The organism is Shewanella sp. SG41-3, assembly GCF_014164545.1.
Classification (GTDB): domain Bacteria; phylum Pseudomonadota; class Gammaproteobacteria; order Enterobacterales; family Shewanellaceae; genus Shewanella; species Shewanella vesiculosa.
The window spans coordinates 219,612-277,282 of record NZ_JACJFJ010000003.1 but is presented as its reverse complement, the minus strand read 5'-3'; the positions used below and the strand labels follow the sequence as shown (position 1 = coordinate 277,282).

Annotated in this window: 47 protein-coding genes (1 of these 47 only partly in view); 27 read left to right on the top strand and 20 right to left on the bottom strand. The window is 41.8% G+C overall.

Annotated elements, in window-relative coordinates:
* Nucleotides 1-1,173, bottom strand: partial view of a mechanosensitive ion channel family protein gene (locus H5164_RS07245; RefSeq protein ID WP_182755394.1) — the 5' portion only. The gene continues 468 nt to the left of window position 1, outside the view; the window shows 1,173 of its 1,641 coding nt (coding positions 1-1,173); its start codon is at nucleotides 1,171-1,173; the stop codon falls past the left edge of the window.
* A gap of 124 nt (nucleotides 1,174-1,297) precedes the next feature.
* Here H5164_RS07245 and H5164_RS07240 point away from each other — a divergent pair, with 124 nt between their 5' ends.
* On the top strand, nucleotides 1,298-1,627 hold the full coding sequence (locus H5164_RS07240; RefSeq protein ID WP_182696753.1) for a hypothetical protein: 330 nt from the start codon (nucleotides 1,298-1,300) through the stop codon (nucleotides 1,625-1,627).
* A 1-nt stretch (nucleotide 1,628) separates the two neighbouring features.
* Here the strand turns inward: H5164_RS07240 and H5164_RS20025 are convergent, their stop codons facing one another.
* On the bottom strand, nucleotides 1,629-1,754 hold the full coding sequence (locus H5164_RS20025) for a hypothetical protein (RefSeq protein WP_259395238.1): 126 nt from the start codon (nucleotides 1,752-1,754) through the stop codon (nucleotides 1,629-1,631).
* Between the two features lie 212 nt (nucleotides 1,755-1,966).
* Between H5164_RS20025 and H5164_RS07235 the strand changes: the two genes are divergently transcribed.
* The 6 genes from H5164_RS07235 (at nucleotide 1,967) to rraB (ending at nucleotide 6,651) form a co-directional block, all read left to right on the top strand.
* A complete protein-coding gene (locus H5164_RS07235; protein WP_124015125.1) occupies nucleotides 1,967-2,257 on the top strand; it encodes an ABC-type zinc uptake system zinc chaperone in 291 nt (96 codons plus the stop codon).
* Between the two features lie 89 nt (nucleotides 2,258-2,346).
* Nucleotides 2,347-3,546 (top strand): hypothetical protein, encoded by a 1,200-nt coding sequence (locus tag H5164_RS07230; protein ID WP_124015124.1) that lies wholly within the window; start codon nucleotides 2,347-2,349, stop codon nucleotides 3,544-3,546.
* Nucleotides 3,530-4,435 carry a metal ABC transporter solute-binding protein, Zn/Mn family gene (locus H5164_RS07225; RefSeq protein ID WP_182696750.1) on the top strand — a complete coding sequence of 302 codons (906 nt, stop codon included), beginning with the start codon at nucleotides 3,530-3,532 and terminating at the stop codon, nucleotides 4,433-4,435. The genes H5164_RS07230 and H5164_RS07225 overlap by 17 nt, the downstream gene beginning before the upstream one ends.
* Nucleotides 4,436-4,439: 4 nt before the next feature.
* On the top strand, nucleotides 4,440-5,213 hold the full coding sequence (locus H5164_RS07220; RefSeq protein WP_124015123.1) for a metal ABC transporter permease: 774 nt from the start codon (nucleotides 4,440-4,442) through the stop codon (nucleotides 5,211-5,213).
* 168 nt (nucleotides 5,214-5,381) lie between these two features.
* Entirely contained in the window at nucleotides 5,382-6,113 is a 732-nt protein-coding gene (locus H5164_RS07215) for a 1-acylglycerol-3-phosphate O-acyltransferase (RefSeq protein ID WP_124015122.1), read from the top strand.
* A 100-nt stretch (nucleotides 6,114-6,213) separates the two neighbouring features.
* Entirely contained in the window at nucleotides 6,214-6,651 is a 438-nt protein-coding gene (rraB, locus tag H5164_RS07210) for a ribonuclease E inhibitor RraB (RefSeq protein WP_124015121.1), read from the top strand.
* A gap of 83 nt (nucleotides 6,652-6,734) precedes the next feature.
* Here the strand turns inward: rraB and H5164_RS07205 are convergent, their stop codons facing one another.
* Nucleotides 6,735-7,691 (bottom strand): sensor domain-containing diguanylate cyclase, encoded by a 957-nt coding sequence (locus H5164_RS07205; RefSeq protein ID WP_182755392.1) that lies wholly within the window; start codon nucleotides 7,689-7,691, stop codon nucleotides 6,735-6,737.
* A gap of 15 nt (nucleotides 7,692-7,706) precedes the next feature.
* Nucleotides 7,707-8,702, bottom strand: a complete 996-nt coding sequence (locus H5164_RS07200) for a response regulator (RefSeq protein ID WP_124015119.1) — start codon at nucleotides 8,700-8,702, stop codon at nucleotides 7,707-7,709.
* Between the two features lie 434 nt (nucleotides 8,703-9,136).
* Between H5164_RS07200 and H5164_RS07195 the strand changes: the two genes are divergently transcribed.
* Nucleotides 9,137-9,943: a crotonase/enoyl-CoA hydratase family protein gene (locus tag H5164_RS07195; RefSeq protein ID WP_182755390.1), complete on the top strand. Its 807-nt coding sequence runs from the start codon at nucleotides 9,137-9,139 to the stop codon at nucleotides 9,941-9,943.
* A 35-nt stretch (nucleotides 9,944-9,978) separates the two neighbouring features.
* Here the strand turns inward: H5164_RS07195 and H5164_RS07190 are convergent, their stop codons facing one another.
* Together H5164_RS07190 and rapA are read right to left on the bottom strand one after the other, a co-directional pair.
* Nucleotides 9,979-10,854 (bottom strand): DUF3530 family protein, encoded by an 876-nt coding sequence (locus tag H5164_RS07190; protein ID WP_182755387.1) that lies wholly within the window; start codon nucleotides 10,852-10,854, stop codon nucleotides 9,979-9,981.
* A 117-nt stretch (nucleotides 10,855-10,971) separates the two neighbouring features.
* Complete coding sequence (gene rapA, locus H5164_RS07185; protein ID WP_182755385.1) at nucleotides 10,972-13,878, bottom strand: RNA polymerase-associated protein RapA; 2,907 nt, start codon at nucleotides 13,876-13,878, stop codon at nucleotides 10,972-10,974.
* 324 nt (nucleotides 13,879-14,202) lie between these two features.
* On the opposite strand from rapA, the gene H5164_RS07180 reads away from it, so the two are divergent.
* The 3 genes from H5164_RS07180 (at nucleotide 14,203) to H5164_RS07170 (ending at nucleotide 22,023) form a co-directional block, all read left to right on the top strand.
* Nucleotides 14,203-15,597: a PhoH family protein gene (locus H5164_RS07180; protein WP_182741611.1), complete on the top strand. Its 1,395-nt coding sequence runs from the start codon at nucleotides 14,203-14,205 to the stop codon at nucleotides 15,595-15,597.
* A 279-nt stretch (nucleotides 15,598-15,876) separates the two neighbouring features.
* The gene (locus H5164_RS07175; RefSeq protein WP_182755383.1) at nucleotides 15,877-19,587 is read left to right on the top strand and encodes a response regulator; all 3,711 of its coding nucleotides are present in this window, start codon (nucleotides 15,877-15,879) and stop codon (nucleotides 19,585-19,587) included.
* Between the two features lie 39 nt (nucleotides 19,588-19,626).
* A complete protein-coding gene (locus H5164_RS07170; protein ID WP_182755380.1) occupies nucleotides 19,627-22,023 on the top strand; it encodes a zinc-dependent metalloprotease in 2,397 nt (798 codons plus the stop codon).
* A gap of 143 nt (nucleotides 22,024-22,166) precedes the next feature.
* On the opposite strand, the gene H5164_RS07165 is transcribed toward H5164_RS07170, so the two are convergent.
* Nucleotides 22,167-23,993 carry a protein kinase domain-containing protein gene (locus H5164_RS07165; protein ID WP_182755378.1) on the bottom strand — a complete coding sequence of 609 codons (1,827 nt, stop codon included), beginning with the start codon at nucleotides 23,991-23,993 and terminating at the stop codon, nucleotides 22,167-22,169.
* A gap of 289 nt (nucleotides 23,994-24,282) precedes the next feature.
* On the opposite strand from H5164_RS07165, the gene H5164_RS07160 reads away from it, so the two are divergent.
* The 4 genes from H5164_RS07160 (at nucleotide 24,283) to ovoA (ending at nucleotide 29,089) form a co-directional block, all read left to right on the top strand.
* Complete coding sequence (locus H5164_RS07160) at nucleotides 24,283-24,630, top strand: hypothetical protein (RefSeq protein WP_182755376.1); 348 nt, start codon at nucleotides 24,283-24,285, stop codon at nucleotides 24,628-24,630.
* Nucleotides 24,631-24,728: 98 nt separating this feature from the next.
* Nucleotides 24,729-25,388, top strand: coding sequence for a thiopurine S-methyltransferase (locus tag H5164_RS07155; protein WP_124015110.1), 660 nt, complete (start codon nucleotides 24,729-24,731; stop codon nucleotides 25,386-25,388).
* A 285-nt stretch (nucleotides 25,389-25,673) separates the two neighbouring features.
* The gene (locus tag H5164_RS07150; protein ID WP_182755373.1) at nucleotides 25,674-26,807 is read left to right on the top strand and encodes a MalY/PatB family protein; all 1,134 of its coding nucleotides are present in this window, start codon (nucleotides 25,674-25,676) and stop codon (nucleotides 26,805-26,807) included.
* A 119-nt stretch (nucleotides 26,808-26,926) separates the two neighbouring features.
* Nucleotides 26,927-29,089 carry a 5-histidylcysteine sulfoxide synthase gene (ovoA, locus tag H5164_RS07145; RefSeq protein WP_182755371.1) on the top strand — a complete coding sequence of 721 codons (2,163 nt, stop codon included), beginning with the start codon at nucleotides 26,927-26,929 and terminating at the stop codon, nucleotides 29,087-29,089.
* Here the strand turns inward: ovoA and H5164_RS07140 are convergent.
* Nucleotides 29,061-30,194, bottom strand: a complete 1,134-nt coding sequence (locus H5164_RS07140) for an ADP-ribosylglycohydrolase family protein (RefSeq protein WP_182755369.1) — start codon at nucleotides 30,192-30,194, stop codon at nucleotides 29,061-29,063. The two genes, ovoA and H5164_RS07140, sit on opposite strands and share 29 nt — an antisense overlap.
* 437 nt (nucleotides 30,195-30,631) lie before the next feature.
* On the opposite strand from H5164_RS07140, the gene nhaC reads away from it, so the two are divergent.
* Nucleotides 30,632-32,044, top strand: a complete 1,413-nt coding sequence (gene nhaC, locus H5164_RS07135; RefSeq protein WP_182755367.1) for a Na+/H+ antiporter NhaC — start codon at nucleotides 30,632-30,634, stop codon at nucleotides 32,042-32,044.
* 491 nt (nucleotides 32,045-32,535) lie between these two features.
* On the opposite strand, the gene H5164_RS07130 is transcribed toward nhaC, so the two are convergent.
* Both H5164_RS07130 and H5164_RS07125 read right to left on the bottom strand, forming a co-directional pair.
* Complete coding sequence (locus H5164_RS07130; RefSeq protein WP_124015105.1) at nucleotides 32,536-32,730, bottom strand: helix-turn-helix transcriptional regulator; 195 nt, start codon at nucleotides 32,728-32,730, stop codon at nucleotides 32,536-32,538.
* Nucleotides 32,727-33,143 (bottom strand): hypothetical protein, encoded by a 417-nt coding sequence (locus H5164_RS07125; RefSeq protein WP_124015104.1) that lies wholly within the window; start codon nucleotides 33,141-33,143, stop codon nucleotides 32,727-32,729. The genes H5164_RS07130 and H5164_RS07125 overlap by 4 nt, the downstream gene beginning before the upstream one ends.
* 457 nt (nucleotides 33,144-33,600) lie before the next feature.
* Here H5164_RS07125 and H5164_RS07120 point away from each other — a divergent pair, with 457 nt between their 5' ends.
* Nucleotides 33,601-34,584, top strand: a complete 984-nt coding sequence (locus H5164_RS07120) for a nucleoside hydrolase (protein ID WP_182755365.1) — start codon at nucleotides 33,601-33,603, stop codon at nucleotides 34,582-34,584.
* Between the two features lie 230 nt (nucleotides 34,585-34,814).
* Here the strand turns inward: H5164_RS07120 and H5164_RS07115 are convergent, their stop codons facing one another.
* Nucleotides 34,815-35,648, bottom strand: a complete 834-nt coding sequence (locus H5164_RS07115; RefSeq protein WP_124015102.1) for a mechanosensitive ion channel family protein — start codon at nucleotides 35,646-35,648, stop codon at nucleotides 34,815-34,817.
* Between the two features lie 354 nt (nucleotides 35,649-36,002).
* Between H5164_RS07115 and H5164_RS07110 the strand changes: the two genes are divergently transcribed.
* Complete coding sequence (locus H5164_RS07110; protein WP_124015101.1) at nucleotides 36,003-37,178, top strand: type III PLP-dependent enzyme; 1,176 nt, start codon at nucleotides 36,003-36,005, stop codon at nucleotides 37,176-37,178.
* Between the two features lie 83 nt (nucleotides 37,179-37,261).
* On the opposite strand, the gene H5164_RS07105 is transcribed toward H5164_RS07110, so the two are convergent.
* The gene (locus H5164_RS07105; protein WP_124015100.1) at nucleotides 37,262-37,477 is read right to left on the bottom strand and encodes a YdcH family protein; all 216 of its coding nucleotides are present in this window, start codon (nucleotides 37,475-37,477) and stop codon (nucleotides 37,262-37,264) included.
* Nucleotides 37,478-37,934: 457 nt separating this feature from the next.
* Between H5164_RS07105 and udp the strand changes: the two genes are divergently transcribed.
* Complete coding sequence (gene udp, locus H5164_RS07100) at nucleotides 37,935-38,693, top strand: uridine phosphorylase (RefSeq protein ID WP_124015099.1); 759 nt, start codon at nucleotides 37,935-37,937, stop codon at nucleotides 38,691-38,693.
* A gap of 98 nt (nucleotides 38,694-38,791) precedes the next feature.
* On the opposite strand, the gene H5164_RS07095 is transcribed toward udp, so the two are convergent.
* A complete protein-coding gene (locus H5164_RS07095; protein ID WP_124015098.1) occupies nucleotides 38,792-39,544 on the bottom strand; it encodes an outer membrane protein OmpK in 753 nt (250 codons plus the stop codon).
* Nucleotides 39,545-40,019: 475 nt separating this feature from the next.
* On the opposite strand from H5164_RS07095, the gene H5164_RS07090 reads away from it, so the two are divergent.
* From H5164_RS07090 to H5164_RS07080, 3 genes are all read left to right on the top strand, one after another.
* Nucleotides 40,020-40,481 (top strand): NfeD family protein, encoded by a 462-nt coding sequence (locus tag H5164_RS07090; protein WP_182755363.1) that lies wholly within the window; start codon nucleotides 40,020-40,022, stop codon nucleotides 40,479-40,481.
* Between the two features lie 117 nt (nucleotides 40,482-40,598).
* The gene (locus tag H5164_RS07085) at nucleotides 40,599-41,528 is read left to right on the top strand and encodes a slipin family protein (RefSeq protein ID WP_182696734.1); all 930 of its coding nucleotides are present in this window, start codon (nucleotides 40,599-40,601) and stop codon (nucleotides 41,526-41,528) included.
* Nucleotides 41,528-42,466 (top strand): SPFH domain-containing protein, encoded by a 939-nt coding sequence (locus H5164_RS07080; protein WP_124015095.1) that lies wholly within the window; start codon nucleotides 41,528-41,530, stop codon nucleotides 42,464-42,466. Before H5164_RS07085 ends, H5164_RS07080 begins: the two co-directional genes overlap by 1 nt.
* A gap of 117 nt (nucleotides 42,467-42,583) precedes the next feature.
* On the opposite strand, the gene H5164_RS07075 is transcribed toward H5164_RS07080, so the two are convergent.
* On the bottom strand, nucleotides 42,584-43,462 hold the full coding sequence (locus H5164_RS07075) for a LysR family transcriptional regulator (protein ID WP_124015094.1): 879 nt from the start codon (nucleotides 43,460-43,462) through the stop codon (nucleotides 42,584-42,586).
* Between the two features lie 448 nt (nucleotides 43,463-43,910).
* On the opposite strand from H5164_RS07075, the gene uvrD reads away from it, so the two are divergent.
* The 4 genes from uvrD (at nucleotide 43,911) to H5164_RS07055 (ending at nucleotide 49,154) form a co-directional block, all read left to right on the top strand.
* Nucleotides 43,911-46,100: a DNA helicase II gene (uvrD, locus tag H5164_RS07070; RefSeq protein WP_124015093.1), complete on the top strand. Its 2,190-nt coding sequence runs from the start codon at nucleotides 43,911-43,913 to the stop codon at nucleotides 46,098-46,100.
* A gap of 37 nt (nucleotides 46,101-46,137) precedes the next feature.
* Nucleotides 46,138-46,998 carry a 4-hydroxybenzoate octaprenyltransferase gene (gene ubiA, locus H5164_RS07065; RefSeq protein ID WP_124015361.1) on the top strand — a complete coding sequence of 287 codons (861 nt, stop codon included), beginning with the start codon at nucleotides 46,138-46,140 and terminating at the stop codon, nucleotides 46,996-46,998.
* Between the two features lie 33 nt (nucleotides 46,999-47,031).
* Nucleotides 47,032-47,949: an alpha/beta hydrolase gene (locus H5164_RS07060; protein ID WP_182755361.1), complete on the top strand. Its 918-nt coding sequence runs from the start codon at nucleotides 47,032-47,034 to the stop codon at nucleotides 47,947-47,949.
* Nucleotides 47,950-48,134: 185 nt separating this feature from the next.
* Nucleotides 48,135-49,154 (top strand): hypothetical protein, encoded by a 1,020-nt coding sequence (locus H5164_RS07055; RefSeq protein WP_182741598.1) that lies wholly within the window; start codon nucleotides 48,135-48,137, stop codon nucleotides 49,152-49,154.
* 94 nt (nucleotides 49,155-49,248) lie between these two features.
* On the opposite strand, the gene H5164_RS07050 is transcribed toward H5164_RS07055, so the two are convergent.
* The 4 genes from H5164_RS07050 to ubiD all read right to left on the bottom strand — a co-directional run bounded on the left by H5164_RS07050 (nucleotide 49,249) and on the right by ubiD (nucleotide 53,953).
* The gene (locus H5164_RS07050) at nucleotides 49,249-49,827 is read right to left on the bottom strand and encodes a nucleoside triphosphate pyrophosphohydrolase family protein (protein ID WP_182722374.1); all 579 of its coding nucleotides are present in this window, start codon (nucleotides 49,825-49,827) and stop codon (nucleotides 49,249-49,251) included.
* 98 nt (nucleotides 49,828-49,925) lie between these two features.
* Nucleotides 49,926-51,467, bottom strand: a complete 1,542-nt coding sequence (locus tag H5164_RS07045) for a PAS domain-containing methyl-accepting chemotaxis protein (RefSeq protein WP_259396757.1) — start codon at nucleotides 51,465-51,467, stop codon at nucleotides 49,926-49,928.
* Nucleotides 51,468-51,692: 225 nt separating this feature from the next.
* On the bottom strand, nucleotides 51,693-52,391 hold the full coding sequence (fre, locus tag H5164_RS07040) for an NAD(P)H-flavin reductase (RefSeq protein WP_124015088.1): 699 nt from the start codon (nucleotides 52,389-52,391) through the stop codon (nucleotides 51,693-51,695).
* Nucleotides 52,392-52,471: 80 nt separating this feature from the next.
* Nucleotides 52,472-53,953 carry a 4-hydroxy-3-polyprenylbenzoate decarboxylase gene (ubiD, locus tag H5164_RS07035; RefSeq protein WP_182696728.1) on the bottom strand — a complete coding sequence of 494 codons (1,482 nt, stop codon included), beginning with the start codon at nucleotides 53,951-53,953 and terminating at the stop codon, nucleotides 52,472-52,474.
* A gap of 158 nt (nucleotides 53,954-54,111) precedes the next feature.
* Between ubiD and H5164_RS07030 the strand changes: the two genes are divergently transcribed.
* Nucleotides 54,112-54,687 (top strand): hypothetical protein, encoded by a 576-nt coding sequence (locus tag H5164_RS07030; protein ID WP_182755357.1) that lies wholly within the window; start codon nucleotides 54,112-54,114, stop codon nucleotides 54,685-54,687.
* Here H5164_RS07030 and H5164_RS07025 read toward each other — a convergent pair.
* Nucleotides 54,657-55,985 carry a diguanylate cyclase domain-containing protein gene (locus H5164_RS07025; RefSeq protein ID WP_182722370.1) on the bottom strand — a complete coding sequence of 443 codons (1,329 nt, stop codon included), beginning with the start codon at nucleotides 55,983-55,985 and terminating at the stop codon, nucleotides 54,657-54,659. The genes H5164_RS07030 and H5164_RS07025 overlap by 31 nt on opposite strands.
* Nucleotides 55,986-55,988: 3 nt before the next feature.
* Nucleotides 55,989-56,987 carry an ABC transporter substrate-binding protein gene (locus H5164_RS07020; protein WP_182755355.1) on the bottom strand — a complete coding sequence of 333 codons (999 nt, stop codon included), beginning with the start codon at nucleotides 56,985-56,987 and terminating at the stop codon, nucleotides 55,989-55,991.
* Nucleotides 56,988-57,671 lie beyond the last annotated feature (684 nt).

The following is a 57,671-nucleotide window of genomic DNA, read 5'->3' as shown; positions in this document are numbered from 1 at the left end:
TAAGATCATCATCCCAGATGCAAAGTTTGATAATGTGTCTTGTAATGCAAAACCAATAATCACACCGGCAATACCAAAACCAGCGAGCAAAGGCCCAAGCTCAAACCCGAGCTGTGATAAGGCAATTAATAATCCTAATGCAAATACCACCTTACTGGACAAGGAAATAAAGAAGTCTTGCAGTAATTGGCTAAATTGTAATTTTGATGCTTTTACTGTTTTCGAGATAATTTTGGTGACAATTTTGGCCACTAAACTGGCTAAAAATAAAATAAATACAAAGACTAAAATTTTGAAGGTTAAGCTAGGACCATTATTAATGGTTTGATCTTTGATGACGTTAAGCCAGCCTTGCAGCAGATTAGACGCGACACTGAAGTTCAATACATCTTGTGTGATATCACCTGACACGCTAAACAAGGTTTGTTTAAAAGCCGTGACATCTTGGCCTAGTGTTTCGAGCATTCCCGCTGATACAGCTAGGCTTGAGCTACTTTGATCTAAACGTTCTTTTAGTGCCATCACCTCTGCTTTTTGTTCGGCAGTGATATCGGCCCCAGCGCTTTCAGCTTCTGAAACGGCTTTTTGTAATTCATCTTGTGTGTAATGCACTAAACTGTCGAAATGATCGGCGCGTTTGAGCATAAAATCGGTTAATTTCTGTTGTTGAATACTGACATCCATATTCAAGGTTTTAGCCCATTGCAGCGAGGTTAATTGTGCCTTGAGATAGTGGTCTCGTTCAAATTCTCGTTGTGAGATAGCTAAGACAACCTTACTTTCATCACCTTGCTTGATATCAAGACGCATAAGCATAATTTGATCGTCTAAATAACTCCCTACACTGTTTAAAAAATCCAGCTGACTTTGAACTAAAGTGATTAGGTATTGCGGGTTTTCATCTGGAGTTTTGATCAACTGCGCAATTATATCGCGTAATTCAGATGACTTGTTCTTGATCCTATATTCAGTAAAGTTACGTAATTCACCTTTTGCCTTAAACAGTAGGCGGGTATCTTGATCAATTGTTTGTTGTAATCGGCTGATTTTATTTTGAGTGTCGGTTAACTGACTGGTGGTGACAATCGGTGCTGTTGCATCTTGTTCTGCGCTAGCTGTTGGCGACATAAACACCACTAAGGTGAATAATATCGTAAATAAAATCCGTAGCATGAAAGGTCGTCCTTTGGCGTTGAGTTGTGCCTATAATAGTGGAAAACGCCTATAGTAGCCAAGTACAGCAATTCTTAGGGTTATTTGTTACACTTGCCGCCATTATTGAACTGAGGAAATTATCATGTCGCTGCAATGTGCTCATTGCTATAAATCTTTTTCAATTGCGAAGGTCAATGACAGTCGTGGTAAAGGTTTGTCGGTTGAGGTGCAATGCCCTCATTGTGCTGCATGGCTTGGGCATAACAAGTTGTTATCAATTGCTAAGATGTTTGGGTTTTATGGTGGTGTAGTTGCCGCTGTAGTCGGTTATTTTTTTGACAATGTAGCGTCGATCACCACGCCATTGATTATATTAGCGGTTATCATTGTTGGTTTATCGCATATTATGGACCATTTACAGCTGATCGAAGCCCCTGAAAATGATCCTAGTACAGAACCTGGTGCAAAATAGGTTAATTCACCTCAATCACTTGGCTTTCTAATGAGGCTTCAACGTAGTAAATACCGCCTAGTACAACAACAGCAACAATGGCTATTACTAAAATGATGCCAATGTTTTCACGAATAAATAGTGCCATGGTGTTTGTCCTGTAATGATGATGTTTACTCATGCATTATGTTATGGGTAATAGCTTAAGACTATCTTAAAAATAACGACTTAGTTATTTGTCGGTAGTTTATGATTTTACTGTCAATATGTCGCCATGATTTATCACAATCTAAGTGTTGCTTTTTATTGGTGGTCTTTTACACTAATGGCCACTTTTATTAACCTGATGGATTTTTACTGGTGAGTTCCCGCATCAAAATAAAACAAACTATCGCAATCTGGCTTAGTGCCATTTTGATTGTGTTGTCTGTTGCTGCGTCAGCCCATTCAGTTAGACATCTCGATGACGGTGTAAAAAATCACTGTACCTTGTGTTTTCACCAACTTCATCTTAATAAAACCCTGCAGTTTTCCAGTTTTGTGTTTGCCGTTACTAAGCAAACTTTTGAACTTCAGCAGTATACTCTACCTCCTTTCTCATCGGTTTTTCATCGCTATTACCACAGTCGCGCGCCACCACAATCCCTGTAATTCAACACATACATTTATTAATTTTTCCGTTATCGGATAGTTCATATTGAACAGCGATAGGCGGATATTTGTTGTATTTTGGAGATTTTATGTCTGCGTTAAACACCCGTGTGTCAATTTTAGCATTAGCTTGTGCTGTGAGTTCTTATTCTGTCATGGCAGAAGATTCTAGTTTAACCAACCCTAATATAAGTGCAGTGCTCGATGGTTACTATCAAACAGGTGACCGACCATTAGCTGAGCGTGCAGAAGGTTTTGGTTTAGGTGAAACTGAGTTGGCCTTGAGTGCCAATATTGATGAAATGTTTTACGGTAAAGTGACCGCCATTATTGAGTCACATGACGGTGAAACAGAGCTTAATTTAGAAGAAGCCTTTATTCAAACATTAGCTATGCCTTATGGTTTATCGGTTCGTGCAGGTCGTTTTTTATCTGACATTGGCTATTTAAATAACCAACATTTACACACAGACTCATTTTCTGATCGTCCAGCTGCTTACCGTGCATTTTTAGGCGGACATTATTTTGATGATGGTATTCGTTTAAACTATGTCGCGCCAACCGATCTCTACTGGACTCTGGGTGTCGAAGCGTTTAAGGGAGAAAGTTTACGTGCTGCGGATGCACATGGTGAGCGCGATTTTGATAACCTTGGGGTGTACAGTGCGTTAACCAAGATGGGGGGTGATATTGGTATAGAAAGTTCTTGGCAGTTAGGCTTAAGTTATCTTCGCAATCAAAATGGTCAAGCTTATGCCGAAGATGAGCATAATGAGGAAGAAGAGGGGCATGATGAAGAACATGCTGGACATAGCCATAGTGCTTCTTATACAGGTAAAAACACCTACATTGCTGATGTTGTTTATAAGTGGGCACCTAATGGTAACTACAAATACCAAAATTTAACTGTCAGTGGTGAATATTTTAGAGTAACTGATATTTTTGCTATGGAACCTGGTCATATTGTTGAGGCCGACCATGAAGATATTAGTAGTGATGACTATCACCAGGGCTGGTATGTCAGTAGTGTGTATCAATTTTCTCCTCGTTGGTCTGCTGGGATTCGTTATGGTCAAGTGGATACTTATGAAGTCCATGGCGATCACCTTCATCCACAACAATTGAAAGAGTCAGAAGTCAGTTTAGCATGGCACAGTAGTCATTTTTCGACAGTGCGCTTGCAATACACTCATCAGACTGGGACTAATTTCGATGGTTTTGAAGATGATAATATCCTTACTTTACAATATGTCATGTCATTAGGAGCTCACGGTGCGCATCAATACTAAATTGCTTTTAGCAGTGGCTTCAATGTCACTGCTGTTTACCGCGACAGCACAAGCGGAACTCAATGTGTTTGCATGTGAACCTGAATATGCAGCACTGACATTAGCGCTAGCACCCGATGCAAAAGTGTATTCGGCAACAACAGCGATGCAAGATCCACATCAAGTACAAGCAAGACCAAGCCTGATTGCGAAGATGCGTCAAGCTGATGTAGTGGTTTGTGCAGGGGCAGACTTAGAAATAGGTTGGCTGCCTATGCTGCAAATGAAGTCGGCTAATCCTCAGGTTAGGTCGACGGATAAGGGCTTATTTTTTGCTGCAGAGCATATTGATACCTTGGATAAGTTAGCCTCAGTGGATCGTTCAATGGGCGACGTTCATGCAAAGGGAAATCCCCATTTGCATCTAGATCCGCAGCGGATGTTAATAGTTGCACAGGCCTTGAGTACCAAATTTACTCAAATCGATCCTGACAATGCCAGTCTTTATCGCCAGTCGTTGGCCGATTTTAGTCAAGCTTGGCAAGCTAAAATACCGCAATGGCAACAGCAGGCTAAGGATTTAGCTGGTAAGAAGGTTATCGCCTACCATTCAAGCTTTCGTTATTTGTTCAAATGGATTGGCATTGAGCAAGTCGCCGATCTCGAGCCCAAGCCAGGTATCGCACCTACGAGTAGCCATTTAGCCTCTTTGCTTACTCGTGCGGAAAAAGGCGATGTAATGGCGATTATTGTGGCGTCATACCAAGATGAGCGTGGGGCAAAATGGTTAGGCGAACGCGCTAATCTGCCAGTATTGGTGCTACCGATATCGGTGGGTGGCAACGAAGAGAGTAAAGACCTGATTAGCTTATACGACAGCATACTTAGCCTATTGAATAAGGTGAAATAACACTATGTTTGATGTTGAGTTACTGTCTATCTTGTTGCCTGCGTTAGCGGCAGGGTTATTGGTATTATCAACCCATGTGCTGTTAGGTCAACAAGTGCTTAAGCGTGGCATTATCTTTATTGATTTGGCTATTGCTCAAGTTGCAGCCTTAGGGGCGATAGTATCGCACATTGATCATAGGCTAGAGGATTTACCCTATGCCCATGTGTGGATGCCTGCGTTGTTTGCTCTAGGCGGTGCAGGCATTATTGCTTGGATGGCAAAGCGGTTAGTCGGTGAGCTCGAGGCATTTATTGGCTGCTTTTATGTGCTCAGTGCGGTGGCGGCAATGTTGTTATTAGCCAACGACCCTCATGGTGCTGAGTTATTAAAGCAATTAATGTCGGGGCAAATATTGTGGGTGAGTTGGTCTCAGTTAGCACTACCGGCAGTGGTTTCTGCTGGTATTCTGGGGATTATTATCGCAAAACCGCAAATATTAGATGGTGCTGGGTTTTACTTTCTATTTGCCTTAGTGATTACTTTGTCGGTGGAACTCGTGGGAGTGTATTTAGTGTTTAGCACCCTAATTTTGCCGGCTTTGGCCTTAAACCAATATCATGGTAAACCCAAACTCGCTTTGGCGTATGGGGTCGGTATTGTGGGTTATATTGCTGGGTTGCTGTTGTCTGCTAGTTATGACTTACCCAGTGGTGCAGCCATAGTGGCAACATTAGCGTTAAGTGCATTTTTATTTAGAATGTTGCTAAAACTGCGATTGCCAGTATTAGCTGGTTAAGCCACTAATAATTAACTTGTTAACCCAATGGCTAATCTTTCATAGAAAGCTTGTTACTCTGCCCCTGCTCACAGGGGCAGAGTATTTCAGCGTACATATGTAAACAAAACGTTGAGTCCCTAGACTAGCATCGCTATACTGACGCCAATTTTATTGCAGGAGTATGCTGTGCTGCTTATCGCTCGTTCAATCATTCTCGCCGTGCTATTATTTTTAGCCTTTATATTTTCGGTTGTCATTTGCCTATTTCGGCCTATGCATCGCGACAATGTACATTTTGTGGCCCGTTTTTTTGGTTCCGTTGCGCCAGTATTGGGCATTAAAGTCATTAAACGTGTTCACTCTGCGAGTGCTACTCCGCAACCTTGTATTTACTTAGCTAATCATCAAAATAATTTTGATTTATTTACCCATACATCAGTGGTGCCTAAAGCGACAGTGAGCTTAGGTAAAAAAAGTTTGCTATGGATGCCGTTATTCGGGCAAATTTATTGGTTATCGGGCAATATTCTTATTGATCGTAAAAACCGTCATAGTGCGTTTGATACTATGGCGAAAACAGTCGATAAGATGAAAAATAAACTCCTGTCAGTGTGGATATTTCCTGAAGGAACTCGTTCTCGTGGTCGTGGATTATTACCCTTTAAAGTGGGTGCTTTTCACACTGCGATAGCTGCCCAAGCACCCATAGTACCAGTCTTAGCGTCTTGTCAGAATCATATAAACCTAAATCGTTGGAACAACGGTGTGGTGATTGTAGAAATGATGGCGCCAGTAGCCACGGCAGGTTTAGATAAAAATGATGTGAAAGCATTAAATGCTAAAGTGCATCAATTAATGTCAGCACGTTTGGTCGAATTGAATAAAGAAGCACAAGCATTAATGCTACAAGCGCAATAATATTGTTATCGGTCGCCTAACATCGCTCATAAACTCGCAACTTGTGTCAGTTTGGGTATAATTGAATAAATTTTTACAGGTCCTATTTACGGAGTAATCCATGTCTGTTGAGCGTCAGTTAAAAGAACAATTTGCTGAAAATCTTGAAATTGTTGATGCCTTACTTGCCGATGGTTCAGAGCCTGATGCGGAATATACTATTGAACATCATTTTTCTGCGACCAATTTTGATCGTTTAGAAAAAGCCGCTGTTGACGCATTTAAACTCGGTTTTGAAGTGAACGATGCCGAAGAAATGGAGCTTGAAGATGGCTCGATTATTTTCTGTTTTGATGCTATCGCTAAGCATAAGTTAGAAGTGCCTTTATTGGATAAAGCCTGTGAACAGTTAATTCAACTCGCCGCCAAGCAAAAAGTAGACTATGACGGTTGGGGAACTTACTTTGTTGGTGATGAAGTTGAAGGCGACGAAGAAGACGATGAATTTGAAGATGATGAATACGAAGATGACAATGACTCAGATGATAAATTTCACTAAGTAATCATTTGCTGAATACCGTAAAAAACGCTCATCCATGATGAGCGTTTTTTTATGGCTGAATAGCAATTATTGATAACCTATTATTTATTAATAACGCTTTGATTACGACCTTGTTGTTTAGCAAGATATAGTGCTTTATCTGCACCGGATAACCAGGTAGAGCTATTGTCTATTTCTGAATCTAAATCATTAATCCCTATACTTATAGTGACTTTTATCAGGCGATTTTCGAATGCTATTTCAGATTCTTCAATGCGTTTTCGTAACCGTTCGGTAAAGTTCAGTGCATCTTCGGCTGTGGTTTTAGATAACACCACGCCAAACTCTTCACCACCATAACGGCCGGCACAGTCGGTTTCACGTAATGCTTGTTTTAACAGATAAGCGATATGTTGGATAACTTTATCGCCAGCAGGGTGACCATACTTGTCGTTAATCAGTTTGAAATTATCGATATCAATCATGACTAAAGATGCCGCATCACCGTAACGTGAATAGCGATCAAACTCTTTTTCCATACAATCTTGCCAGTGGCGACGGTTATGTAGCTGGGTTAAGCCATCGGTTTGGCTTAATTGCTCCAGTTGCTCATTGGCCGATTTTAATTGCAGTTTATTTACCGCTATATCGGTTACATCATAGACAATAATACTGATGTGGGTGATTTGCCCTGTTAATGACGCTAATGGCAGTAAGGTAATGTTCTGATACATAAAATCAGCTCGTCCCGTTACTGGCCGATAGTTTTTAAACTTGAATACGTATGGACGTTGTTCCCAACTAATAAAAGTGCGATTTTTTAATACAAATACCGATTCCATTTTTTTCTTCAGCCAATCAGCCTGTAAATCTGGAAACTGTTCGAACAGATTTTTACCCTTAATGGAGTTCGGTGATACGCCGCTGTGGTTTTCCATAAAACCATTCCAAAGCTGGATATTATAGTCGCGATCGAGCACAACTAAGCCTACCTCAATGGTTTGCACCATATCGATTAGCCAGTGAAGCTCATTCATCGCACTTTGGTCATTTGACATAAAGAGTATCCAACATTAATCGAGTAAGTAGCCAAGCTTATAGTTAAGCGTAGGAATAGAGTCTTCAGTAAACAGCAGCAAAAGATCACATTGAATATTGTAATCTTCGATTCGATAGTTGATTTCCATCGCTAGAGTTCGTTGCCATTTGTCTGAGTTGTCGTGAATGAGTTCATTGACGCTGCAATGTCTGCCAAGTACAACTGGATGTGCCTGACTGAATTTCATGTCAAGTTGTTCAGATATACCATTTAGAAATGCTCCTATGAGCACGTTACCGGTATCCATCATCACTTCTATTTCTGTGGTGATGTCTTCTGGATTATCTAAGCCCATCAATTTGGCCATGTCTTCAAAGCTAGAGTCATGGAACAGCAATAACGCTTCACCAGCGATTCCTGCACCAATAAATCCTTGGCACAGCCCTGATACAGTTGAGTTTCGCTCGGTGGCTTTTAAGGCCATGGTTAATTCACTAACTTCTAGCACGTTCACATTTGGGATTGGTAATAATACAAATACATCTAAAAGCTTAGCGAGTAAGTCTGCGGCTCTACCCATAGCGACGTTAGCGATTTCTTGGCATGCGTCACGCATATCAACTTTCATCATTGGAGTGTCGTCAGCTTTATTACCCTGAGTAAGGGTTAAAATGCCGTACTCTTGTAAAATATGGCTGATAGCTTCTGCACTAACGGGTTTTTGAATAAAGTCCAGAGCTCCTAAAGCTTTGACTCGCTCATGGGCCTTAATTTGAATATCACCTGACACCACAATGATCAGCGCGGGTAAATCTTGCTGTTGTACCGCTTGGAGTACTTCATAACCATCCATCACCGGCATGTTGAGATCGAGAAAGACAATCTCACCTTTACCTGCGCGAATGACCTCAAGCCCTTCGGCACCATTGGTGGCGTAGCTAATTTCAACGTCCCAGTCTTTGGGGAGAGTTCTTGCCATTTGTTTTCTGGCGAGTGCAGAGTCGTCGCATATTAATATTGGAATGGTCATTGTTGCGGGTCTTCCTTATTTCGCCTTTAAGAAAAAAACACTCATTTATGCAACCGCGAGTGGTATGAGGCGGATAGTTATAATTATAAGACTATTTACAGCGATTTTTTGTTCGTTAGCTCATTATACGTATTTGCTTACTATATTGATAACTTAGTTTTAACATTTAATTAAGTTGGTAACATTTGTATGGCTGTTACCACAATGTCATCAATGTCATATCAATCTGGCGTTATATTTCGTGTAGAAGCATGAAGATTGGATGGTTATGCCTAAATTAATACTGTATCAGGCTAACACTCAATGGAATATTGTTCAAAATAAAGCGTGGCAACATTTTGACCAATGCTGATTATTTGTCATGTTATTACTATTCGGCAGATAGTCCAGATATGTTAGTCTAAAAACTGGACTGACCAGTAATAGGGTGCTTTATGGAAAAAGAGTTAATTAAGTTCAGGGTTGAGCATGGTATTGCCCATGTTTGCCTAAACAGACCCAGTAAAATAAATGCGCTTAATGTTGAGATGTTTACCGCGATAGATGCGCTTATTAAGCAGATCAGAGCTGATAAACAGATTAATGCGGTGATTTTATCCGGCGCCGAAGGCAATTTCTGTTCAGGCTTAGATGTGAAGAGTGTGGCGAGTTCACCCACCAGTGCCTTGAAGCTATTATTTAAGTGGTTGCCAGGTAATGCAAACTTAGCTCAGCGGGTGTCTTTGGGCTGGCAGCGTTTACCGATTCCTGTTATTGCGGTGTTAGACGGCTGTTGTTATGGCGGTGGCACCCAAATAGCGCTAGGTGCTGATATTCGTATTGCCACGCCACATTGTAAGTTGTCGATAATGGAAGCAAAGTGGGGGCTTGTGCCAGATATGGCTGGTTTGGTGGCATTAAGACAAATTATGCCGAAAGACAAAGCGTTGATGTTGACCTATACCGCGGATATTTTAACTGCTGAGCAAGCGCTTGAGCTAGGTTTGGTGACTCAAATAAGTGATAACGCTTATGAGTATGCTACGGCATTAGCTCAAAAAATTATGCGTACTTCGCCCGATGCCAATGCCGCCATTAAACGCAGTATCAATCAAAGTTGGAGTGCCTCTGTACGCAGTTTATTAGCCCGGGAATCGTTGAGCCAAATTCGATTATTATTGGGGGAAAACCGGGTGATTGCTGCGATTAGACAAACTAAAAATCCACATAAGGCCTATCGCGTTCGTCAGTCTTGGTGGTAAGTAAATCGATTAGCACTAATGTATCGATGCAATGACTATCTACCGATAACGGTTCGGGAAAAGCCTTCAATTTGATTCAGGGCTTCTTCCCAGCCACTAGCATTGCTTAAATCTAAACTCATCTGATATTGGCGATAGTATCGAGCCGGTTTAACTTGATTGTAATTAAGTCGAGTAGTGGCTTGTTCAATCGAATTAGGGTGTGCATCAGCCGATTGAATATCGAGTATTGGAATCGACATAGTCACTAATTGCTCGGCAATTGATTTACGCTGACTTTGCGGATCGATTAAATATTCGTACTCGCGATAAGGGTTGATGATGACCAGTACATCTGGCGTAGGAATTTTTTTGTCATAGAGCAAATTGATGATCATGCCGGCGCTGTCATCAAGCACAATCATAATCTTTCCGCCAGGGAACAAACTGGTGGTTGCGGGTAATTGATTTAGGGCTTCATTTAGATTGGTTTGTTGAAAATTTCTCAGTTCAAGTAACTGAGATGATTCATATTTAGGAACGCTTTTGTCACTACTTAATTGTAATTGTTCTGTGCCTGCTTTAGTAATTTCTTCAGGTTTAGTGGCATAGTTTGGTCGATATAAGCCTTTTGCTGGTGTGAGGCTAATACTCGCCCAGCCGAGGCTATTAATATTAGTCCGCAGATAGCTAGCTAAACCCGCGGCATCTGCATCTGTGTCTGACGCGGCCACAATCACCGCCGAGCCAAAGTGTTTTTTACTCTGCCAAGACCGGACCAGAATCTCACTTTGTTTACCGTCAATAGTGATAAATTTTATTTCATCAGCAGATAGGTAAGCATAAGGTTGCTGCGCTTTTACGCTCGGCATGGCCATTAATAAGCTTACTGTTACGATTAATAACAGACTTAGTCGTCCTAATTGCACCATAACCTCTCAGTAAAAAACACTTAATATGATTAGCTTAATGTATAACGATGAGTAAAAACAATGCCCTGATAAACAGGGCATTTTTTACACGACATTATTGCTACAACGAGTTAAGCGTTATACGTGGCTAACAAGCACCATACGTATTGCATCAAGCTGTAATTGACTGTTGTCCATGTAGCCCGTTAATTCGACCATTTGATTACGAATATATTCTAGTTCGTCTTCACGAATGTTCGGATTAACTGCTTTTAAGGCTTCTAGTCTTTCTAATTCGCCAGTGAGTTGCTGAGTCATTTTAGCGCGGCCATCGACCACTAACTGTGCTAGCGATTGCTTGGCAAACTCTTCACCTTTGGCCAATAAAGGGTGCAAAATAGGCTGCGATGCATTAACAAGCTTACTGGAAATATGACGGTTAACCGCACTAAGTTGCTTATCAAAGCTGGCATAATCCACTTTGTCTGCCATGTTTAAGCCATTTTTATCCAGCAACACTCTAATAGGAGTGGGTGGTAAATAACGGTACAGCTGACTCGCCTTTGGCGCCGAAGCATCGGCCATGTAAATCAATTCTAAAAACAGGGTACCTGCAGGTAACGCCTTATTTTTTAGAATGGCCACACTGGTGGTGCCGGTATCTGAGCCGGTGATTAAATCTAAGCCAGTTTGTACTAAAGGGTGCTCTTGTGAAATAAAGGCAATGTCATCACGTGCCAACGCCGTGGTGCGATCGAAGGTGACTGTGATGCCATCTTCATGCAGTCCAGGATACGTTGGGAACATCATGTGTTCACTAGGGCGCAAGATAATCGAGTTTTCACCACGATCTTCTTGATCAACACCAATAATGTCCCATAAACGGATCACTGAACCGATTAGATGGATATCATTATCACTGTCTGACAAGCGTTTAATTAACGCATTAGCACGCTCGCCGCCATGAGAGTTGATCTCTAGCAGTTTATCGCGGCCTTGCTCCATTGCTTGCTTAAGCTCTTTGTAGCGATGCTGAGTATGATTGAGTAATTGGGTCATTATCTCTTCATCATCGTCGCACAGCACGTTAATCAGCTCATCAGCAAATTCGTTAAATAACACATGTCCGCTCGGGCAAGTGAGTTCAAACGCATTCAATCCTTGATGATACCAACGCATTAATCTTTCTTGGGCGGTATCGCGCAGGTAAGGTAAATGAATTTGAATATCGTTTAGCTGACCAATACGATCTAAACGGCCAATCCGCTGCTCTAGTAAGTCAGGGTTAAGCGGCAAATCGAACAGTACTAGGTGGCTAGCAAATTGGAAATTGCGACCTTCAGAACCGATTTCAGAACAAATTAATGCCTGAGCACCGCCTTCTTCTTGGGCAAAATACGCCCCGGCTTTGTCACGTTCAATAATCGACATTTCTTCATGAAAAACCGTTGCCTGAATACCTTCGCGAGTACGTAATGCTTCTTCAAGACTTAAAGCCGTTTCAGCTTGGCTGGCAATAATCAGTACTTTTTTGCTGCGGTGAGACTTTAAAAACTCAATTAACCAATCTACTCGAGGATCAAATTTCCACCAACTGGCACTGTCGCTTTCAAAAGCTTGATATAGTTTTTCAGGGCTCAATGCCTGAGCGGCTTTATCTTGTGGTTGTTTGGCGCTGCCCATCATGGCATTGACACGTTCCGCAGTAACGTATTGTGCTGGCATGTCTTGTGGATAGGCATTAAACAAACGCTTGGGAAAGCCTTTCACTGAGGCGCGACTGTTACGATAAAGAACGCGGCCGGTACCATGACGATCGAGTAATTCTTGCAGTAATTCTTGACGTGCCGCTTGCTGTGATTCGGCATCAACATCCTTTGACTGGATCAAGCGGATACTTGGCTCGATGTCTTTTTCGCTCAGCAATTCGGTTAAGCTATTAATGGCGCTGTCGGGTAATTTACTGTCTTTACTTAATGCTTCAGCCGCTTCTGCCACATCCTTATAGCTTGATTCTTCTGCTAAAAAAGCATCGTAGTCATAAAAACGATCTGGGTCGAGTAGGCGCAAACGAGCAAAGTGACTTTGATGGCCCAGTTGATCTGGTGTTGCAGTTAATAGCAATACGCCAGGGACGACTTCACTTAACGCTTCAACGATTTTATAGGCGCGGCTTGGCGCATCTTCTGACCATTCTAAATGGTGAGCTTCATCGACAACCATTAAGTCCCAATCGGCATCGACAGCTTGTTCAAGACGTTTTTTCTTACGCAATAAATCAAGTGAACAAATAACCAATTGTTCGGTATAGAACGGATTATCATTGTCGGCATAAGCTTCAACACAACGATCTTCATCAAATACTGAAAAACGTAAATTAAAGCGACGTAACATTTCAACTAACCACTGGTGACGTAGCGTATCGGGTACGATAATTAAAATGCGTTCAGCACGACCAGTGAGTAACTGCTGATGAATAATTAAACCCGCTTCAATGGTTTTACCTAACCCTACTTCATCGGCCAATAATACTCGCGGCGCATAGCGACTACCGACTTCATGAGCAATCCATTGTTGGTGAGCAATTAAGCCTACTCGTGGGCCTTGCTGACCGAGTAAGTCTGATGTGGCTAATTTGTGGCGTAATAACTGACATTGGTAACGTACACCAAAGCGTTCTAAGCGATCAATTTGACCAGCAAATAAACGGTCTTGGGGCTTATTGAAACGAATATTGTGGTTCAGCATCGTCTCACGAAGACTGACCTTTTCTTTGGTTTCGCTGTGGATCCCGTGATAAATCACCAATTGATTTTTTTCTTCAAGCTCTTCAATGGTGATACTCCAACCTTCACCGCTTTCGACAGTGTCTCCGGGGTTAAAAATAACCCGGGTTAAGGGAGCTTCACTGCGAGAAAACATCCGGTTTTCTCCAGTGGCAGGAAATAGCAGCGTAACCATGCGGCCTTCAACTTGAACGACTGTTCCTAATCCGAGTTCTGACTCGGTATCACTTATCCAGCGTTGACCTAAGGCAAACGGCATCTTCTACTCTCATTTATTGCGTGAAACAAAAAAGGGGGCGTATGTTAAACCAAACCCATCCAGATTGAAATTCTAGCATTGATTTATCGTGTAGATGTTCATTTTTACACCATCTTGACATGTTAGCGTCACATTGACGTCATAGTGTGAAACAAAGGCGTTAATGATGACATTGAGTTTTTCTTCAGCCAGTGGCATATTTTATGAAGGCAGCATTGTTATGGCAATGGCCTGTTTTCAATAAAGACTTTAATTATCCCTTTAATGTTATACGTTTAGCTAAGTGATACTGATTCTATTCATTGAGAGCACTCTGGAGGCACCATGCAACAAGACGACAAAAAGTTGTTTGTACTGGATACCAACGTGTTACTGCATGAACCTTTAGCGATATATTCGTTTAAAGAACATGACGTAATTATTCCCATGACTGTGTTAGAAGAGCTCGACAGTATTAAGGACAGGAAGCGAGATGTGAGTCGTGATGCTCGGGTTGCCATACGAGCATTAGAAGATATTTTGGGGGGACCCACTACTCCGGAGCAAATTTTAAAAGGCGTTCCATTACCTACACGCGAGGAGCATGCTGAGGTATCGGGGCATTTATCGATTTTTCCTGATCATCAAATAGAATTTATTATCGGCTCACTCCCGGGCGATAATAACGATAACCGCATTATTAATACCGCGCTGCATTTACAAAAACTTCATTTTCCCCGCACCGTAGTGCTCGTTACCAAAGACATTAACATGCGCTTAAAGGCCAAAGGCGCGGGTATTGAGCGAGTAGAAGATTATCGTACTGATCAATTGATTGATGATGTGCGCTTTCTTGCTAAAGGCTTTTACCAGTTCCCGGGTGATTTTTGGCAAAATATCGATAAAGTCTCTACCGATCGCAAAGACCGCCATACGGTTCATCAAGTACCATTGGAGCATCTTGGTAATGAAAATTTTTATCTTAATCAGTATTTAATTGACGACAGTTCCGATTTTTGCGGCCGTGTTGCCAGTAAAACAGATCAATACCTAGAGATCATTGATCGTGGCCGCGATCGCTTATTGCATCATCAAGCTTGGGGGGTTAAACCGAAGAATATTTATCAAGGCATGGCACTTGATGCCTTGCTGGATCCTGACATCGAACTGATTATTCTGACGGGGCCCGCTGGCTGCGGTAAAACACTATTAGCCATGGCTGCTGCATTAGAGCTGGTGGTTGAGCGTAAACGTTACGACAAAATCATTGTAACTCGTAATACCCCCGAAATTGCTGAGTCGATAGGTTTTTTACCTGGCACCGAGGAAGAGAAGATGACTCCCTGGCTAGCCGCAATTACCGATACCTTAGAAGTACTCCACAAAAATGATGTTAACCCTAGCGGTAGCGTGAACTACATAATGGAAAAGGCCAACATTCAATTTAAGTCGATTAACTTTATGCGTGGTCGCTCGATTCAAAACTCAGTGGTCATTTTAGATGAATGCCAAAATCTCACCGCATCACAAATTAAGACCATGATCACTCGAATGGGTGAGGGTACTAAGCTTATCTGCAGTGGTAATTTAGCCCAAATAGATTCGACTTACTTAACCGCAGTGACGTCAGGCTTAACCTACATAGTCGAGCGTTTTAAAGACTTTGAAGGCAGCGCTAATATTTATCTCAATGGTGTGGTTCGTTCACGATTAGCTGAATTTGCTGAGGAGCATCTGTAATCGGTTAACCAATAGAAAGCGTTATCTGCACCAAAGAAGCTGATATTCTCATACATACATAAGGTTACATTGGGTAACCTTATGTATTATCACTCTTTTAAATAAGTCTTAAGGTCTGTGATGTTTACTGGCCGCAGGTTGGGCAAGTCCCTTGGGCTATTAATACATGTGCTTGAGCTTATGTTCCTGATATCATAATCAATAGTTTTATATTACCGAATTTTTTGGTGTTATTCGTTCGACAGCGGGTCTTTTTTTACGCTGTATCAAGGGTGGTTAATGAAACCGACTGAGCCAGATTTACAACTAAAATCTCCTATTCAACGTAATTATAACCGAGCGGTGTTCTACACTTATATCGGGGTAATTGTGATGGCGTTACTGACGGCAGGCATTATGTTTGAACGTCAAAAAGAGCAGCAAATTCAACAGCGAGAAGAGCAGGTTGCCCGTCATGTTATGCAAATCGACTTATTGCTCGAGTCGAGTATTCGCGCCGTGAAAAGTTTACGTGATGTGGCTGTTGATCATCTACGCTTAGGTGAGTTTGTGCGTAAACAACGCTTACCAGAATATGAAAAGTTTAACGAAGATGGCCAGTATTTTACCTTAGAACCCAATTACGCTAACAGCGGCTTGCCATTTACTAACATGGGCAGGATTACTGGTGCGGGCTCACTAGAAGGACGTAGTGAGAGCTTCTACCAAGAGTTGGAAATGCTGTTTGAACTATCATTATCTTTCCCCGTTGCCAAAGAAGCAGCCCCTAAAGCCTCATCAATTTATTATATTTCTAAACGTCGAATGATGTCATTTTACCCATGGGAAAGTAATGACTTACGCTTTAGAGATGAATTACTCAATAAGAAACAGTTTCAATTATCGACCCCTTCAATGAACCCGCAACGCAGCGTATTTTGGAGTGAGGCCTACATTGACTCAGCCCACCAAGGCTTAATTACTACGCTAGGTTTACCGGTATATTTAGACGATGAGTTTATTGGTTCAATTAATTTAGACATGACCTTGTCGTCGTTAGATAAGCAAATTCGTACTTACTTTAAAATGCCTGGTACGGTGATTTTGCTTGATCAGCAAAACAATATTTTATCTCACAGTGACTTTGATTCTAATGAGATGAATAAGGTTTATCACATTAGCCAGCGCATTCCGGCAGAGTTACATTCGTTGTCTGAATCTGAGTTATTTGATGCCCACGAAGGCATTTTACGTAACGGCTATTATATTCACAGCGTTGCACTGCATAACGCCCCATGGCGCTTGCTGTATTTGCAAGATGAAGATGATTTATTTAAAGATTCGTGGGACAAGCTGCAACTGAGCTTTTTGTTAGTGGTGTTGGCCTTGTCACTGCTGGTCACTATTGTGCATTGGCAAACGCGTCGTGCATTCGTTAGCCCAGCTTCACGCTTGCTAACACACTTGGAAGCGTGTTCTCAAACACCAATTAGACCGCCGGAAAAAATGACTCATGGCTGGGAGCCGTGGTTTGCACTGGTGAGCCGTATTTTTGAAGAAAACCGCCAATATACTCATCATCTAGCCGAACAAAATAAACGCCTAGATAATTTAGTGGCGCGCCGAACTCAGCGTTTACGTGAAACGACTGAGCGCCGTGAACGTGAATTTGCACTACTGCGGTCATTAATCGACTCAATCCCTGAAGCGATTGTGTTTAAAGACAAAGAGGGTAAATATTTAGGCTGTAACAAATCAGCAGAAAGAATGCTGGGTTACCGCGAAAATGAGATTATTGGCTTAACCTCATCAGAAGTGGTTAGCCCAGAGCAGGGCCAGCGCATTGGTGAGGAAGATAACAAAGTATTGACCCAACAGCATTCATTACGTTACCAAGAGCGGGTAAATATTGAAGGTAAACCAGTATTACTCGATACCTTTAAACTGCCATTTTATAATCGCCGTGGCGACCTATTAGGTTTGATTTCCGTTTGGCGTGATATTACTCGTGAGTACGAGGCAGCTGAACAATTGCGGATGTCTGAGCAACGTTATCATCTTGCTATGGATGCGGTAGAAGATGGATTGTGGGATTGGTACATTGATTCGGAACAGATTATTTGTAATCCCGCCTTCTATTCGATGTTGGGTTATCAAGCCCATGAATTTCCGCCATTACTCGAATCAATCGATGAATTGTATCATCCTGACGATCGTGACCGGGTGCAGGAATATCGCTCTCAGTATGTGCGTGATCCGGTTGGTACTTATGAAATTGAGTTCAGAATGCGCGGTAAAAATGGCCAGTATTACTGGGTGTTATCCCGAGGTCGCGCCGTCGAATTTTCTGAGGACGGTTGCAGTAAGCGGATGCTAGGTACTCACAAAGACATTACCCGTCAGAAGAGTAACGAAGTGGCCTTGCTCGAAGCCAAACAAGATGCTGAATTGGCCAATATGTATAAGAGTGAGTTTTTGGCTAACATGAGTCATGAAATTCGCACGCCAATGAACGCGATTATTGGCATGCTGCAGTTGGCGCAACGGACTAATTTAACCCCGCAACAGCAAGATTACCTTCATAAAGCTGGCTTCTCGGCGCAGTCGTTATTGCGCATTATCAACGATATTCTAGATTTTTCTAAAATCGAAGCCGGTAAATTAGAGTTAGAAAGAGTCGCTTTCCCGCTGGATAAAGTGCTTGATCATGTTATTGATATTAATGCCATGAAAGCGCAAGAAAAAGGCGTTGAATTACTGCTGTATGCGCCTGTCACCGCAGGACTTATCCTGTACGGCGATCCGCTACGTTTAGGCCAAGTCATCGTTAATTTATTGTCTAATGCGGTTAAATTTACCCAAACGGGTGAAGTTGAGCTGGGTTGTGAAGATGTGGGTGAGCGTGACGACCGCATTACCATGAAGTTTTGGGTACGCGATACCGGTATTGGGATCAGTAAAGATCAACAAGCAATGCTGTTTGATGCCTTTTCACAAGCCGATGGTTCAACCACACGTAAATATGGCGGCACTGGCTTAGGTTTATCGATCAGTAAACATTTAGTGTCGATGATGGGCGGCACCATGCAAGTAGAGTCCGAGCTAGGATCGGGCAGTACCTTCAGTTTTACCATTAGCTTTGAAATTGCCGAAGAACAAGTCGTCGAGCCATTAGTGGTGCCAGAACAATTAAATAATCTCACTACACTGGTGGTTGATGACAACCCAAGTGCATTACAGATTTACTCTACATTAATGACAGATTTCAGCTTTGGAGTGAATACCGCCGACAGCGGCCAAAAGGCTCTGGAGATTTTACGTAAAAAGCCGGTCGATTTATTATTGCTAGATTGGATGATGCCAGAAATGAACGGTTGTGACGTGATTAAAGCCGTTGATCAAATGATTGAAGACGGCAGCTTAGAAAAACGTCCGATTATTATTTTAATGACAGCTTATGCAGCAGAACCATTAGACCATGAATTACAAAAAGATTCTGTTTATGCAGTATTACAAAAACCGTTCAAAGCTTCGGCCTTGTTTGATGAAATTATTAATGCTTTTGCCAAAGAGCCAAAGCTTAATGCTATGCCGGTTATTATTGAAGCCGAACCTACTAAAGCATCCGGTTTAGTGCTATTGGTTGAAGATAACTTTATTAATCAACAAGTGGCATCTGAATTACTCAAAAGTGCCGGTTATGAAGTGGTGATTGCCGATAATGGCCAAGTGGCGTTAGATGTGATCGATTCTAAGCCGTTTGATGCCGTGTTAATGGACATTCAAATGCCAATAATGGATGGATTAACCGCTACCGCAGAATTACGAAAACGTTTTAGTAAAGAACAAATGCCGATTATTGCCATGACTGCCCATGCAATGTCCGGTGATAAAGAGAAAAGTTTAGCCGCAGGCATGAATGCCCATATCACTAAGCCAATTGTGCTTACTGAATTATTTGAAACCTTATCGCATTGGATTACATATAAACACAATCATAAAGACGAGTAGTCTTTTGACGATAGGACATTACCGACAAGGAGATTAATTATGGTCCGCCGTAGTATTTCATTGGCACTGTTGCTGGCGATTACGCCAGCAACATTATTTTCTACAGCCGCAATAGCGGCTAGCGACTCAGCCCAAACAATAATCAACAATGCTGAGGCTGCAACAGGCTTTATCAATCTATTTTACGATGCTAAATCCGCTGAGTTATACCTACAAGCAGATAAACTCAATCAACCCTTTTTATTGCTGACCAGCTTACCTCATGGTGTGGGTTCAAATGATATTGGTTTAGATCGTGGCCAATTAGGCCAAACCCGCATGGTGCAATTTGAACAGCACGGCCCTTTCATTATTTTAAAGCAGCTTAATCCTAATTTTCGCGCCTCTAGTGATAATGTCGCTGAACGCCAAGCGGTTACACAAGCCTTTGCTGAGTCGATTTTATGGCGCGGTAAAGTTGTGGCAGGTAAAACGGCAATCGTTGCAATTAATGACCTAGTGATTAATGATTTGCATGGTGTAACTGATGTGTTGGCGGCAACCAATCAAGGCACCTATAGCTTAGACCGCAGCCGTTCCGTCATTTTACCGCAAGGGATTAAATCGTTTGCACGAAATGCAGATGTTGATGTTAATTTAACCTTTACGGCTAGCAAATCGGGTAAGCAAGTTGAGCAAGTCACTCCAGACGGTAAAATGCTGTCTGTACGGGTGCGTTATTCATTTGTACAACTGCCAGAGGCCGGTTATCAAGCCCGCAATTATCATCCTATGAGCGGTTATTTGTCTGATCAATATGCCGATTATTCTACTGCGGTTGATCAACCGCTGATACAACGTCATTTATTACGCCACCGATTACAGAAGGTCACGCCTGGGGATGCGCCTAGCAAAGTGGTTAAGCCCATTGTGTATTACCTTGATCCCGGTGTACCAGAGCCGATCCGCAGCGCCTTACTCGAAGGCGCCCGCTGGTGGGAAACGGCCTTTACTGACGCTGGCTTTATCGATGGTTTTAAGGTGGAATTACTGCCCGAAGGTGCTGACCCTCAAGATGTGCGTTATAACATGATCCAATGGGTACATCGCGCCACCCGAGGCTGGTCATATGGCGCAGCGGTTACCGATCCGCGAACGGGTGAAATTATAAAAGGTAATGTCACTTTAGGCAGTTTGAGAGTTCGCCAAGATCACCTCATCGCTAGGGGACTTATTGCTGGATGGCCAGATCGTAAAGCCGCAGCCGACGCGGCAATGGCATTATCACTTGCTCGTATTCGTCAGTTAGCCGCGCATGAGGTGGGCCATACTTTAGGACTGGATCATAACTTTGCCGCGTCAACAAATGATGATGCCTCGGTGATGGATTATCCGCACCCATATGCCAGTATTCAAAACGATAAAATCGATATCGCCACCCCATATCGTGAAGGTATTGGTGAGTGGGATAAATACACCATAGCGTATGGTTATGGTGATATAAAACAAACGGATGCATTGTTAACATCGACCTTGACTAAAGGTTTTCGTTATATTGGTGAAGCAGATTCTCGCAGTGTTAGCGCCAGTAATGCATATGCCAGTTTATGGGATCGTGGTAACGATGCTGTTGCTGAGTTAGTGCGTTTAGAAACCGTGCGCCGTAAAGCGATTGACGATTTTAATTCAGATGCATTATTAGCCGATGAGCCCCATGGCGAATTAGCCGATGTGTTTGTGCCTATCTACTTGCTGACTCGTTATCAAATCGACGCCGCAGCAAAGTGGATCGGCGGAACAGATTACAGTTATCAACAAGTCGGCGCTGGTGTACGTTGGAATTATATTCGCCCTGAAATGCAATTTGCTGCACTCGATACCTTGTTGATGAGTTTGCAAACCAAGAGTTTATTAGTACCGAATAATGTATTGCAAGCTTTGGTTCCTAAAGCGGGAAACTATGCTAAAACCCGTGAAAGTTTTGGATCAAACTTAGGTGTGATTACCGATCCTGCTGCGATGGCTGAAGTCATGAGCCGTCATGTTGTGACTCAACTATTAGCGCCAGAGCGTTTAAATCGAGTCAGTCAGGCCTATATGGGCGATAGTCAGCAGCTGTCGGTGGTTAAATTAATTGATAAACTTGTTGGCGCAACCTTGTACCAAGATTTACCTAGTGGACAAGGTTTAGCAGAGCAAATGCGGGTGAACACTGTGGTGATTGATGGCCTATTAGCGACGTATCATAATCCTAAAACAGCCCCTGAAGTGAAAGCCCAGTTGGCGGCAAGAGTTGATTATATTATTAAGCAGCTTAAACGCCGCAGTAATCGTGGTAGCGATTATCAATCAGCACATTATGATTGGTTATTTCAAGGGATAACCAAAGGGATGGATGACTCAAGTTATCGACTTATTACTAAGCCTGTGGACATGCCACCTGGCTCGCCGATTTAACATAGCCCATTATTTTTACGGCAAATATTTTTAACGGCTAATAAAACGCGACCCTATCGGGTCGCGTTTTAGCTTGTGGCAGCTTTAAAACATGCTTGTTATGTGGTTAAAAATATTAAAGTGGATGATGGCATATAGTTTCATCACTCATTATGCGCAACTTGATGATCAATCTCTTTAGGGTTTTTAGGATAGAAGTTATCTGCTTTACGATCGATATGGCTAAATTGACGGGTATTCTTGTAGGGCAGTTTCATGAAGCCTGAAATCCCATGACCTTGAATTTTATTGGCATGAGCGATAATACGATCTAAACAGGCCCGAAACGAAGCTTGTTTACGTGGATTTAATAACCGTAAATAGCTATGAATTTTTAAGTGGTTTGGTAGCGCTTCAAAAATAATACAACCTGTATGATGTATTTGGTTTAACCAGCCAAGTTCTGTCATGATTTCAGCTGGTAGTTCTAAGTTTTCTTCTGGATCTTTACCGTCTTCAAAGTATGAATGCAGCCGAGATTTGTCTTCTAAAGTGGGCACATCACCGACTTCAAAAGGCATTTGCAGTTCACCGGTTATTTTATATTGGTGCTCGGTGCTTTTTCGCTCAAGATGCAAGGTATCTTTAGCATTGAAGAAACAAGCTTTAAATACTCCGATTCGTTTAATTCCCCGCGCCATAGTGACCATGTTATTCACCGCTAATATTAACGGTGCTTTGCTGTCGGGATCGTAAATGGCTAAATTGGAGTCAATAAATACCCCTGATTCTTGCCAATGGATCACGAGACCACCGACAATCGGATACTGTGCTAAACGGCCTACTGCAGCAATAAAGCCTTTTTCGGTATCAGCCATACCGGCCATAAAGTTACGATAATATTTATCCAGTTGCACATCATCCATTTTAGCAATGGGATCTTGAGTATTGTGCTCTTTTAAAAATGATTTTCGTGAACTATAACTCACGGTTTCAACCGTTTTTGAGCGCGGTTGGGCCCACACTGGAATGTCGGGGGTTAACGGCGGAGTCGATAATATCGGTAAATGCATTCTATGGCTGTGACGCAGACTTTTGAGGAAATAATCACCAGCAAGATTGCGCCGTTCTACATCGTCGCTGAGCATTGCATCGAGTGTTTTTGCCAGTTCTATGGGCAATCCTATGCTGGTGGCTGGAATGACTTTGGTGCCGAAACGACTGATTTGGCCTGATGCGAGTGCATACAGGGTTGCCGCTGCGCCTTGCTCGTCAAATCTTGGTGTTGATAATGCGCCACTCAGTTGCTCGTCACCAATAAAGTAAACATCTCCCATGCGAGCATTGGTATGCTGCTGATCGCTGGATAATAAGGACATAACATTGTCATCAACCGCGCGGTTGTGTTCATCTCGCTGAGCAAATACCGCAGACCCCCAATCGATTAATGATAGCTTGTCGGTTTCAATATCATAAACTAAGTTCGATGGCTTAATATCGCCGTGTACTAGAGGCTTGCCTTTGCGCAGATAATATAAAATATTAGCCAATTGCCTGGCAATACTCACCACCATTACAGGGGGTAAGGCACCTAATCGCTGACAAATTTTGTCTAAATCTTCGCCTTGAGCCCGCTCCATGACTAATATTCCCTGCTTACCTACGCGTTCAAATTTAATCGCTCCAGGCACGTTAGGATGATGCACTTGGCTGAGCATATAGGCTTCTTCTTCCAGCCTATCTTGAACACTTTGGGGTAAATTTACTCTTGAGAATTTAAACACATGCGACTGGTTAAACTCATTGACTCCTGCAAACACAAAACCATAAGCGCCTTTACCAATAAATTCAATTTGTTGATATCCCAGCTTGCTGAGCTGTTGCTTACACAGACGAACCCATGCTTTATGCTTACGGGCGTCATTAGCGCTTAGCAGATAGATAGACTGCTCTTCGTTAATATAAAAGTGCTGCAGCTGCGGTGTTTGCAAAGGTTAGCCTCCATTGACTGTTAACTCATTAAACCTTGATTAACCTTACGACGGCAAGTGCTGGTTATTTAAAACATGCGATTCCATTGATATATCATAAAGTCTATTTAACCTTTTTAGCTGCAAATCACTCAAAGAGCCCATATCAGTCGCTATTTTTAATTGATTAACAGCGGCTTCCTATCTAAAAAAATCCGATATGTAAACCTTGACCTATATCAAATCAAAATGAATCAACACTGGGTATTATGGTTGCAGCAGTTAATGAATGTTTTTTGTGAGAGGTTATATGCATAATATAAATAAAGCTGAATTAATTCAGTTGTTTAATTTTCCTCGGCAGCGAATTTTACAGTCTATGGAAGTGACCCATTGTCCTCATGCGGTATTTTTTAATCAAAGTGATGAGCAATGCATAACATGTCATCAGGGTGAAGAATGTGTGTGGATTAATCATAATGATGAAATGGTTGCACTTGAGTTGAAGTCAATCGACGAATTAAAGCAGCAATTATTAATCGCAGTTGATTACATCGATTCTAATTTAAGCCCACACCATATGTCGCGAAGAAAGTGCCAATGTGAAAACTGTCGTTGGTTAAGACAAGTACAAATGACTCTAGACGGCAAAGTTTAGGTCGCATATTGCTAAATCAGTAACGGCAGTTGCATCCCTTTTTTTTAGTCTTTAAAGTAGCCTGCACAACACTAGCAACTTGACTGAAGAATAGCATTATGGAACCCAGCTTTTGGCATGAAAAATGGCAATTACAACAAATCGGTTTTCATCTAAACCAAGTGAACCCATTTTTAGTAAAATATTGGCCGCATTTGGGCTTACCTGAAAATAGTGAGGTGTTTGTTCCTTTATGTGGTAAATCGTTAGATATGTTTTATTTGGCCGAACAGCGTCATACAGTGTTAGGCTGTGAATTAAGCTTAATCGCGGTAAAAGATTTTTTTACTGATAACGATATAGTGTATCAAGAGTCTCGTATTAATGATCACGCGGTATTCTCTGCCGAGCAAGTGACCTTATATCAAGGTGATATTTTTACTCTACCTTCCCAATTAACATCATCGATTAGCGGCTTTTATGATCGCGCGGCACTGATTGCTTGGCCTGAAGAAATGCGCCAACAGTATGTTCATACACTAGCTGCACTAGTGCCTGCTGATGTTAGTGGTTTACTCATTACCCTTGATTACCCACAAGAAACTCTAAAAGGACCACCGTTTGCTGTGAGTCCAACCTGGATTGAAACCTACTTAACAGCTTATTTTACGGTCGAATTACTTGAGTGTGCTGACGTGTTGGCCGATAACTCTAGGTTTGTTTATAAACAGGTGCCTTGGCTTAATGAAGCTGTGTATAAATTGACTCGAAAATCATAACAATGCCCCCAAAAACCTACCGATATACTCTGTAGGTTTTTTAGGTTCAATAGTTTGTTAAGTCATTGTAGTGGAGGGCATAAGGGTTATGCTCTAAGCGTTATCGGTGGACACAAATCGATTTCAGCGTAGGCATAAATTGCCGCTAAATGTGCCAGCTCACGGACCGAGTCTAGCTGTACAGGTAGAGTAAGAGCATAACTAAGGCCAAACCAAGGGTTAATAGTAACAGGCTAAGTCAGCTATTTTCTGTAGGCTACCACATGAATAATCAAAGGATCCGCAATGAATTTCAGTGATAAACCTGACCGCAGATGGTCAAAAGCCCATAAATGGGAAAAATACAAAGGTACAGATATATTGCCTATGTGGATTGCTGATACTGAGTTTCGCTGTGCAGAACCTATTTTGTCTGCCTTACATCAGCGCATTGATGATGGTCTGTTCGGTTATACCTCACCGGCTCACGATACCGATGCCTGTGAGGCCGTTGTGGCGTGGTGTCAACGTCAATATAACTGGAAGATTGATCCCAGTTGGCTAGTGTGGACTCCGGGTGTAGTGCCGGCGTTTAATGTGGCTATAAAAGCATATTGCCAAGCAGGGGATACGGTTATCGTACAAACACCCAATTATCCTCCTATATTAGCTGCAGCGGGTATTAATCATCTCAACCGAACCTGTATAGGCTCGATAAAAGTGGCAGGGCGCTGGACACTCGATTTTAATGCCTTAGAAGCGGCGGCCGCGGATCCTAAAGCCAGCTTATTTATTATGTGTAATCCAATGAATCCGCTTGGGACAGTCTTAAACCAAGCAGAACTCGACACAATTGCAGCAATCTGCACAAAGCATGGCGTCATGCTGTGTTCCGATGAAATACACTGTGATTTAATTTTAGATGACGTGCCACATTTACCTGCCAGTGCGCACCCAGAGTTGGCTGAGCATTCAGTGACATTGATGGCCGCGAGTAAAACCTTCAATATTGCGGGATTAGGTACGTCTTTTGCTATTATTCCCAACGCAAAATTAAGAGCCGCCTTTAACCATGCCGCCCGTGGAATTATGCCATCGGTCACTGTGACAGGCCTTACTGCCACCAATGCAGCCTTCAGACATTGTGATGAGTGGCATCAACAACAAGTGGCTTATTTAACAGAAAATCGCGATTATTTAGTCACTGAAATTAACAAAATCGACGGTTTAAAAGCTATCGCACCCGCGGCGACTTTTTTACTCTGGGTTGATGCCAGCGGGTTGCAAGTTACCGATACGCAAGCCTGGTGTGAAGCCAAAGGTGTCGGCCCATCAGCGGGCAAAGACTTTGGTGATAAAGACTGTTTTCGCTTGAACTTCGGTTGTTCACGAGATTATTTAGTCGAAGCCATTAAAAAACTGCAGGGCAGAGACGTTTAACCGCCGGCAAAACTTTTGTTTTTTTACGGGTAATATCAATATAAAGTAAAAAAATTGACCCTTCATCCAGTAGTTACTCGTATAAATGTAGAATAAGAATTAAGGGAACGTGTTCCACGATGACATTACCTATACAAAACGCTCAAGAAATGGCTAAACGATCGACAACGTTTGTTGACTCTGGATCATTGCGCAGAACCCCTAAGCTCAACAGTGGCACCGTGGATGATAAGCGCCAAGAAATAGCGCTTTACTTCACCAACACCTTTGATACCTATACGCAACTGTTTGATTGTTTGCGCGATGATGCCGGTTTTTATCAAAAACCTATCCCCTTGCGCCACCCGCTTATTTTCTATCTTGGGCATACGGCCACTTTTTTCATCAACAAGCTACTATTGGCAAAACTGATACCCGATAGGATTAATCCTCATATGGAATCAATTTTTGCGGTGGGTGTTGATGAAATGAGCTGGGATGATCTGTCTGAAGACAGTTATGACTGGCCCAGTGTTGCTGCGGTAAAAGACTATCGCGCTAAAGTACGTGCCACAGTATTAACATTAATTGATACCTTGGACCTGGTGCTACCCATTGATTGGGACAACACCTGGTGGCCTATCGTCATGGGTATTGAGCATGAGCGTATCCACCTTGAGACGTCATCGGTACTCATTCGCCAACATGAATTGGCCAAAGTCCAGCCATTACCTCAATGGCAAGCTTGCAAAGATACTGGCCAAGCTCCAAAAAATAAACTTATCAGCGTTGCCGCTGGCTCAGTAAATCTTGGCAAATCACTTAATAGTGGCTTCTATGGCTGGGACAACGAATATGGCCAACATCAGGCCGAGGTCGCTGAATTTAAAGCCAGCCAATATTTAGTCAGTAATCAGGAGTTTCTCGAGTTTGTTGAGGACGGTGGATATGAGCAAAATCGTTTCTGGAGCGATGAAGGCCTGGCTTGGCGGCAATTTACTGAGGCGAAACACCCAGCATTTTGGCGTTGGCATAATGGCTGGTATTTGCGCTTGATGACGGAAGAAGTTGATATGGCTTGGGATTGGCCTGCTGAAGTTAACTACCATGAAGCGAAAGCGTTTTGTGAATGGAAAACAGTAGTAACGGGGCAACAAATTCGCATGCCAACTGAAGACGAATGGTATCGCTTGTGTGCACAAGCGGGCGTCGAAGAGTTGGGGAATAGTGCCGCCAATGCTAACTTGCATCTTGACCATTTTGCCTCATGCTGCCCGGTAACGCGCTATCAACATGGTAATTGGTTTGATGTGGTGGGCAATGTATGGCAATGGACCGAAACGCCGATTTACCCGTTCGATAACTTTAAAGTACACCCATTGTATGACGATTTCACCACGCCAACTTTTGATGGTAAACACAACCTGATCAAAGGTGGTTCATGGATTTCAAGTGGTAATGAAGCACGCCTTAGTGCACGTTATGCATTTAGGCGTCACTTTTTGCAGCACGCAGGATTTCGCTATATTGCCTCTGAAGTGGAGGCAACGTCTCATAAGGCTTACTACGAAAGTGACCAGTTGTTGTCAGAATATGCAGAGTTTCACTTTGGTGACACCTGGTATGGCGTAGAGAATTTTCCTAAGGCCTTAGCTGATATTGCACTTGAGGCAATGAAGGGTAAACCCACAGCTAAAGCCCTTGACTTAGGCTGTGCCTGTGGTCGAGCAAGTTTTGAGTTGGCGCGTCAGTTCGATGAAGTAGACGGTATTGATTTTTCTGCCAACTTTACTCGCCTAGCGGCTAAAATGGCACAGCAAGGTGCAGTGCGTTATGCCCGAGCGGAAGAAGGCGAATTAGTGAGCTATCATACTCGAACCCTGCAAGAACTAGGGTTGGAAGCTTATGCAAACCGTGTCGCATTTCATCAAGGTGATGCCTGTAACCTCAAACCCCAATTCACTGCTTATGATTTAGTGCTAGCAGCTAATTTGATTGATAGGCTCTACCAGCCAAGCCGTTTTCTGGCGGATATGGCACAGCGTATCAATGACGGCGGTTTGCTTATTATTGCATCGCCTTACACTTGGCTGGAAGAACATACACCCAAGGCAGAATGGATAGGGGGTTTCAAAAAAGATGGTGAAAACTACAGCACGTTAGATGGCTTGAAAGATCAACTATCAAGCCACTTTAAGTTGATCGGTGAGCCGCGCAAAGTGCCGTTTGTGATCCGTGAAACTCAGCACAAGTTTCAGCATACCTTGTCTGAACTTACGGTTTGGGAGCGCTTGCCTCGCTGATAAGCGCCTCAATTTCCTCTGCAATCAATTTGTGGTCTACCAGTTGTTCAAACCAGCTGGTGGCCACAATGTCGCTTTGCAATCCAAGCAAGGTTCCCAGCACTATGCCACGATGTACGTTGTCGCCGCCTAAGTTAGTATTCACTCGCAGTGCTTGCCAAGGATCATGTTGGTATTTACAGGCCAGATACAAGACCACAGGCCAAGAATCTGAAATATAACATGCCCTTGAAAACACTTGGCCGACTACCTGATTGTCGGGCACATTACGTTTTAACAGACCGGCTAAATGAGTACTCGTTAAGCCTTTACTTGCTTCAAGTAAAAGTGCTTTAGTGCTGGTCTCATCCGGCCCTTCCATCAGAGCACACAAGAGTTGTACGTAGCTATCACACACCTGCATTAAGGATTCATCAGGATGGGTTAAGGCCAGATGCGCTCGGCAGGTAATCTTTATTTCGGCTTCGCTTATGCCCTTAAGTCGTTCTGAAAACACCAAAGGCGCTATGGTTACCAATGCACCAATGGATGCAGTATCGTGAGTTATCATCCCACAATTTTCAGGCTTGCGTCCCTGTGCTAAGTTAGCAAAAAATCCTCTATGGTAGGACTCTGCATAAGTATCGGGATGAGCGGCGGGAGTCATTGTCATAAAGTCAATATAGGCATTAACAAATGCTTGTCGGTCGTAGCGTTGTGGCGAACTCGCCAGAGTGCGCATCAGTACGCGAGCGCAATGGGCGTTAAGGGTATTTTCACCCGCCTGCATGCCTTGATGATAATGCACATTCGGTCTGTCCCAAAACTGCGCCTTATCTTTTAAAATAATATCGCCTATTACTTGCGGCGGCTGATCGTGAGCTGCATGTCCCTTAGACGACCGAGCATTGGATTGTCGCCCTCCTTTGTGTTTTGAGTGCAATGACATAATAGATGAAGGGTGACACTCAGGTGCAGCTTCAAAGCGCTGAATACCACCCGTAAAAGCACGCTCGATTTCCATTGGTTGATAATACCAATGCACTGGCATGGCTAAAGCATCAGCAATAAAGCTTGTTTTAAGTGCCCAGGTAACGCGAAGTGGCTGAGAAGGGTTGTGATCCATGGTAATGCCTCTTTTACATGGAATAAAACACGCGCAAATACATTATATATCGCAACAATAGCTTACGAATCGATAACGAATGGGTAATTTTTACCATGTTAATATTGATTAAAAACGTATGTGGTCATCCTTGATACGTCATTTATACCAGACTAGATGTTTTTTTAAGGCAATAGGATAAATTTACTTCGCAACCATAATCTTCACCCCGACAAGTACAACCGCTTTTTGAGTGTGTGGAAGATATAGAGGACGTAACAGATTATGTACAGCAATCTATGATGATATATCTGTTGATTTGGCTTTTGCTTCGGGGCTAAACCATTGCGGCTAAAAGATGAAAGGTTTATTTTTGATATCCTGCTTGTTTATAGTTTACCCAATTATCTGTACTGATATACTCAGCTTTATCTCAATTGTTACCATAATGTGTGCCAATGTCTGTAATCACTCCCAACTTACCCCGTAGCCCTAGTTTTTTGCAGTCTCTTATCTGTTTTAGCGTGATTATCATCACCATTGCTGGTGGGCTTTTTGGTCTAGGGATCAGCCTGCATACATTGATGTTTCTGTGTCTGTTGTGGGTAGGACTCAACGCTTTTAGTCTTGGTTACGGCTATATACATATACGTGAGTTGATGACTAACGCCCTCACCAGAGCCATGCCTGCCATCTATATATTTATATTGATCGGCATGGTGATTGCCAGTTTTATGCACAGTGGCACCATCGCCACGCTGATTTATTATGGCCTTAGTTGGCTGAGTCCGAGTTTGTTTCTGGCTGTCGGTTTATTACTGTGCGCCTTGATGTCGCTAGCAACTGGAACATCTTGGGGTACCGTCGGCACCTTAGGCGTGGTTTTTATTGGCATTGGTTCTGCCATGAATATTCCCCTGCCTTTGGTTGCAGGTATGATTGTCTGCGGTGCCACCTTCGGTGATAAAATGTCGCCGATTTCAGATACCACAAACCTCGCCGCTATGAGTGCTGGCACCGATCTTTATCGACATATTTATGCCATGCTGTTCACCACAACGCCGACCTTTATCCTCACTTTCTTAATATTTTTAGTGATCGGATTGAACTATGGCGAGCAAAATATAGACTTGGCAGAGGTCACTTCAATTCAAACAGCACTTGCTAACAATTACAGCCTTACGCCGCTGATCACCTTATTACCCCTGATTTTACTCGCGGTACTGAGCATTAAAAAAGTGCCCGCTGAAGTGACTATGTCATGCAGTATTATACTTGCTGTGTTAATTGCGATTTTTTATCAGCAACAAAGTGCTATCTCTGTGCTAAATGCGCTGTGGGAAAATACGCCCGAATCAACCGGTATTGCCAGTTTAGATGCTTTGCTTGGTCGCGGTGGCATTAGCAGCATGAGCTGGACCTTACTGCTGGCGTTAATGGCTATCGCGCTAGGCGGAATTTTGCACGGCGCGGGATTTCTCAGCGCACTATTGGCCGGTATTATAAAAAGAGTGCAGCGCACCGCCACACTTATTGCGACGACGATTATGTCCGGCTTCTTAGGTAACATTGCTATGGGTGAGGCTTATATTTCGATTATTCTAAGTTGCCAACTGTTTAAGCCCAAATATGAGCAACAAAATGTAGAGGCAGCCATTCTTTCGCGCTCAGTAGAAGAAGGGGCCACTATGACCACAGGCCTTATTCCGTGGACCACGGCCGGTGCCTTTTATACTGCCACTCTAGGGGTAAACGTACTTGACTACGCACCCTATGCTTTTTTCAACTACCTTAATGCCATCATAGCAGTGGCAATGGCCGCCTTTGGCATTGGTCTTCTCAAATCAAAAACCAAACCTGCGCTGACATAAAGGGGATTAATCTTATATCAGTCAGTAGGGCTTTTAGGGTTAATACTGTAAATCTGGTCAATGCTTGAGTTGAATCGACCGCTGGGGTGTTTAACATGTATTGTAGAGAATATGGATTATTCCTCTTAAGCGTCACAGTGGCCTTTTTAATATAAAAGGCCTATTTTACGTTTGAAATATACAGGCTAAATAGTCAAACTCAGTTAACGTTAAGGGTGAGTTGTCTTACCTCTCTAGTTGTTTGCCCACTGTTTTAATGATGTTCACATACCCAATAAAATGACGTTAATCCATAACCGAAGAGTTAAATATTAGCGTTCAATAAGCTTAATTAGCGTCACAATGCTAATTTTATCTCTGTCTTTCATGCGGTTTTATGCGGTTTTATGCATCCAACTTAACTCAATAAAGCCTAAAATATCCTCTGTTAAACATAAGTTTGATTTTGCATAATATGGGTATTTTATAATGTTTATTTTTAATGTTACTAGCTAGACTTCGTCTTCAAAAATGCTTTCAATGGGTAAGTTAAACAATCTGGCTGCTTTAAAGGCTAATGGTAAACTGGGATCAAACTTACCGGTTTCTATCGCATTAATGGTTTGCCTAGAAACATTAAGTAAATCAGCTAGCTGTGCTTGGGTAAAGCCTTGCTCTGCTCGGAGCACTTTTAAGCGATTTTTCATTGATACTTCCTATGACCTAGAATTATGCCAACTAAATAGCTTAGGCTCATGATAATGACCAAATGTGAAATCTCAGCATGACCGCTTATTAGGTTAGTGGTGTCTAAATTTGAGTAGCTCAAACCAACTATTAACCCCACCCCTAGACTGAGTCCCATCGCATGTAATTGAATTTTTTGCTGTAGCTCATCTAGGCCAAGTAGTTGGCGGCGGTTGGCCATAATCATCCCAATACCAATTATAAAGTTAATCCCAATGGCCAGAGCTGTGATAGCTTGTTGTTGCCACAGATATATTGGGCCAAAGTTTGCTATGGCCATAGTGATCACCCAAGCGAAGGTCCACTTTGCTAAGCGAGCAGTGTTTTGTTTGTTGGCGTTTTTCCAGTCTCGTGGATCTGATTGTGATGACATGATTAATACTCCTTTGGTCGTGTTTGTTTGTCATTAAGTAAAGTAAGCTTGACTTAAGTTAACGCAACCTCACAATAAATGTCAAGCACACTTTACTTTTAGTCGTGGCTTAAATTGATGATAGAAGCAAAACCCTTAACTAAGCATCACCTTGTGTCATTCGAGTGATGAATGAACTTATTTATGGTTTTTAGCGAATGAATAAATGAGTGATTAAATATGAGTGTAAGCGCATAACTGAGGGCACTTTTAGTTGCAAGTTTAGGCGCTATCACACTTACATCATGATGATTTTTGTATAGTGCTAAGTCACTCATGAGCCTCTGTGTATTTATATTGGACTAAAGTGTCGACTATCTTGTTGATATACATAGAAGTGTCTATGAGTATAATCGCCAAATAGCTAGTAAAAATCATTTTAATCAATTCACCTAAATTGAGTAGGACAGCTATCCCCATGATAACTAAAATTATATTAGACACAGATCCCGGTATTGATGATGTATTTGCGATTCTATTTGCCCAAGCGCATCCAGCAATTGAACTAAAAGCGATCACCACGGTTTATGGCAATGTGACCATTGAAAATGCGACCCATAATGCGCTTTATCTTAAGCAAAAATATCAGTTACAGGCTGATATTGTCACAGGTGCGAGTAAACCTATCGTACGATCTCCGCTAGGACCTACAGTAGTTGTTCATGGCGAAGGTGGTTTTGGTGATGTCATGGTTCCTTCTGAGGTCGAGGGGCAAGCGGATCCTCGTCCTGCATATCAATATATTATCGATACAGTAAAAGCCGAGCCAGGTGAAATTACCTTGGTAGCTATCGGTCCTTTAACTAACCTTGCACTCGCGCTTCAGGCTGATCCCACGATTGTTGATTTAGTTAAACAAGTGGTCATCATGGGTGGGGCCTTTGGTGAGAACAATCACAGTGGCAATGTGACTCCATTTGCTGAAGCCAATATTCATGATGACCCTCATGCGGCTGATATGGTTTTAACCGCCTCTTGGCCTGTGGTGGTGATTGGTTTAGATGTCACCGAGCAAAGTTTCTTTACCCGAGAGTATCTTGATAAGTTGCGCGATGATGCTGGTGAGGTAGGCCAGTTTATTTGGGATATTAGCCGGTTCTATTTACGGTTTTACAGTGAAAAAGTTGGCCTCGAGGCTTGCCATGTACACGATCCATCAGCGATTGCCTATGTGATTAATCCAGCGCTTTTTACTCTCAGAGAAGGGCCAATAAGGGTCGTGACCGATGGAGTCGCTGAAGGAATGACTATTCAGAAATTAGATAGCCGTGTGTATATGCATGATGAATGGATGAGTAAGCCCTCACAAAAGGTCGGTGTTGCAGTAAAAAATCTCGAGTTGTTGGAGTTATATCGCAGCAGTATCATCGAATATGCCGCACGCTTGAAACCATCCAGTTAGTGAATTAACGTAAAAGTGCAGTTGTATTTACTCAGATAACGGTGCTGTTTTTGGCTGTTTTGTGCCGGCTGAGCCACTGCGATGTAAAAATTGCATAGCATGCAGACTCGTTATATTGGGTGTAACCCTCGCGACTTTTAGTTAGACGTTAGCTTATGCTGCAACGAGAGGGGCTAAGCGTTATGTGCTGGCCTCCATAGCGCTGAAGACTAACCGCCCAAATGCTAATACTAGCGCTGTAAATGAATTTCCTTCACAGGACATGGGATAGTAATGTTTGCTGCCGTTAGCGCCTTCATAATGGCTAAGTTGGTGTGATATTTTTCTTCATAGTAACGTTGTGTTGGCACCCAATAGCGTACGCCAATCTCAATACCGATAGCATTAAAGCCATTAATGCCGACCAAGGGTTTCTTTTCTTGATAAATCGCAGGTGAGGCGGCTAGTACAGCGTTTATTAATTGGATAATGTGATCGGCATCGGCTTGATAATCAATATTAAATTTATTCTCAACCAGCTTATAAGCGAATGAGTTATGTAAAATCTCGCCAATAATATGTTTGTTGGGGATGCTGATCTGCTCACCTTCTTCATTCGTTAAAATGGTTTGGCCTAATTTTATTGTCTCGACAACACCACTAACATCCTTAATTTCAATGGTATTGCCCACCACAAAAGGGCGGGTAACAATAATTGTAACGCCAGCAGCATAATTAGCTAGCATGCCCTGTAATGCCAAGCCCGCACCTAGAGATGCGGCACCAATTGCAGCCACCATAGGTGTTACGCTAATTCCCAGTTTGCCTAAACAAATTACCGCGACCATTACGATAATAATTATTCTGACTAAGTTTGAGGCAAAATTACTGAGGGTGATATCAATGTTATGTTTTTGCAGTTGAGCGGCGACTATGCTGGCAGCTTTACTGGCAAGCCAAAGCCCCAATAAGAAAATAATAATTGCGCCTGCGATTTGAAAGCTATATTCAATGACAAACTCAGTGATGAGACTATAAACATTTTGCAGTTGTTGGAGCTCTTGATCTAAACTGGGTTCGTTCATTTAATGTTCCTTATTGAAGATCATTGAGTTGATATCAACCTAGATAATAACAACTTTTCATACTCAGGGCTAAATCTGAGGCGAGTGTAAAAGCCATCATAGTGAAATATTTTACCGGCTTCATGCGCATTATCTTCACGAATGACTATACTTTTATGCACAAAAGCGAATCAATTATGCGGATAAGTGGGTTGGCAATTTAGACATTTTGATTAAATTGCTTTAAAGAATAAAAAACTACACTTCCTGCATAAAAATTCGTTGCGTAATGATTAGAAATATCGTTTACTGCGCATGTTTTTACACAATAGCATTGACACTTTTTTCGCCCAACTAACAGGAGGCACTGGCCTAATGAGCCAATTTCAATCGATTGATGTTGCAGATTATTATGACAAGGACACGTTTGACCGCATTAAGGCATTTGCTGAAGATAAGCCAACGCCATTTGTCGTTATTGACACCCAAATCGTTGCGAAACAATACGATGATATGGTTACCAATTTTCCTTTCGCAAATATTTATTATGCGGTTAAGGCAAATCCGGCCAAAGAGATTTTAACTTTATTGCGAGATAAAGGTTCAAACTTTGATATTGCATCCATTTACGAACTTGAAATGGTGACGTCGATAGGCGTTTCTACTGATCGTGTTAGCTACGGCAACACTATTAAGAAACGTGTAGATGTTCGCTCTTTCTATAAGCAAGGCGTTCGAATGTTCGCTTCAGATTCTGAAGCTGATTTACGTATGATTGCTGAAGAAGCTCCAGGTTCAAAAGTATATGTACGTATTTTAACTGAAGGTACCCACACCGCTGACTGGCCTTTATCGCGTAAGTTTGGTTGCCAAAATGAAATGGCTTATGACTTATTAGTGTTAGCAAAAGAGTTAGGCTTACAACCTCATGGTATTTCGTTCCATGTAGGTTCACAACAACGTGATATCGGTGCGTGGGATTCTGCTATCGGCAAAGTAAAAAGTATCTATGACCGTTTAAAAGAAGAACATGGCATCGTACTTAAAATGATTAACTTAGGTGGTGGTTTTCCTGCTAACTACATGGATAAAACTAATGAGTTAGGCATTTATGCACAGCAGATTAAGCATTTCCTAGAAGAAGATTTTGGTGATGAATTGCCTGAAATCATTTTAGAACCGGGTCGTTCATTACTTTCAAATGCCGGCGTATTGGTATCTGAAGTGGTGTTGATTTCACGTAAGTCGCACACCGCTTTAGAGCGTTGGGTATTTACTGATGTGGGTAAATTCTCTGGTTTAATTGAAACCATGGACGAAGCCATTAAATTCCCTATCTACACTGACCGCAGAGGGGAGTTAGATAAGTGTGTGATTGCCGGACCAACCTGTGATAGCGCTGATATTATGTACGAGCATTACAGTTATGGTTTACCGGTTGATCTTGCTATTGGTGACCGCATGTATTGGTTAACTGCAGGTGCTTACACCACCACATACTCGGCAGTCTGTTTTAACGGTTTTCCGCCACTTAAAGATTATTACCTTTAACTGATTGGTTTTAAATATCATTCTTTGTAAGACAAAAGGACGCTAGTGCGTCCTTTATTTTTATCTGTGACTTGAACTTAGTTTTATTCCTGATGGCTTTTTAACATCTCAAATATTTGTTCTTTAAGATGTAATCGCTTAGTTTTCATTAGTTTTAGCTCTGGTGTAGCATCGCTGCTACTGTGTTTTTCTAATTCGGTAATTTCTGCATCAAGCTGATTATGTTCATTAAATTTTTTTAAAAAATGATTATCAGTTGTTTTAAGTGTTGTAATTAAATCTCGGTACTCTGGAAACATACGTGACTCCTTATAAGTTAAGTTGACAATGCCGATCTCATATCGAACAGATTAATGGCATTATGGTAATTGACATTGATTGTATAAAATCATGAGTCCCTGCAGCAGTATCAACAGCTCTTCCAAAGATGGCATATATTAAAGCGACTATTGTATGCGCGTGACACTCTGTGATGGTGGTTAGCTTCAGCCTAGAATCATTGCTGTTAGGTTAACTTGATGTAAATCACGTTAATGCTTTTTGGGTTAGATAAATAGATTGTTGTTTATGCCTGTCCTCCATTATGCTGAAGTCCATGTATTTGGTGGGTTATGGTCATTTATTAGTAATAATTTAACGAATCAATATTATCTATTATGAATTTATATGTGATCAAGTTAACCTTATCGTTCGAAAGACTAGGTTAAAGTCTGTGATATAAGAATTTAATATTCAAAAATGAAAGGGGTTTTCATAATGTCCGATGTATTTCACTTAGGATTAACTAAAAAAATGTTAGATGGCGCAACCTTAGCAATCGTTCCTGGTGATCCAGAACGTGTTAAGCGAATTGCCGAGCTAATGGACAATGCAACATTCTTAGCAAGTCATCGTGAATATACTAGCTATTTAGCTTATATCGATGGCAAAGCTGTGGTTGTTTGTTCAACAGGTATCGGCGGACCATCAACGTCTATTGCCGTTGAAGAATTAGCACAACTAGGTGTAAGAACATTCTTGCGCGTAGGTACCACTGGCGCCATTCAACCAAACGTCAATGTAGGTGATGTTATTGTCACTCAAGCTTCTGTACGTTTAGATGGTGCGAGCTTACATTTTGCACCGCTTGAGTTCCCAGCTGCAGCAAACTTTGAATGTACTACAGCTATGGTTGCAGCATGTCGTGATGCAGGTGTAGAACCACATGTTGGTATCACTGCTTCTTCTGACACCTTCTATCCAGGTCAAGAGCGTTACGATACTGTGTCTGGTCGCATTACTCAGCGTTTTGTTGGTTCTATGAAAGAATGGCAATCAATGGGCGTGCTGAACTATGAAATGGAATCAGCGACACTATTTACTATGTGTGCGACTCAAGGTTGGCGTGCAGCATGTGTTGCGGGTGTTATTGTTAACCGTACACAGCAAGAAATTCCTGATGAAGCAACAATGAAGAAAACTGAAGTGAGTGCTGTTTCTATTGTTGTCGCAGCAGCGAAAAAATTGCTAGCGTAAGTTAACGCTTTTAATCAGCGATTACGTAAAAATACCTATTAAAAAAGGTGCCCTAGGCACCTTTTTTGTTAGCTGATTATTATCAATTGCTACGCGGATTAGAAATGATATTGTGCAATGATTGAATAGGTATTTTGATCAATACCAGCAACACCATATTTACTCTGCCAGTAATCATATTCAAAACCGACTAGCAGCTGGTTTTGTTTGTGATCACCAAATAAACTTTTGCCTAAGTCATATTTGATTTGCGGATTAATGTGTAGGTTTTCGTCATAGCCGTTATTGTCGGCAGAAAATACCCAATCAATAAAACCATCAACAATTATATTGGCATTACCGATAGGCATGTCGATTCTAAATACCGGGGTGAATTGCCAACCATCACTGATATTGCCATTGCTTATGGCATCACGACGGTAGGTGTTTAGCTGTAAGTAGCTAAAAAATGGTACGTCAATGTCTAAACCAATACCATAAAGCATGCTGTTAACTGGGCCTTCACCTTCTTCGAAAGTCAGTGCTAAAGAGACATCTTTTATCGCACCAAAGCCAACTGGCTGACCTAGTATTTTGCTCGCACTAAAACGCGGTGAAATTTCGCCATAAGTGGTGCTATCAACACCGTTATTATTGCCATTAAAATTAATAAAATCTTGGAAGACAAACCAATCGCCATATTTCCAGCCACCAGCGGTTTCCAGCGTAATAGTGGTTTGCCTTTCTGATGGTGCTAAGTCATAGTTTTCGCCATGCAAGACAGTTGCGCTAACATCCCACCATTGCACTAAGTCATCAGCAAAAACATTTTGAGAAAGTATAAGTGTTGCTAATAGGCAGATTTTTTTCATTTTTCTTCCGGTTAGTTAAGTGGCCAAGTACGCCACAATGGAGCATTTTAGAGTTAATTGTAGCTCGCTTGAGTGTAAATTTGTGAGCTATTATTTCTGTTGGTGCACAATGGGGCGCAATATATTCAATATTGTGATAAATCACAATTAAAACTGAGCCAAATATACAGATTTCATTGTTTTCGTGGTTAATATAATAATGTAATGCTTAATAACACTGCCAATATGATGTGACACACAGCGATGATATGTTTGCACTGTTATGGTGAAGGTAACGTGTCATTTTTATACTGGTCACTGAGGCTTAATTCACTAGCTATATAAGTTAATGTTTTTCGTTTATCTGCAGACAATGTTGAGTTGATGAGGTGCGTATCATATTTAATAAAACAAGTTAATTTGACATAATATGTCGCAATGATTCATAAAGCTGTTATAGTAAATTTAAGGTCATTCTCATTGTATGGAGGATAATATGGAACTTTCAAATCCCATTGCAGTCTGGCTAGTACTTGGGCTGTTATTAATGCTCTCGGAAATTGTCATTCCTGGGGGCATTGTTATTTTATTGGGTGCGGCTTGTGTTATCGTCGCATCAGCACTGGCTATTGGCATTGTCGAAGGCTTGGTGCAAAGTCTGACACTATGGTTTATGGCCTCTATGGTGTTGTTATTGAGTTTTCGTCATGTGACCCAGCGTTTGGTCGGAGGGGATTCTCATGTGGATAATACCGACGAAGAAGTGGACCTCTATAATCAGGTCGCTATCGTAAAGCAAGCCATAGGCCCAGGTCAAAAGACCGGTAGAATTAGCTGCTTAGGCTCTAATTGGACTGCATTAGGTGATGGTACTCTGATAAAAAAGGGCACCAAAGTTAGGATTATTTGTCGAGATAATATTGCTTTTGTTGTTGAGCCTATAATTGATTCAGTATAGTGATTTTGAGTATTGTGATTTGTACTTAACCAACATTTTTATTTAATAAACTAATAATATAGTGCTGTGATAGCTATTAAGCGTCATCTAGGAAAGTCAGATTAAAAGGGAGCAGATATGTTTGTGTTAACCATTGTTTTTTTATTTGTATTATTCATTTTGTACAAATTAATGTTAATCGTGCCAATGCGAGAAGTACATGTCATTGAGCGTTTAGGTAAGTTCCGTACCGTACTCGAGCCAGGGTTTCATTTTCTTGTTCCGTTTGTCGATCGCGTTGCTTATCGACACGACACGCGTGAAGAAGTGCTTGATGTGCCACCACAAAGTTGTATTTCAAAAGATAACACCCAATTAGAGGTTGATGGCTTGGTCTACCTTAAGGTGATGGACGGTAAGCTTGCCAGTTATGGTATTGAAAATTATCGCCGTGCAGCAGTTAACTTAGCGCAAACCACTATGCGTTCAGAAATTGGTAAGCTGACATTGACACAAACGTTTTCAGAGCGTGACAGTTTAAATGAATCGATTGTGCGTGAAATTGATAAAGCATCCGATCCTTGGGGGATCAAAGTCTTACGCTATGAAATAAAGAATATCTCACCTTCGCAAAAAGTGATTCATACCCTAGAAAAACAAATGGAAGCAGAGCGTCGTAAGCGAGCTGAAATCACCTTAGCCAATGCTGAAAAAGCGGCAATGATTAATATGTCGCAAGGCGAACGCCAAGAAGCGATTAATTTATCTGAAGGTCAAAAACAGAAACGTATTAATGAGGCTTTAGGTACCGGACAAGAAATTTCGATTATTGCTAATGCCAAGGCTGAAGGCATGGAGATGATCTGTAAATCTTTAACGGTTAATGGTGGCAATGATGCAATGAATATGCTGTTAAAAGAGCAGTTTATTGGTCAAGTTGGTAAGATTTTATCTGAAGCTCAAGTCTCAGTGGTGCCTGCAGAAATGGCTAAGTTAGAAGGCTTTTTTGAAGGCATGGAACAAGTGACTCATGCCGTATCCAATTCATCAGAAAAAGGAGCACGCTAATGTCGTTTAATGGAATTGATACCGATCTTATCGTGATGGCGATTTGGGGCATTATTTTTGCTATCTTTGTGCTGAAATTATTTCAATCTATTTGCCTGGTTCCGACAAAATCAGCTTATATTGTTGAGCGTTTAGGTAAATATCACAGTACTTTAGATGCAGGCTTCCATGCTCTGATCCCCTTCTTTGATAAAGTGGCTTATATCCACGACTTAAAGGAAGAAACCATTGATGTACCGCCGCAAGAGTGTTTTTCCAGTGATGAAGTGAATGTTGAAGTGGATGGGGTGATTTATATTTCGGTTACCGATCCCGTTAAAGCCAGTTATGGTATTACTGATTACCGTTATGCTGCTATTCAGCTAGCCCAAACAACAACACGTTCAGTGATCGGAACCCTAGATCTTGATCGCACCTTTGAAGAGCGTGATGTGATTTCAGCTAAAGTGGTGGAAGTGCTCGATGAAGCTGGTTCTATGTGGGGGATTCGCGTTCACCGTTATGAGATTAAAAATATTACCCCACCTGAAACGGTTAAAAATGCCATGGAAATGCAGGTGAATGCCGAACGTGAGCGTCGGGCATTGCTGGCTAAAAGTGAAGGTGATAAGCAAAGCAAAATTAACCGTTCAGAAGGTGTGATGGCGGAAACCATTAACCGCTCTGAAGGTGAAATGCAACGCCGTATCAATGAGGCCGAAGGTAAAGCTCAAGAGATTTTGACGTTAGCTAAAGCGACGGCTGAATCAATTGAGCGCTTAGCTGTGGTGATTTCATCTGAAGGTGGGCAAAGTGCTTTGCGGATGCAACTCGGTGAGCAATATATGAGACAACTTGATGGCTTAAGCAAACCTGATAGCCGCATTGTGTTACCGGGTAACTTAGTGAATTTTGAATACTGGATGGACAGTATTGGCTTGAAAGACGATCAGAAATAGTGATCTCGGTTAAGCGCTGTTGATCGCAGGGCAGTGAACATTGACACAAAAAAGGTTAGCAAATTCGCTAACCTTTTTTTATGGCTCATTACATATTACCGTGAGTTGTTTAGTACTCTAATTCGCTGTCATCTCGGTAAACAAATGTTCGCAAAAGGCTTTGGCCACAGAAGATTGAGGGCTTTTGGTGGAGTATACCAAGCTGATATCAGCAAAGCCGATGCTGTGTTGCGGTAAAATGTTAATCAATTGCCCCAGCTCGACAGCTTCATCAGCGATCACATGTGGCAACAATGCGATACCCGCTCCCGCTAAACAGAAGTGGTACAGGGAGTTAAAATCACTGCAAATAACTTTGTAGTGCGTGGGCACATTAGCGTGTTGAAAATGCCAAGTTTGCTCAAGTTGGCCATGGGCATCTCTAAAGCCCAATAAAGAGTGATATTGCAGGTCATCGGTATTCTCTATCAGTGATGATTTTTCTAAATAACCTGGGCTAGCATAGATTTTACGCTCGAAGGTTGTCAGTTTATGAACCGCAAGGTTGGCCCCATTGACCTCATTAGCATCAATAATCACATCGAGTCCTAAGCGATTGAGCTCTTTGCTGCCACCGGAGACAATTAATACTTCTAATTGCACTTGCGGATAAGCATGAATGAAACGAGCGATATATTTATCCATAAGCTTGTCGACAAACGGCAGTAAGCCAATGCGCAACTTGCCTTGCACTTCGTCATGACGATGTTTGAACACATAACCAGCATGATTTAATTGATTCACCAAAGGTTCGATTTGAGCAAGGTATTGCCGACCCGCGGTGGTTAAAGTCATTACTCTTGTGGTGCGGGTAAATAAAGGTGCCCCGAGTTGTTTTTCTATTTCCCCAATACGACGACTGACTAATGCTCTGCGAGTATCAAAAGATTTTGCAGCTTTAGAAAAACTGCCTAACTTTGCTACCGCAATGAATAACTCTAAATCTTTGATATCCAATATGACAACCTATACAGCGCATGCTGTGGGTAATAAATGCATTTTTAATCGGCTTGAGTATTAACAAGGATAGTAAACAGGTTACTTAAAATAAATGGTCCTAAACAAGCACAATTACCCAGCTTATTTACCACAAGTATAAAAAATCAATCTACTGTTTTTAGTCATCTATTTAGTGCGTTTTAGCAACTATCAGAGCTATTGGCTAATACTAAAATTAATTAACACCTTTATTTGTATAGTAATTTTCGCTTACGACTTTGTCAATTTAGGCCTCATTGTCGCAGTTAAACATCACAACCCGATGATTTTAGTGGCTTTGATATTACTCCGCTGACTAGATTATCTCAGCCAGAGCAGTGAATTGTTGTTATAAAATAGCTGAAGTATTGCACGCCATTAAGCCGCTATTTAAGATATAATGTCCCGCAGATTTCTGGGAGGAAGAATGGACGTATCATCATTATTAGACGGCCTAAACGATAAGCAGCGTGAGGCAGTCGGCGCGCCACTTTCAAATATGTTGGTGTTAGCGGGTGCCGGTAGCGGTAAAACCCGTGTATTAACTCATCGTATTGCGTGGTTAATGCAAGTAGAACAACAAAGTCCATATTCTATTTTGGCAGTGACCTTTACCAATAAAGCCGCGGCAGAAATGCGTGAACGGGTTGAAAAGGTTGTGGGCACAAATATGGGGCGCATGTGGATAGGTACATTCCACGGTTTAGCTCACCGCTTACTTCGCACTCACTATCAAGATGCCAATTTACCGCAAAGCTTTCAGATTATCGATTCAGACGATCAGTTGCGTTTATTAAAACGTATTCTTAAAAGCCTTAATTTAGATGAGAAGCAATATCCTCCTCGTCAGGCCCAAGGCTATATTAACGGTAAAAAAGACCAAGGTTTGCGCCCTAAGCATATTGATGCGGGTGGTTTTCCGATTGAACAAAATTTACTGAATATTTATAAGGTTTACCAAGAGTCTTGCGATCGCGCGGGCTTGGTCGACTTTGCTGAGATTTTATTGCGTGCTCACGAATTATGGCTCAATAAGCCACACTTACTGGCCCATTACCAAGAGCGCTTCCGTCATATTTTAGTCGATGAGTTTCAAGATACTAACGCGATTCAATATGCGTGGATCCGGGTGTTAGCCGGTAATACTGCCAATGTGATGATAGTTGGTGATGACGATCAGTCTATTTACGGCTGGCGTGGTGCGCAAATAGAAAACTTACATCGTTTCTTAAAAGATTTTTCCGGTGCGACCACCATTCGTTTAGAGCAAAATTATCGTTCAACCGCGAATATTTTGAATGCTTCTAACGCGGTTATCTCTAATAACCCTGACCGTCTAGGCAAAGAGTTATGGACCGAAGATAAAGATGGTGAGCCGATTTCAGTTTATTGCGCCTTTAATGAGATGGATGAAGCCAAGTTTATTGTTGGTCGCATTAGCGACTGGCATGACAAAGGCGGTAGTTTGAGCGAATGTGCTATTTTATATCGTTCAAATGCGCAATCACGGGTATTAGAAGAGGCTTTTTTACACAAAGGGTTAGCGTACCGTATTTACGGTGGTTTACGCTTTTTCGAGCGCCAAGAAATTAAAGATGCGATGGGCTATATGCGTCTGATTAATAACCAAAATGATGATGCGGCATTTGAGCGTGTGGTGAATACCCCAGCTCGTGGTATCGGCGATCGTACTTTGGATATTATCCGCTCAACCGCAAGACAGCATGAGCTGACTCTGTGGCAAGCTTGTGTGAGTTTAATTGAAGAAAAGGTCCTTGCTGGACGTGCGGCTAATGCCATCAATGGCTTTATGGAACTGATTATTGCAATGCGTACGGATACGGCAGATATGTTGCTGTACCGCATGGCAGATAGCGTGATTGATCGTTCTGGCTTGCGTACCATGTACGAGGCTGAAAAAGGCGAGAAAGCCCAAGCGCGAATTGAAAACTTAAATGAATTAGTCACCGCCGCGCGCAGTTTCGAAATGCCTGAAGAGCTTGAAGACATGGGCGAGTTAAATGCCTTTTTGTCTCATGCTGCATTAGAAGCTGGCGAAGGTCAGGCTGACGCCTTTACCGATGCCGTTCAGTTGATGACTTTGCATTCTGCTAAAGGACTTGAGTTTCCAATGGTGTTTATGGCGGGCGTTGAAGAAGGATTATTCCCGAGCAAGATGGCATTAGACGAAGGCGATCGTTTAGATGAAGAACGCCGTTTGTGTTATGTCGGAATGACCCGTGCCATGCAAAAACTGTATATCAGTTATGCTGAATCTCGTCGTATTTACGGTCGTGAAGATTATGCCAGCCCATCGCGGTTCATTAATGAGATTCCTGAGAAATTTGTTGAGCAAATTCGCATTCGTGCGCAGGTCACGCCATCAATTAGTCAGCGTTTCCCTGCTCGTGCAGCAGCGGTTACTGTGACTAAAAAACCTCATGGTTTTAATGATACAGGCCATAAAGTGGGTTCTAAAGTGAAGCACTTTAAGTTTGGCGAAGGGGTTGTGACTAGCTTTGAAGGTTCTGGTGAAAAAGGCCGTGTACAAGTTAATTTTGTCGATTTTGGCAGTAAATGGCTGTTAGTGTCATTAGCAAAATTAGAGCGTTGTTAAGGTGTTTCGCTGGCAAAATCAGGGAGAGATGAAACCAATGTTATTGCAAGACAAGCTGCATGCTTATGCGCGACTGATGCGGATTGATAGACCTATTGGCACCTTACTTCTGCTTTGGCCATGTTTAATGGCCTTAGTGTTAGCTGCTCAAGGGTTACCAGATATTAAGGTACTGGTGATTTTTGTGGTTGGCGTAGTCATTATGCGTGCTAATGGCTGCATTATTAATGATTTTGCTGATCGCAATTTAGATGCTCATGTTGAGCGCACCAGTATGCGTCCTTTAGTATCGGGAGAAGTGTCTGTTAAAGAGGCACTGAGCTTATTTACAGTCTTAGGTTTGCTTGCGTTTAGCTTAGTGTTATTACTCAATCCATTAGTCGTGCAGTTATCTGTGGTCGGGATTGTGTTAACAGTGATGTATCCGTTTATGAAACGGGTGACCAACATGCCACAGATGTTTTTAGGCATTGTGTGGAGTTGGTCAATTCCGATGGCCTATGCCGCTCAACTTGGTGAAGTGCCAGTGGAAGCTTGGTGGTTATTTATGGCGAATTGGTGTTGGACGGTAGCGTACGACACCATGTATGCCATAGTCGATCGTGACGATGACTTAAAAGTCGGCATTAAATCAACCGCCATCTTGTTTGGTCGCTTTGATCGACAGATTATCGGCATATTTCAACTTGCTGCCCTAGGGTGTTTTGTTATGGCTGGGCTGGTGGCCGATCGTGGAGTTATTTATGGCTTGGGCATTATCAGCTTCATTGGGTTTGGTGTGTACCAGCAACGATTAATCTTTGGTCGTGAACGTGCACCATGTTTTAAAGCCTTTTTAAATAATAACTGGGCAGGCATGGTAGTGTTTATTGCACTTGCACTAGATTATATGATTTAAGGTTTGTGGTTTATTATCTTGTGGCAGGGATGCATGAAAACAACTGTTTGGTTAATCGTCGCGATAATGTGTTGTTGGTTATCCCTCGCCAGTGCGTCAACTCACAATGATGCTGTACTGGCTGGCTTACCAAACAACACTGCTGATGTGCATTCTTCTGCTGCGCTAGTTAATATTCCTCGTACCCGTCAATTTGTGCTTGAAGATGGTGATCGCCACTATCAAGTGATGATCAAATTGCCAAAAGATTATCGCCACAATAGCACTCATCGTTACCCTGTCGTCTATATGACGGATTCTATGTATAGCTTGCAAGTGGTGTCTGGTGCGACGCGATTTCCAATGAACACCAATATGATGCAGCAAGCTATTTTGGTCGCTATTGGCTATCAGAGGCCAAGTGAAGGTTCGGCGAGTCGGATCCGCGACTATACCCCAAGTCACGATGCGAGTTGGAAACTACCTACTGGCGAGGCTAAGCGCCATGTTGCCTTTATCAGCCAGGTTGTTATGCCCTTTATTGCAAAAAACTATCGAGTCGACACCCAACAAAACACCTTTGTGGGTAATTCGTTAGGCGGGTTACTCGGCGCATATATTTTATTAGAACAGCCAAAGCTATTTGCGTATTACGTGTTGGGTAGCCCATCTCTATGGTTTGATAATAAACAATTATTGCAGCAGTTTGCTCAGCGTTTCCAGCAAACGCCAGCAATATCTGCCAAGGTGTTTATTGGCATTGGCGAATTAGAAAAACCTCCTTACACCCATGATGGTCATCAGATGATTACCGATGCGCGCGCTTTTTTTAAACTACTCCAATCTCACCCTTCTGCTCAAGCAGGTACATTACAGCTTAAATTTTTGCTCATCCCTGAAGCAGACCATTCAATGGCTTTTCCAACCACGGCAATACACGGTTTATCTTGGCTGTTTAAACGAAGCATCTAGCTAAGATCCATTGTCGATCCTTTATATCCTGTAATCATTTCCTGTAACCATTTTTGTGGCAATCAATCTGCGTACAATTCATTTTTGCTGATATGTTAATAACTTGTTTTATTTTTATTTACCCCCATATCAATTTCTACAGCGCAGCATTAATTAAACTGAGATTACCCAAGGATGAGTATTGAATGAGAGCAACAGTTAAGTACCGGTTAGTTTTTTTAGTGTTAATGCTATGCAGTTTTTTCTTAGGCGTTCAGTTAACCCCAGCGTCGTTAACGAGCCATGCTGACAAGTTGATGCTGGGTATTATTTCAGCGCTTTATTTTGTGTTGCTACCACTGTGTTATTGGTATTGCATTATTAAAATGGGCGCCCAGAAATTGTGGAAAATAATAGTTATTTTCAGTTTAAGCAGCTTGGTTGCACGGCTAAGTTTTCCTGCAGAAATTGCCCATTACTTTGAGTTTGTGGCCTGGCTGCGCTACCCAATTATTGCCGTGTTATTAGTGATCCAACTGTACTTAATTGTCAGCGTCGCTCGTGGCTTGATTAAGGTACGAAAGTTAAAGGGCGATCCTCGAGTTGGGGCGGTGGAAACCTATCGAGATGGTGATGATAAAAGCTTAACTATCGCGCTTATTATGGCCAGTGAAGCGACTAACTGGTTTTATTCTATCCCATGGTTTTCACGTCATCATCCACCAGTAATTGCCAATATCAATCTTGTTAGCGCTACACGCTGGCATGTGTGGTTAATGCTTATCGGTTGTGTTGGTGCGTCGAGTCTGAGTTACGTATTACTGGCATCGTGGAGTGAGTGGGTGGCGATTATTGTCTCAAGCATCATTGCCTATACCTTGATGTCTATCGTGGCTAACCATCGACTGTCACGCTATTACTCTTTATATTTTATGCGAGACAACCTAGTTATCAATAACTCCTTGTGGGGATTTATGGTGATAAGCATGACCGATATAGCCAGTGTGACGCATCAAGAATCAATCGAATTAAATAAAGATCAAGCAGAAACGATTATGATTGGCCGCGGACAATGTAATGTCATTATTACTCTAAACCGTGCGGTTATTTATCATGGTGGTATGGGTCAGTTACCTGAACCCATGAAAACGGTGTATTTGAGTGTGGATAGTCCGCAGCGGTTCATTCAGGCGCTTAACAATAGTAGAGTTACTGTGGCTGAGTAATCTTCAAAAACGCATAAAAAATGCGCTGATGAAAGCGCATTTTTTTGTGAGTAAATCAGTACTGGCTAACTAAGCCCACGAGCTAATTTGTCGATTAGTCTCGCACTAATGTGGTTAAGTCAGCCGGGCGGTAATAAACTGACTTTAATACCTTACCTTGACGAACCACTTTACCGGCCATATCAACGTCTTTAGCGCATTTAGCGATAATAAACTCACCTTTAGTACTACCAACAATTTCAACACCTTGTTTGGCATAGTGGGCAATGGTTTCAGCTAATTCTTGCTGGTTGCGGCACACTTTGCTCATGTTGCTTGAATGCACTTCATTCCAACATTTAATAAAGTCTATTTCACGGTTCTTAGCCACGTTAAGCAATAAATCGACAAGATAGCTTATCTCTAAACGATCGCTTACCTGAGTCGCTCCTAAGTGCACTAAACGGCCCATTAACACGTAGACAGAATCAACAATAGCATCAGCTTGTTCAATACGAGAATCCGCTTCGGCAAGCTCGGTCATTTCTTCGATAATCAGTGATGTATGCAAAGTGTCTGCTTTATGATCAAGACTGGTCTCGTCGTTGACGGGTAAGTCAAATGTGCTGCGAAACTCAAAGATATCGCGGTATAAGTGATCGTAAATTGGTTGAGTTAATTGGCTGAGTTGCATGGGCTTACCTGCGAAAAATAATGTAAGCTAATTTTAAAGAATTGATCAGCAGAATACAAAAAATTGCCTAATGTTTTTTGCAGTAGGCAATCATTTTTTTATACTCTGAAAGTGTGGCGGAGTTCTTTGGCTTTATCTGCGTGAGTTTTAATATTTAATGCAGCAACTTCAATCACATTTAAGCTTGCCAAGTTACTGTGGCTTAATTCTGTAATCGTATGGATATTATTGGTTACCTCTGCGGTAACCCGTTTTTGTTGCTCTGCTGCAACAGTATTTTGTTGTGTAAACTGGTTTATCTCATTCACGCTTTGATAGATATCTTCAAATTTTGTCGAGGCAAATCCTATGTCCCTTGCGCAAGTATCAGCCTGAAGTTTACTGGCTTGCATTTCGTCGGTCCAATTAATAAGCATAGCATGCATAGATTGCACGCTTTTAGAGATGAGCTCTGTTGAGAGCTGAGTTCTACTTGATAAGGTTCGAACTTCATCTGCTACGACGGCAAATCCACGCCCCTGCTCGCCAGCACGTGCGGCTTCAATGGCAGCATTAAGTGCAAGCAAATTAGTTTGCTCAGCAATGCTTTGAATTTCTTGCATGGCATTAGACACATTATCTGCTTCTTTATTTAATAAGTGCGCATTCGATGCCGCTGCCGAAACTGAAGTCGCTAATCGCTCAATACTATTACGGTTAGCGTGCATTTCCGTTCTACTTTCAAGACACACTTGCTGTGCCTTGTTTACATGATCTGAGGTCGATATCGCATGTTGGGCTATCTCTGCAACAGAGGAGTTCATCGCTTCAATTGCGCTGGCGATTTCATCAATTTTATTTTTTTGTTGCTCAATACTATGATTAGCTTCTTGAGCAGAATGAACCAGTTCATTGGCGATATGATGTAAGTTGTTACCTTGATCTTGTGAGCGACCAAGTACCCCTTGCATTTTCGCCTGATTCAGAACCTGTTGAAATTCCAATACTGAAATACTGTCGTTACCACAATAGACTAATCGACTAACTGAATCATATTGTTGTTGATATTGGTTGATCTTATTCGGCAGTGAAAAGAGTTCTTTGGTAAATAATAGTGTATTAACCAGTGCTAAAGAGAAGATCACTGCTGCCATGGTCCAATTAAAAACTACACCACAGCCAATGATTGCAGCCAAGGTTATTGACGCGCCTAACCAGCGTTTATGTTGGCTAGTCATGACATAACTGGCCGTTTTTCCTTGTTTTATTTGGCTGTAAAGTTTTTGGGCATTAGTAATGTATTCAGGCTTTGCTTTAATGCGTACCGATTGGTATCCAGTAATTTGGCCCTTTTCATACAGGGGAGAGACAAAGGCATCAACCCAATAGTAACTCCCGTCTTTACAGCGATTTTTAACAATTCCACGCCACGATTCACCAGCTTTGAGTTTATCCCATAATTCTTTGAAAGCTTCTGCTGGCATGTCGGGATGTCTGACAATATTGTGATTATGAGTGACGAGTTCTTGCTCACTGAACCCTGAGATTTTAATGAACGTCTCATTGGCGTAAGTAATGATGCCGCGTTTGTCTGTAATTGATACCAGCTCGTCATTAGCATTAAGACTGACTTCTTTATCGATTACGTCCTTGTGTCTCATTGGCATACTTCCATTATTGTTCGACTTTTAACGGGAAAGTCATTGTGCTGCTTTCCTCACAATTATAGTGGATATCAAGATATAGATCATATTAGTAAATAGCTATTATCATTACCAGAGATTAAATAAATATTTAATTTGGCAATAAAAAAACCGACATATATGTCGGTTTTAGTATTGAGCTATGGATTCAATTTTGCATAAATGCTGGTATTGAAATTAAGCCTATTTTATAAATGCGAAAGCATCACCATACAAATGGGCTTCTTCAATCCCAAGCTCACGGAACAATTCTCGTGCCGTGCCAACCATATCAAAACGGCCAGCAATGTAGATGTCGTAGCCATTCAAACTGACAAAGTCCTGCTTAATCTGCTCGAGTAAATTGGCTTTTTTACCTTCCCAGTTACCGTCAGCAAGTTCTACTACTGGAATAAACTCTAACCAAGAATGCTCGGCATGCCATTGACGGGCGATGTCTTGATAGTACATGGCTTCTTCGTTACGGCAGCCCCAATACAATTTAGTCTGAATGGTTTCGCCGTTGGCAATCTGTGCTTCAACGATACTTTTGATATATGAAAATCCAGTACCACCCGCAATTAAGATCCGCGGTCTGTGGCTTTCGCTACGTAAAAAAGCGTCGCCAGCAGGTGCTTCAATATCAATATGGCTTGCCGTTTGTAGTCGTTCAACGACTTGCATGGGATAACTTTCACTCACAGCAGCACCAATATGCAATTCTATTAAGGCAGCATTTGGGGCAGAAGCAATGGAAAAAGGACGTTTGTCTTTTTCACCCATGACCACAGATAAGTATTGGCCAGCTTTAAAATCAAAGGCTGCTTCGGGTTTAAGGAACACTTGATATACAGCGTCATTAAACGGGGTGACTTTTTCAATCTGACAACGAATGGTTTTCATCTAACGTCCTTTAAACCCTTTTATAATTTTTTATCAATCAGTTAATTATAGCTATTTACGACCTAACCGGATCACTATGGTTACAATGTTGGCACATCTTCTATGCCGAGATCATCCCAAATTTGGTCGATTCTTTGTTTTGTTGTCTCATCCATCACAATGGGAGTACCCCATTCTCTGGTGGTTTCGCCTGGCCATTTATTGGTGGCATCTAAACCCATTTTCGATCCTAAACCGGCAACGGGTGATGCAAAGTCAAGGTAATCGATAGGGGTATTATCCACCATCATGGTATCGCGAGTAGGATCCATCCGTGTGGTAATAGCCCAAATAACATCCTGCCAATTACGGCAATTGACATCCTCATCAACCACAACAATAAATTTGGTGTACATAAATTGGCGAAGGAATGACCATGCTCCCATCATGACACGCTTGGCATGACCCGGATATTGTTTACGGATTGAAATGATTGCCATACGATAAGAGCAGCCTTCAGGCGGCAGATAAAAGTCAATAATTTCAGGGTATTGTTTACGTAGGATAGGAACAAATACTTCATTTAATGCCACGCCTAACATAGCCGGTTCATCTGGTGGACGGCCGGTATAGGTACTATGATATATGGCATCTTTACGGTGAGTAATATGGGTCACGGTGAATACTGGGAATGAGTCTGTTTCGTTATAGTAACCCGTGTGATCGCCGTATGGACCTTCTACTGCGGTTTCATCAGGATCGATATAGCCTTCAAGAATAATTTCGCTGGTGGCTGGTACTTCAAGATCGCAGCTAATGGCTTTACAGACCTCGGTACGTTCGCCGCGCAACAAGCCTGCAAAGGCATATTCACTCATCGAATCTGGTACTGGGGTTACAGCACCCAAAATAGTCACAGGATCGCTACCTAATGCCACTACGACAGGATAACGTTCACCTGGATGAAGCTGTTTAAAGTCTTTAAAGTCTAGGGCTCCGCCACGGTGGTCCAGCCAGCGCATGATCAGTTTATTTTTACTTAATAACTGTTGGCGATAAATACCTAGATTTTGTCTTTTTTGTCGCGGCCCTTTGGTGATGGTTAATCCCCAAGTGACTAATGGTGCCACATCGCCTGGCCAGCAGTGCTGGATTGGCAACGCGGTTAAGTCGACATCATCACCGCTTTTGACTACTTGCTGACAAGGTGGATTGCGCACTGTTTTCGGCGGCATATTTAACGCTTGCCTAAACATGGGTATTTTAGCTATGGCATCTTTAAAGCCACTCGGTGGTTCTGGTTCTTTTAAGAATGCTAATAATTCACCGACTTCACGTAATGCTAAAGGGTCATCTTTTCCCAATGCCATAGCAACACGTTTAGGCGTACCAAATAAGTTAACCAGTACCGGCATGGTATGGTTGGTCGGATTTTCAAATAACAGCGCGGGGCCACCTGATCGTAAAACTCGATCAGCAATCTCTGTCATCTCTAAATGAGGATCAACAGGATAGCTAATGCGCTTTAACTCTCCATTTGCTTCTAAATGATCGATGAAGCTGCGTAAATCTTTAAAACTCATGTTTACCGCCTGTAAATCAAATCCAAACCACTATGGCGCGCACTATAGCATTTTTCTAATATAGGGTTAAGCCATTTGATAGACCTATATTGTTGATATCGACTTTAGTGATACTTAGCGTAAACTGGATGTTGTGAACCAGATTGTGGAGGTGACTTATGTGGGTGAACAAACCGTGGGTTTTGATGCCGTTATTAGGGCTTAGTGCAAGTGTAACCTTAACTGTGATGAGTTTGGTCAGTGCTCAGCCGCTGTTAGCGAACGAGTATTCTCAGCGCGTTTCTCATTCTGTCGGCTCTCAACATAATAACCATCGCCAACATTATAATCATTATCGACATCGTGACCCTTGGCGTTGGGGGATTGGTTGGGATCAAGGCTGGAGAGGTAACCAATATTGGGGACCGAGTATTGGCGTTAGTTGGAGCAATGCTAATAACTTGCGATACAATTCGGTTTGGAGAAATAATGATTATCCTAGTCGCTACCCCTATGAAAATCAGTTGAACGCAGTCTACCAGCCACAAGCTATCGAGGTTTTAGAGCCTGTTGCAGTCGCGCCACGGCAACAAACTACAACTAGCATTCAATATGCTCAAGGTTTGAATCATTTACCCGAAAATGCCAAAGTGATTCAGCGTGACAATGGCACTGTTTATGAGTGGCAAGGGGTAGAATATTATTTTGATTGGAATACTCAAACCTATGAAGTAGCCAAAGCGGATACTCGATGATCATCAGTATAGAAACAAAATTCAGTCCTGTGGTCAGCCTTAGCTTGATACATAGCTGTATCAGCCGCACTGATAAGTTCACGACTGTTTAAACCATCATCAGGCAGTACACTAATACCAATACTCGCCCCAACTTGTAAAGTGTGCTCGCCGATGGTTATGGGTTGCTTAATACTGCTCAATAATTGGTTTATTTTGTTTTTGATATCGATAGGTTCGGTGATCATATCGAGCCAAATGATAAACTCATCGCCTCCCAATCTACCGACAATATCAGTAGTACGCAGATTATTAACCAAACGATTAGCGATGGTCATGATCACTTCGTCACCAATGCTATGACCCAGAGAATCATTAATCTCTTTAAATTTATTAAGATCTATAAACAGTAATGCAGCTTGCTGTTCTCCGCGTAAATCACGTGCTATTGCGGCATCAATTTGCTTAATAAATGCGCGGCGATTATAAATCCCCGTGAGTTCGTCATGTTCGGCTAAAAAAATAAGCTTATCTTGCTGTTCAATCAATTTGCGGGTTTGAATATCAACTTCTTGTTTCAATTTTTCTTTTTTTATCGTGATTTGGGCTAATGATTGTTTCATTTCATTAAAATCATCCGCGAGTGCAGATAATTCATCGGTATCAAAAGAATTAATTTGACTGACGAGATCGCCTGCTGCGAGCGCTTCCATACCTATCTTGAGTGAGGCTAGCCCTTTCTTAAACCTAATTAGTGTCATAATAGACCAAGCTGTTACCATAATCGCTAACAGAAATAAGACCATTCCGACCATTAATAATAATGTTTGTTGTTTTTGACTCGCTTTTTTTATCGAGAATTGATGAAGCCGAAACATTTCTTCGGTCATTTCTTCAATAATCATGCTGTATTTCGCTTTAAATAATCGTTCAGCAGTCAGTGTTGATGCCACATTAACTTGTTTGCTGTGGAAGTCATGTTGAGTATTAATCAGTGATCTTATATTGGTATTTAATCTATTGATGTTGCTAATGATGAGTTTTTGCTGTGTCGCCCACTGAATATCTTCTGAGAGATCTTTGGCCAATTCGGCTTGGCGCAGATTAAGCTCTGAAAGCCCTCGATCATCGCTATACTCTTGGTAAAGCCATAGCTGACTGCGAAGACTATCAATGCTGACTTGCAATTTCATTGAGTAATTGAGTTGCCGGTATATTTGTTGTTGATAATGGTGAGCTTGTATCAGCGATAAACCGACGATCAATGTCAGTAATGAGCAAAGTGCAGCGGTTAGTTTAAGACGCTTAGATAACATCATAACTTACCATCCTGCCTCTAAGCTCATGAAGGTTTCAAATAATTTTCGATCGAAAATCTGTCTAAAATCGACACTGTTTTCTTTATCGACCAGTTGATTATCAATAGCCCATTGGCTTTGAGTTTGGATGTTAGAAAATAGCGCATTGCTGAGTGATAATCTAAAAGTATAGTCATTCCATGAGTAACGGAGTTGCGATGGATCGATATTCAAAATACGACTAATATTTTGCTGAGCAAGTTCTGGGTTAGTATGGATATAGTCAGTGGCATCACTAATTGATTTAAGTATAGCCAACCTTTCGGTGGTGGATAACGTCGTCTCTTTAAGCTCAATTAAGTTAAAGGATAAGTGATATAGGCCGCGGCTATTAATGACGCTGGTATCTGAGGTTACTTGTTGTGTTAATAAATAACTTAATGGCTCCCAAGCTGAAATAATATCAACCTCATTATTTAATAATGCTGGAATAAGTTCATCTGACCGCAAATATACTCGCGTGATAGGCTGTGCCGTTTTATTGTACATGATCAGTAAACTATCAAAGAAAAACTCACTAGCGCTGTCTTTGACTATGCCTATTCTGGCGTGCTGCAGGTTATTCAGCCGATGATATTTTTGTGGCGTTAGACTGAGTAATTTAAGATCATTATCTGATTCCACAAAGCTAGTTAATACTGAAAAGTTGCTCTGTTTAAAGCTATTAAACATGACGACAGTTTCCGAGGCGGTAGCCAGATCGACTTGCTTATCATTAAGGGCGTTAAAGCATTTTACCCCGCTGTCGTATTTAACTAATTCAACGTTAACACCATTCGCTTCAAAGTAACCAAGTTGTTTGGCAATAAAAACAGGCGACGAAAGTGGCGTGCTAGAAACCGCAATTTTAATGGATGCTTTATATGTAGGTGAAATCTTAGTGGATTGATGTGTTCTCTGTTCGCAACTGATGATGCTGGTTATGATAAAGATAAAAAAACAAATGCTTAACACCTTGGCCATAGGGACACTTCAATAATGAGTTAATGATACTAAGTGTAGTGAATTTATAACTATTTGATTGGGAATGTGACAAAAAAAGCCGTTTTTTTATCGTATCAGTCGATAGTTTTACTTTTTTAGTTTTAACGATAAGTGACAATTAAGAGGTATGTTGTGAACGGGTAAGGGAATATTTTCTTTTTTTAATCTTTATTTTTTAATTCAATAAGTTATTACATCTAAATTCAAGATGAATTTATGGGGCAGACAACTCAGCTAAAATCAGCATATTTAGCCGATTCTATATCAAAGTGCTCATTTTCTGTTCGTAATAGGCTGCAGTATAAATCGCTAATCGAGTACACGTTATTGTAATGATATTAGTTTTTTAAGTTAGCGTTTTATATGATTATGAAGTTATTTTAAGCTTGTTTGGCTAAGTCTGGGTCATCCTATATGAAAAGGCCCCATTGCATCCTTTGCTTTGGGGCCTTTGTTTGCATTGTCTGTTATTGTTTTTATGTTTGCTGTTGTAAAACCAACCCTGAGTTGGAGATTATTATTCTTTTGAGCTTGTCAGCCACAGGGTGGAATAAAAATGACGTTATTGGATAATAGAGTCTGGGGACCCAATAACGCCTTAACTGTAATGTTAGCCAATATCCTTAATGGCTAACGGTGAAACAATAAAGCGGCAAGGATGCA

Coding starts and splice junctions, on each gene's coding strand:
- H5164_RS07240 (WP_182696753.1), top strand. CDS start 1,298: ATGTCGCTGCAATGTGCTCATTGCTATAAATCTTTTTCAATTGCGAAG.
- H5164_RS20025 (WP_259395238.1), bottom strand. CDS start 1,754: ATGGCACTATTTATTCGTGAAAACATTGGCATCATTTTAGTAATAGCC.
- H5164_RS07230 (WP_124015124.1), top strand. CDS start 2,347: ATGTCTGCGTTAAACACCCGTGTGTCAATTTTAGCATTAGCTTGTGCT.
- H5164_RS07220 (WP_124015123.1), top strand. CDS start 4,440: ATGTTTGATGTTGAGTTACTGTCTATCTTGTTGCCTGCGTTAGCGGCA.
- rraB (WP_124015121.1), top strand. CDS start 6,214: ATGTCTGTTGAGCGTCAGTTAAAAGAACAATTTGCTGAAAATCTTGAA.
- H5164_RS07205 (WP_182755392.1), bottom strand. CDS start 7,691: ATGTCAAATGACCAAAGTGCGATGAATGAGCTTCACTGGCTAATCGAT.
- H5164_RS07200 (WP_124015119.1), bottom strand. CDS start 8,702: ATGACCATTCCAATATTAATATGCGACGACTCTGCACTCGCCAGAAAA.
- H5164_RS07195 (WP_182755390.1), top strand. CDS start 9,137: ATGGAAAAAGAGTTAATTAAGTTCAGGGTTGAGCATGGTATTGCCCAT.
- H5164_RS07190 (WP_182755387.1), bottom strand. CDS start 10,854: ATGGTGCAATTAGGACGACTAAGTCTGTTATTAATCGTAACAGTAAGC.
- rapA (WP_182755385.1), bottom strand. CDS start 13,878: ATGCCGTTTGCCTTAGGTCAACGCTGGATAAGTGATACCGAGTCAGAA.
- H5164_RS07180 (WP_182741611.1), top strand. CDS start 14,203: ATGCAACAAGACGACAAAAAGTTGTTTGTACTGGATACCAACGTGTTA.
- H5164_RS07175 (WP_182755383.1), top strand. CDS start 15,877: ATGAAACCGACTGAGCCAGATTTACAACTAAAATCTCCTATTCAACGT.
- H5164_RS07170 (WP_182755380.1), top strand. CDS start 19,627: ATGGTCCGCCGTAGTATTTCATTGGCACTGTTGCTGGCGATTACGCCA.
- H5164_RS07160 (WP_182755376.1), top strand. CDS start 24,283: ATGCATAATATAAATAAAGCTGAATTAATTCAGTTGTTTAATTTTCCT.
- H5164_RS07155 (WP_124015110.1), top strand. CDS start 24,729: ATGGAACCCAGCTTTTGGCATGAAAAATGGCAATTACAACAAATCGGT.
- H5164_RS07150 (WP_182755373.1), top strand. CDS start 25,674: ATGAATTTCAGTGATAAACCTGACCGCAGATGGTCAAAAGCCCATAAA.
- ovoA (WP_182755371.1), top strand. CDS start 26,927: ATGACATTACCTATACAAAACGCTCAAGAAATGGCTAAACGATCGACA.
- H5164_RS07140 (WP_182755369.1), bottom strand. CDS start 30,194: ATGGATCACAACCCTTCTCAGCCACTTCGCGTTACCTGGGCACTTAAA.
- nhaC (WP_182755367.1), top strand. CDS start 30,632: ATGTCTGTAATCACTCCCAACTTACCCCGTAGCCCTAGTTTTTTGCAG.
- H5164_RS07130 (WP_124015105.1), bottom strand. CDS start 32,730: ATGAAAAATCGCTTAAAAGTGCTCCGAGCAGAGCAAGGCTTTACCCAA.
- H5164_RS07125 (WP_124015104.1), bottom strand. CDS start 33,143: ATGTCATCACAATCAGATCCACGAGACTGGAAAAACGCCAACAAACAA.
- H5164_RS07120 (WP_182755365.1), top strand. CDS start 33,601: ATGATAACTAAAATTATATTAGACACAGATCCCGGTATTGATGATGTA.
- H5164_RS07115 (WP_124015102.1), bottom strand. CDS start 35,648: ATGAACGAACCCAGTTTAGATCAAGAGCTCCAACAACTGCAAAATGTT.
- H5164_RS07110 (WP_124015101.1), top strand. CDS start 36,003: ATGAGCCAATTTCAATCGATTGATGTTGCAGATTATTATGACAAGGAC.
- H5164_RS07105 (WP_124015100.1), bottom strand. CDS start 37,477: ATGTTTCCAGAGTACCGAGATTTAATTACAACACTTAAAACAACTGAT.
- udp (WP_124015099.1), top strand. CDS start 37,935: ATGTCCGATGTATTTCACTTAGGATTAACTAAAAAAATGTTAGATGGC.
- H5164_RS07095 (WP_124015098.1), bottom strand. CDS start 39,544: ATGAAAAAAATCTGCCTATTAGCAACACTTATACTTTCTCAAAATGTT.
- H5164_RS07090 (WP_182755363.1), top strand. CDS start 40,020: ATGGAACTTTCAAATCCCATTGCAGTCTGGCTAGTACTTGGGCTGTTA.
- H5164_RS07085 (WP_182696734.1), top strand. CDS start 40,599: ATGTTTGTGTTAACCATTGTTTTTTTATTTGTATTATTCATTTTGTAC.
- H5164_RS07080 (WP_124015095.1), top strand. CDS start 41,528: ATGTCGTTTAATGGAATTGATACCGATCTTATCGTGATGGCGATTTGG.
- uvrD (WP_124015093.1), top strand. CDS start 43,911: ATGGACGTATCATCATTATTAGACGGCCTAAACGATAAGCAGCGTGAG.
- ubiA (WP_124015361.1), top strand. CDS start 46,138: ATGTTATTGCAAGACAAGCTGCATGCTTATGCGCGACTGATGCGGATT.
- H5164_RS07060 (WP_182755361.1), top strand. CDS start 47,032: ATGAAAACAACTGTTTGGTTAATCGTCGCGATAATGTGTTGTTGGTTA.
- H5164_RS07055 (WP_182741598.1), top strand. CDS start 48,135: ATGAGAGCAACAGTTAAGTACCGGTTAGTTTTTTTAGTGTTAATGCTA.
- H5164_RS07050 (WP_182722374.1), bottom strand. CDS start 49,827: ATGCAACTCAGCCAATTAACTCAACCAATTTACGATCACTTATACCGC.
- H5164_RS07045 (WP_259396757.1), bottom strand. CDS start 51,467: ATGAGACACAAGGACGTAATCGATAAAGAAGTCAGTCTTAATGCTAAT.
- fre (WP_124015088.1), bottom strand. CDS start 52,391: ATGAAAACCATTCGTTGTCAGATTGAAAAAGTCACCCCGTTTAATGAC.
- ubiD (WP_182696728.1), bottom strand. CDS start 53,953: ATGAGTTTTAAAGATTTACGCAGCTTCATCGATCATTTAGAAGCAAAT.
- H5164_RS07030 (WP_182755357.1), top strand. CDS start 54,112: ATGTGGGTGAACAAACCGTGGGTTTTGATGCCGTTATTAGGGCTTAGT.
- H5164_RS07025 (WP_182722370.1), bottom strand. CDS start 55,985: ATGATGTTATCTAAGCGTCTTAAACTAACCGCTGCACTTTGCTCATTA.
- H5164_RS07020 (WP_182755355.1), bottom strand. CDS start 56,987: ATGGCCAAGGTGTTAAGCATTTGTTTTTTTATCTTTATCATAACCAGC.